This is a genomic window from Bacillus gaemokensis (assembly GCF_001590835.1).
Taxonomy (GTDB): Bacteria; Bacillota; Bacilli; order Bacillales; family Bacillaceae_G; genus Bacillus_A; species Bacillus_A gaemokensis.
Map to the genome: position 1 here is coordinate 1 of NZ_LTAQ01000014.1, position 57,671 is coordinate 57,671.

The following is a 57,671-nucleotide window of genomic DNA, read 5'->3' on the forward strand; positions in this document are numbered from 1 at the left end:
AGCCCATTGGAATACAGGGTTCAAGCCGCTTAAAGTATTTTTATTATTTCCACTGTCTACTTGACAGGGAGCTGTTCAAGATTAATCAAAATGGATTCTTTTCTTTTTGGGTGCACTTTCCGTTTTATAAAAAAGTTTAATCATTTCTGTGATCCTTCTTCAATTAATGCGCCCATTAGCGGAATACTAATTAGTCATTTTCATTTGTTCGTGTAAACGATTCTGTAAAATAAATTGTGTAAACATACCAGCGATGCGAGTAGTACATACTGGACATACGTTAAGCTAAATGCCGACAGCACGGGTCACGCTTTTTTGGTCGAACCCAAAACTTCCAAATAGTGCTGATTGTACATAATGCCTAGGATGTTCCCAAAGGGATCAACCACGGAGGCTGTAATGAACCCCTGACCGCGAACTATGGGTGCTTCGTGTTCTTTCGCTCCCATAGACAGCAGCTTCTCAAAAGTTGCTGTCACATCGTCGACGTGCCAGTATACGACAGCACCACCGGCTGGTCCGGTCGTCGAACCATCGGGCGCGTAGCGGCTATCGATCAGACCCAGCTCGTGCTGGTAGTCACCGAGGCGAAACTCGGCATATCCTGGACGTTCGAAGTATGGGGCGATGCCCAAAAACTCGGCGTACCACTTCTTTGCCACCGCTAGATCCGTCACCCAAAAACTGACGGTGGTGAGTCCTCGTAATGTCTTTGTGTCGCTCATAATCGATTTCCTCCTCAATGTTGAGTAAGTAACTATAATCAATATTAGAGTCGCCGGGTAATTTCCTAGTTGCTGTTCCTATAGCTATTGTAAACGTCTAATGCTGACAACAGTATGTCAGTGGTAATGAATATTTTTTCAAAAGTGCTTTGAACATTTATTCCTTTAATTAACTTCGATTTACTTACGAATAGTCCCTTCTTTTATTCAAGAAAACGGCCCTTTAGTGGCGTAACATGACTGGAGTTTTACAATATCAACAAGAGCACAAAAAGAAAAATTCTGTTTAAATTAATACAGGATTTTGATCAAACTTTTTTCAATAGATTCTTTTTTGAAGGATTTTTAATAATAAATCATACTTTTATTCTATGTAAAGTGCTATATTTCCAAATTGTTCACCTTGATTCATTCTGTCCAGAGCTTGAACTGCTTCTGACAACGGATACACTGTATCAACAATTGGTTTAATTTCATGCTTTTCTATAAAATGAATCATTTCATTAAACTCTTCGCTACTTCCCATCGATGTTCCCATAATATCGATTTGATTGTAAAACAATGCCCGTAATGGAATTTCAATTTTATCTCCTGAGCTCGCGCCAAAGTTAACGATTCTTCCATTTGGGTTTAATATATCAAAATATTTCAAGAAAGTTGCAGGTCCAATACTATCTATAATTAAATCTACTTTTTCTCCTTTTAAGGCATCTTCCCAATTTCCATTACTATCAAACGAAAAATCAGCACCACATTTTTCTGCCGCTTTCCTTTTATTTTCTACTCGTGAAGTAACAGTTACTTTCGCTCCAATTGCTTTTGCAAATAACATGGCATACGTAGCCACTCCTCCACCAATCCCCGGAATCAAAACATGTTCTTTAGGCTTTAATCTTCCTTTTGTAAAAAGTGCTCTATATGCTGTTAAAGCAGATAAGGATAGAACGCCTGCTTCTTCCCATGAAAGATAAGATGGCTTTGACACTATGTTTTCAGCTGGTACTATAACATATTCTGCAAACGTCCCGTCTGTTGGTCCGCCTAATACTTGCGGAAGCACTGGTACCTCATGAGTAAACTCCCACCCAATGCTTGGATTAATAATAACTTCTGAATCAATCGTTACATTTGAAACACCTTCACCTATCTCTACTACAATACCTGCACCATCAGATCCAGGAATTAATGGCTTATCCATTTCATTTCTATTATTCATAATGAATAAATCTCTGTGGTTCAATCCTGCTACTCTCAATTTTACTTTTACTTCACCGTAACCAAATTCTCGATTCTTTAAATCCTCATATTCTAAACCGCCGATACCCTTTTTACCTTGATGCACAATAGCTTTCATTATTTCTCCCCCTTTGTTTCTAATGTACTAGAAAAATCAAACTTTATAAAATAATTTGCCTTTATTTATATTCACAATGACATAATATTATTTAACTCTATCCAAGTGCTTAACCTATAAAAATGAGGATTCTTTATGATAATATAGCCCTTTTTCGGTTAACAATGTACCGAAAAAGGGCTATTTATATTACATTTCACTCCTTATGCTATTTGCTTGTACAAAATAAAAAGGCTCCGAATGGATGCTATAATTCTTGTTAATTTTTTCTTTAATTCACTTACGGTACATGAAGTTTTACACTTCTTCCAATTACCTAATGTTGTTTTATACAACTACACACCTTCAACAGCTTTCTTTCTTATTTCTATCTTAATGTCACCACGTCTGCGCTCATATCGTGGACCACGAATCCCCATTAAATCCTCAATATCACGTATACTCAATGAAACTAAGTAGTTAGCTTTTGCTAGCTGCTCTTTTAAATTAATGCTAAGCAAACTAACACAGGACTGTTTTCGTGTTCATTAAATTCTTTTACAATTTGAGACACCTTATTTGTTGGGGCAATTTCAGCCATTGAATCTATATACTTTGCTAATGCTTGTTCCCTTGTGATTTCAGTTGGTACACCTTCTTCTTTACCCTGCTTTACACTCTCACCAGTAACATTTTCTACATATACATCGATGGCTCCATCTGTAGCAATTAGAGCGTAGTATTCATGTTTATTAAACTCGAAATATCGATTCCTCTTTTCTACAAAATGAAATTTTTATTCAAAACTAAACGTAATTTTCAAAACAACCACATACACTGAAGTCAAACAAATCAAGTATATAAAAAACGCGGTCTCTGATTACACAGAAATCGCGTTACATCAACGTTTGTTGAGTTTCATTTTTTCACATTTCGTCCCCAAAATAATATACTTCCCTTTGGCTGAATATTCGACTGGCAAATATTCCTTACTTTTATTATAAATGACATGAAAAAACTAATAATTTCGACTTAACACTTTTAATCGAATACTACTCCATAAAGCAGCTAAAAACAAATACTTCTTATGCCAAACTCTGTTTTTCTGTATCACTTTTCTTTTGCTAATGTAATAATATTTTGAATAAAAGGCGCTTTTTCACTTGTATATGAAACTCGGTCATACGGATATTTTTCAGCAAGCTCCTGTTTTAATCTTCTATAGTCTTCACGTGCCCACTCATTATTTCTTAAAAAATCCCGAAATAACAAATTATTATTCCATTCATCACTGTCATACAAATAAACATGTAAATGATGCGTACCAGCTCTCCACTCTCCTTTTCTAAAAAAACGTCGCCTAGGGAAGTGTTCATGAAATACATATTCATATCCTATCGTTTGCAATAACTCTATCCAATGATCGACTACATTTAAATCTTCAACACCTATCATCATATCTATAAGAGACTTTGCACGTAATCCTTCTACTGATGTACTTCCAATATGTTCAATTGCTATCATATCTTTTCTCAGTAATGAAATACATTTCTCTTTCTCTTCAATAAACTCTTTATGCCACTTTTCATTATATGGTTCAATGATGATTTCTTTTTCCATCTATTTCTCCTTTCGATCAAATATTTAACTATTTTATTGATAATAAACATCTCTTTTTAACCAATCTAAACAGGATTTTCATTACTTTTCTCGAATATATCAATACTTAATCTAATCATATAAAATAAGAGGTGTAAAATGAAAGAAATTCCAGTCACAATTCGTTTAGATAACGTCACTTTTCAACTGAAAGAATATCAAGATTTTGATTAGCTCGTAAGTCTAGGTAAAGTATTTACTGTATTTGATCAACAAGATTCAGGTAATATATGCTTTGGTATTGAAAGAGATGGCGAGAAAAGATTTGTTAAATACGCTGGTGCAAAAACAGCGGAATATTCAGGAGATCCTGATGATGCGATTGCAAGATTAAAACAGGCGGTATTCCTATACGAAGAATTAAAACATGATTACCTAATCCAGTTGATTGACCATTTTGAAGTAAAACATGGGTATGTTGCTATCTTTGATTGGTTTGATGGAGAATGTTTACATTCACATTGGGAATTTCCACCACCAGCAAAATATATGAACCCCTCTTCCCCATTTTATCGGTATAAACATATTTCAATTGAAGATCGCCTCAACTCACTAGATTGTATCTTTTCTTTTCATGTACATGTGGAACGGAAAAATTATGTAGCCATTGATTTTTATGATGGCAGTATATTATATGACTTTAAAACAAAGAAGACAAAGATTTGTGACATCGATTTGTATAATAAAAAACCTTATATAAACAAGATGGGAAGAATGTGGGGTTCATCACGATTTATGTCTCCTGAAGAGTTTGAATTAGGTGCAGTAATAGATGGAAAGACAAATGTATTTAATATGGGAGCAATAGCTTTCTCACTTTTAGGAGGAGAACTTGATCGCTCATTTTCAAAATGGGATGCAGGAAAGTCCTTATATGATGTAGCATGCCGCTCTATAGAGAAAGACAGAAATAAGCGCTACACATCTATTAAGGAGTTTTATCTAGCTTGGAAAGCTGCACGAACAATAGGAGGTTTTTGAAGACTCTCTGCCTCCTATTGTAATAAAATAATTAATCCATGAAGAAGTCTCATTTTTTTTGTATAATACTTATATAGTTGAAATTCACAATAATGAGGCATATATGATGAACTTTGTTTACATGAATCAAAACGTTTTAAATAATCTTCTTTACATTTTAATTAGCGTATTTATTTTTTATTTTATTTATGATAATGGTTTGTTTTTTAAGCGCTATAAAAAGATTCTTATCATTATTTGCACAAGTGTACCGCTTATCTTATGTATGAAGTTCCCTATTTACATTGATGACTATCGCATTCATGATTTGAGACAGATTCCTTTTTTAATAGGGACACTTTATGGTGGCTTTCCAATTGGACTTGCTTTATTAGTAATTATGTTACTTGCGCGGTTTATTTTTTATGGCATTAATTTTTTAACAATTATTGTCTATGTAACAATGCTTATAATCACAGCATTTTCTTCTTCAAAGTTTAATAAATTAAATAGAAAGAAAAAGGTTATTATGTCTATACTATTAACCTTTTCACTTGCATTGCTTACAACTTTGATTGTCACAACATTAAGTGATTTTCAAATAAATCAATCTTATGTCATTGATTTTATTATACTACCACCTATTATCATGCTCTTTGTTGTATACTTCAATGAAGTGTTAAAAGATGCCGTTATGATGAGGTCGAAATTAGTTAAAGTAGAAAAAATGGAGATTGTGAGTCAACTTGCTGCAAGTATCTCACATGAAGTTAGAAATCCGCTGACCGTAGTAAAAGGATTTACTCAGCTTCTAAAAACTCCAGATCTCTCAAAAGAGTCACGAGAACAATATATTGAACATATTCTTGAGGAGCTAAACCGTGCACAAGTAATTATCGATGATTATTTAACCTTTGCAAAACCGGCACCTGAACAACTAGATAGGATTCCTATAGACCAAGAACTACATAGAGTAATTAATATGATGTTACCATTATGTAATATGAATTCCATTCATATATCAGAGGATTTATCAAAAGGAATAATCATTGGCAATACACAGCATTTCCATCAATGTTTTTTGAACTTAATAAAAAATAGTATTGAGGCAATGCCGCATGGTGGCGAGCTAAATATCTCCTCTTCTATTAACAATGCTAAAGTTATTATAAGTATTAAAGATAGTGGGATAGGTATGACACAAGAACAAATAAATCGATTTGGTGAACCGTATTTCAGTACCAAGACAAAAGGAACAGGATTAGGTACGATGGTTGCGGTAAAAATTATTGAAACAATGAATGGTACTTTAGAAATACATAGTATTATTAATAAAGGAACCACTCTAACAATTACATTTCAACAAACTAATATTTAAAATAAAAAGGAGCATGATAGCTCCTTTTTTGTTCATTCGTATCGGTACTAAAAAGCACCTCTAATAGTTTTTCAAATTACATAAATCTATGAAGGGTGATTAAAAATTAATACCCTCCGCCTCCGCCCCAACAGCTGCATCCAACGATGATTAATAAAATGAATAACACAACTAATAAAGCGAAGCCTCCACCAAAACCACAAGAACCGCCGTAACTCATATTTTCTCCTCCTTTTGGTTTGAAAACTAATAGGTTGTTGATCATATTAACGGGTTCGTATTATACAGTATGTTTATCTGTAATTTTTGAGCGTGTCTTAATGAAATAAAAAAGAAACTCCTCCAAGTGTCTTACATATATACAATCACGCCGTTGAGTGAATGACCCCTCCTTACCACTTGGGCTATGCCCTGCACATGCTTGAGGAAGGGGACTTCTGTTAGATTACTGTTAAAAAGGATACCAAAAACCTGAAAATGTGGAGCACTTTAAATAGATCGCACATAATAAAATGATACTACCGATGATGAGTCCGATAAAATCCTCTCGCTTCGCTTTTGCCCCGTAATACCATGTTCGTTTCTCTTTTTTTCCAAAACCTCTTAAATCCATTGCGTTTGAAACTGTATCTATTCGCTCTAAAGAATGAATAATAAGTGGCCAAAAGATCCATACCCGATTTTTAATTCGTTCAAAAAAATGAGTATCTCCTTTTTCAAATGGAATACCTCTTGCTTCTTGTGCATGCTTAATCAACTTGTATTCCGATTGAATATTTGGTATGTAACGAAGCGCAATATTAATTGCATAAGCAATTTTATAAGGGATTCCAATTTTATACAAACTACTTGTGAATTCACTCGGGTTTGTTGTATATATGAAAATAAGTGTAAATGGTAATAATGTAAAATACTTCAATGAGAGCGTAATGGCATAAAAGAGCGTTTCAAGTGTAATTGTTGCATAACCAATATGTAAAAATGCTGTGTTTGTTCCTGTTAGTTCAGATCCATGCGTTGGTGTAATAAGTAAAATCATAATGGAATTAAGTAAACTAAATATGAATATAACACCAAAGATGAATAAAACTTTCCGTATATGAATTTTAGCGACTGCTAGGCCTACGCAACCAATAAAAAAGAAGCATAATAAAATACGAAAATCAAAAAATATAAATGTAAGAGTCATCCAAATTATGAATAAAAATAATTTAATTGCACCATCCATACGATGAAAATACGTATTATCTTCTATATAAAGTGATCCATGTTTATTCATACGCCCCTCCTCCTTTTTGCTTCCATATATAATTGAGAAAAGACTTCTGGAAAGGCAATTTCGCTTAATCTCGCTAGTGATGTTAATGAGCTTTCTTGTAAGTTGGCTCTCTGTAAGACTAATTGATTCGCTAATACAACGGACACAGAATCATCAGCAATCACTTTACCTTTATGAAGGACTACCGCACGATCAGCATACTCTAACGCCAAATTCATATCGTGTGTAATAAAAATAAACGAGATACCTTCTTTTGCTAATTTATGTATACAAGACATAAACTGTGTGTAATGATAATAATCTTGTCCGGCTGTTGGTTCATCTAATAGGATTAGCTTTGGATTCGTTGTTAAAACAGATGCAATAGTAAGTCTCTTTTTTTGCCCATAACTTAACGCTTGAATAGGCCAATTTCGAAATGGATATAATCCACAAATCCGTAACGCTTCTTCCGTTCGCTTCTTTATTTCTTGCTTAGAAATTTTCTTCAACTTTAATGAAAAGGAGGCCTCATCCCAAACGGTAGACTGTGTAATCATATGATTTGGATTTTGCATAACATATGAAAGTACCTCACCTCGCTTACGAATTGACCAAGAATCTATATTTTCTCCATCTAAAACAATATTTCCATGCTTCACTTTGTTCATCCCAGTAAGAATATGAGCAAGTGTCGATTTTCCTGCTCCATTATGACCTAATAATGCCATAATCTCCCCTTTCTCTACGGATAGGGTAATATCTTTTAAGGCGAAATTTGTATTAGAGTATGAGAAAGAAAGATTTTCTATTTGACATAATTTTGCTTTTGGAACTTGCTTTTTAAGCGGTGGTTCCTTTTCCATCCAATTTTGAATTGCCATATTTACCTTTTTATACGGTAACTTTTCCATTGGATATATTTCATTCTCTTTATTGTTAAAGTGCAAATCCTTTAGCGCTTGTATATATGCAGGTTCTCTTAAGCCTATTTTTCGCATGAAATTCCCCTGTAAAATCGCATTTGGTGAATCAATCGCGACAATTTTTCCGTCTTCTATTAAAATAATTTTATCTAAGTCCAGCTTCAAAATTTCTTCTATTCGATGCTCAATAATAACAACTGTTTTATTATATTGTTCATGTATTTCTTTAATAAGCTCTACAGTTTTTAAAGTACCTGTAGGATCTAAATTAGCTAAAGGTTCATCAAATAACAATATGTTAGCATTTGTTGTTAATAACCCAGCGAGAGAAACTGTTTGTTTTTGCCCACCTGATAATTCATGAGGACTTTGTGAATGAAATGTGTGCATATGCACCTTTTGCAAAGAATTCATAACGGATTTTTTCATATTTTCTTGATGTACACATTCATTCTCTAACGAAAAGGCAACATCTTCTCCTACAGTTAAACCAATAAACTGTGAATCTTGATCTTGTAAAATCGTTCCTACGTGTTTACTTTGTTCAAAAATACTACTTTTCCTTGGGTCATTTCCACATATCGAGATTTCACCAGTACTAATTCCTTCATAAGAAAAAGGGATTAACCCATTGATACAATGGGCCAATGTCGATTTTCCTGATCCACTTCGCCCGGCAATTAGTACTTTTTCTCCTGGATAAATATGAAACGTAATATCTTTTAGAGTAGGCTGTGCAGCATGTTGATGTTGAAATGTGAAGTGCTCAAAAGAAATAATTGGTTTCATTGTAATGTCCCTACTTTTCAATTTTTAAATGTGTATGTTTCTTATTTGATTTCGCGAGTCCTAATGTAATTGGTAAACCAAGAACTAAAAACACGATAACATCTGCAATCGTTGCCCCAAGTACTTGTATGACAATTTTATCAAAAGGTTCACCCATCACGATAATATCGAAAGCACCAGCAAATATAATAGCAATAACTATACCGATTAAACCTGTTACAGCAAAATATGAAATATCACGATTGCGATATGTTCCATTTTTTATACTGAAACCTGTTCGTTTTTGTATAAGTCCCATAGAAAAACCAATAATACCTGAACTAAGTACCCATCCCCACCAAATTCCCCATCCTGCGATGGTATCAGTTACTGTATGACCAATAAGGCCGATTAATAGGCCGGCAAATGGACCAAATATTGCACCGAATATTGTTAATATAGCTATTGCAGGTTTAATAAATGTATTAGGGGCGATTGAAAATCCCCAAAGTCCTAATACCCCATATATTGCAGAACCAATTCCAATTGCTACAACTAGCTTTGTAGATAGTTTGTTCATATAAATTCTCCTCTCATCCTAGCAAACTTGTATTACTCCTATATGTAACAAAAATAGCTATTATGCATATCCACCTCCTTTCTTCACAACAAAAAATGACCCCTTATATAAGAGGTCATTTTCTTTCACGTATAGATCCTCTTATCTTTCAAAAGACATAAATGCCTTTGCGGAATTAGCACCTTCCTATAATACTAAATAGGGGTTGCTGAGGTTTCATAGGGCCTTTCCCTCCACCTCTCTGGATAAGTATTCATTTGTAATTTGTATTATTACACTAACAAGGGGTAATTTCAACACTTTTCTTACTATTTTTATTTTTACACAAAATAATAAAGATAAATCATTGTATTCTTATCGGAATTATGAAATAATGAACGCGACAAAGGATGTTAACGGGAGGAATTGAACATGAAAGTAATTGGATTAATAGGCGGATTAAGTTGGGAATCAACGTCTTTATATTATAAACATATTAATACACTTACTTTATCTCAATATAAGCATAATGCGAAACTTGTTTTATATAGTATGGATTTTGGCGAAGTAACGACATTATTACAAAATCATCAATATGAAGAAGTGCAAAATGAGCTAGTTACGGTAGCTAAAAAAGTAGAGAATTCTGGCGCGGATTGTATCCTTATGTGTTCAAATACCGTACATCAATTTGCTGATGAAGTAGAAAAAGCGGTATCTATTCCCCTTCTGCATATTGGAGATGTCAGCGCTGAAGAAATTATAGCTCACAATGTAAAACGAATTGGCCTTCTTGGAACCAAACAAACAATGGAACAAGATTTTTATAAAACAAGACTAGCTAACTATGGAATTGAAACGATTATTCCAAGTAAAGATGAACGAGTATTTATTCATCATGTTATTCTTCATGAATTAAGCCAAGGTATCATTTCGCAGCAATCCAAGGAAAGAATTTTACAAATTACTACTAAACTTATTGAAAAGGGAGCCGAGGGAATCTTATTAGGTTGTACAGAAATACCGTTACTTATTTCTCAAAAGGATCTTTCTATCCCTGTATTTGATACTGCTTATTTACATGCGAAAACTGCGGTGCAATTTGCTGGATAAGAAGCAATTATCTGTATTTTTAATCCATTTCCTATATAATAAAAAGCTATCTTAAGAGTGATAAGATAGCTTTTTTCCTCTAATTTAATAAGAACTCCCTGTAATAGATGGCATTTCTGTATGAAGGGGAACTGATTCACTTTGAAACATCGGTAAATAAATCGTAACAGATGTTCCAACACCAACTTCACTCATAATACTAATTCTGCCCTGGTGACTTTCGATGATTTTATAGCTTAGCATGAGTCCAATTCCAGTACCTTTTTCTTTCGTACTGTAGAAAGGTTCTCCTAATCTTTTAATTCTTTCCTCAGGAATTCCTATGCCTTCATCAATCATATTTATAATCACTTTATTGTTTCCATCCTGTTTAACCATAATAGAGATTTTCCCGCCATTTGGCATCGCTTCAATTGAATTTTGTAAAATATTAATGAATACTTGTTTTAATTGATTCTCACTACAATCAATTATTAATTCTGTTAAATCCGTAACCAATTCAATTTGAATATTCGTCATAATTGCTTTCGTATTGATTAATGAAACGACGTTCTTTAATATGCAATATAGATTTTTCTTTTCGTTTGGAATCACATCTGTTTTTGCAATTGATAAAAACTCATGAAGAATCGACTCGATTCTTTCAATTTCCGAAAGCATAAGTTCAAAGTATTTATCTTGATCTTCCTGATTAATCTGAAACAATTGAATAAACCCTTTAATTACTGTCAATGGATTTCGAACTTCATGCGCTACCCCTGCAGCTAGTTGTCCAATGGCAGCAAGTGTATCTGATTTATTTAGTAACTCTTCTGTCTTTTTACGTTCCGTAATATCACGAACAATAATCATAATTTTATCTTTTAACAACGGTAAACATCTAGCCTCAAAGAAACTTATGCTTCCTTTAAGTGTTAACGGATATTCAACAATAACAGTGGATTCTTTTTGTTGCACTTGATAAATGGCTTCTCGAAACTGCTGCGCTACAGGTGATGGTAACACTTCATAAAATTTTTTCCCCATAAAATCTTCTGCAGGTACATAAAATTTCGCAGTTGATCCAGCTTTATAATCTATTATTGTGCCATCAGCTTCTGTTAAAAAGCATAAATCCGGTAAAGCTTTGAATATAAGCTCTAGTTCTGAAGTTTGCTGTTTTAATTGTTCTTCTATGCCTTTTAAATGAGTAATATCAACCCCAACGGCCCAATAGCTAAATCCTGATACAGGGAATTGCTTGGATATATTCGACCACATAATTGTTTTTGTTTCACCGTTTTTGCACGTTAAATTCATTTCCCAATCTCGAAAGTTTTTTCCCCGAAGAGAAAATTTCTTTTGAATTTGATGGCGATAGTCTGCATCTGGATATAACAAACCCAACGCTTTTGGGTTTCCAATGATTTCTTCGGCTGAATAACCCGTTACAAGTTCACATTCACGATTCCATAAAATAAAATCGCCATTTTGATCAAGAGCGTCTACCATAACCGGCATGTTTTGTAAGATTGTATATAAATGTTCTTCTTTTTGAGAAAGTAAATGTATATTTTTATTTTGAAGTTTATTCATTACAGTATCTACAATGAGATTTGCAAGCATTTCGAAGTATTTTTGACAACTAAAGGTATCATCTTTCATGGAGTAAGTAACAAACGAACCAATATTTTGCTCATTAAAAAAAATTGGGATTTCAACTTTTGTAAGTTTACTATTTTTCTCTTGATCCATACCCAACGAAAAAATACATTCTCTTTCAGCATCAAGAAGTTGATGTGAAATGTTTGTTAATTTATAAAATTGTTCTGCCATGGTTTCTATTGTGTTCACATCAATGAGTTCCATTAGCCGAGCTTCCATCCTCTTTCCACCTCTATATGTAAATTTAATGCCATTTTTAATTCATGCTTCTCCATTATACGAATAATGTTCTTGCAGGTATATAGTGGAAGCATAATTATTCAAATAAATTTTATTTTTCAATAAAACTTATTTAAATATGATATATAATCTTACCGTAATAACATGATACAATTAAAAATTTCACAAAACATTCACAATTTTCTTGAAGAATATATACAGTTATTCCAATTTTTTCTATATAATACATGTAATAAGACTTCTATGAATTTCATAGAATACCTTACCCCTAATAAAAAAGTAAAAAAGAATCCTTTATGGATTCTTTTTTACTTTATACCATTACATAATGATACAGAGCGTGGGCAACACCATGTTCTTCATTCGATAATGTTTCATAAAGACACATCTTCTTTATTTCATCCACTGCATTTCCCATTGCAATAGATATATGGGCTTTTTCCATCATCGAAACATCGTTTAGTCCATCTCCGATTGCTACTGTATTGTCGAATGGTATATTAAGATGTTTTGCTAAAGTGTACAGACCATTCCCTTTTTGAGCATCACGATGATTGATCTCTAAATTATGCCAATAAGAAGCTGTAATTGCTAAGTCTGTATTATGCTGAAACTGTTCTTTTAAACTTTTTAATTTCTCCATATCATAAGAAAATGGCAGAAGTTTATGAACATGTAAATCATCTGCTAAAATTGTTTTACAACTTTCTGTTATATGAAATGCTGTATGCTCAAGATACAGCGCTGCGATGTTTTCTATCTCTTGTAGATCAACTTCTTTATCTGATTCCTTAATATCATCTATTTCACGATATACACTTTCTTCCCCATATTGCGGGACATATACACCTCGATCAGTATATAGTTGATAATACATACGATTTTCTTCAAGGTATTCCACAATTTCAAGTGCTTGTGCATTTTGGATGGGATAGCACTTCAGCATTTTTTGATCTTTATAAATAATTGCACCATTTTCTGCGATTATTGGACATTGTAAATCCACTTCTAATAAAAGTCGTTCAATATCAATGATAGAACGCCCTGTGCAAATCGCCACAATATGCCCCTCTTTCTGGCATTTGCGAATCGCTTCAGCATTTTCTTTACTAATCATTTTATTTCCTGATAGAAGCGTTCCATCTAAATCAATTGCGATAAGTTTCATTATTGCTTCACCACTTTCTATAAATAAAAAAGATAATATGAATATACAGAAGGTATCGTTTTCATATTTAACTCGTTAAGTACCTCTTAGTTATAATTTATGAAAAGCGTTTCAGGTCAAGAAATATTTTGAAAAAAATGCTTATTAAAATACAACAACACTACCCTCTTCATATATACTACAAAAAAGATAGTGTCGTTATTATAGACTACTTCTTATGTTACAGTAATATGGCTTTTTTATTTAAGAATTTATTTGTTTCTTCTCTCGCTAAATTGCAACTCAACTTGCAGTCATTTACAGTTTACATTTACTTAGAAGTAAACTTTTGAAATACAGTACTTCCATTACGAGTTAACACAAACATCATTCTCCACTCTATCTATTTATCTATTTTTAATGAGTACAACTCACTTCTATCGTACGAAAGAAAAAATTAGGTTACAATTGAGAAATAAGAAAAAACAAGATGCCAATACTTTAGCACCTTGTTTTTTCTTATTTGTATTATTTTTTCAAAAGAATTGGCAAACGTTTTAATGTTTGTTCATTCTCAAGTATGCAATTTTCTAAATGAAAAGATGCAGACAACTCTATATCGTCATATTGTTGAATAAATGTTTTCAACGCAATTTCCGCTTCCAGACGTGCAAGTGGTGCGCCTAAACAAAAATGCGGACCTTTTCCAAATGTTAAATGTTTTTCGTTTTCTGAGCGATGCAAGTTAAAAAGAGAAGCTTGTGAGAATTTATTTTCATCCAAATTGGCTGCACTTACCCATGTAACAATCATCTGCCCCTTTTTCATTTTCGGACCAAATATCGTTGTATCTTCTGTAATTGTTCGTGCCAATGTGACCGGAAAACGATAACGTAGTACTTCTTCTATTGCTTTTGGTATAAACTCTGGATTTCTCTTTAACTCTTTATATGTCCCTGGTGCATCTACTAAAAAACAATAAAAGCTATTGATAACTAAATTTGTAGTTGTCTCATTACCAGCTGCTAAAAGGCCTAATGAAAATACAACAATTTCCTCATCTGATAATCTTTCATCCTCATACTCAGCTCTTATAAGATCCGAAATAATATCATTTTCCAAATGATATCGCTTTTCTTGAACAATTGGTAAAAGATATGTTTTAAACTCATGTAAAGCCACTGCCTTCTGCTGATCTAAATCAGTAAACTTTTCTTGACTATACGGCATGAATAAAATATCCGACCACATTTTAATCTTTTTACGATCCGTTGTTGGTACTCCTAATAAATCCGAAATAACAGTTACAGGTAAAGGAGCCGCAAACTGTTCTACAATATCGATTTCATTATAATTGCTCATATCTTTCACAAGTTCATTTGCAATTTCCTGTATCCGTGGTTTCCATTTCTGAAGACTTCTTGGGGTAAACGCCTTTGAAACAATTGAACGAACATTTCGATGTTCAGGAGGATCAGAAGAATTTAAATTTACTCTTGTTTCTAGAGGTGGAATGGAAAATTGTCTACGATCTCTTCTGCTTGAGAATAAGCGATAATCCGATAAAACACGATTTACATCATCGTATAAAAAAACATTCCATACATCTTGCTCTGCGTCATAATAAACAGGATGATTCTCTCTCATGTTCTGATACCAACAATACGGATTCCACAGATCTTCCTTTGTTTTCAGTTTTGAAATTTTATGAATCAAAATGACATTTTCAGGCGAATTCATAGTTCTTTCCTCCCTTTTCTTTTACAATAAAAGTAATAGGTCGGCTGTACAAAGATGTATAGACTAACATATGTTATTTTAACATATGAGGAGAAATATTTTGTTGAGAAAAAATTAGGAGGATACTTATGTACGTTGATATTTTATTACTTGCTGAACTAACATCTGGTCCAAAATATGGTTATGAAATTAAGAAAAATATTCAAAATCGGCTTGGAGAAAATTTCGAATTAAATCATAACATGCTATATCCTGCTCTCCGCCGTTTTGAAGATATGGGTGCCATTACAAAAGAAGTCCATCAACAAATAGGTAAGCCGAATCGTAATATTTATGCACTAACTCATACAGGCACAGAAATTTTTTATGAAATGATGCGAGAGTTCCCAGAAAAAACTGCTTCTAATGATGCTGAATTTCTTGTACGTGTCGCATTGTTTGAAAAACTTGATTATGAAGCTCGAGCAGAGATTTTAACCTCTCGTCAAAATGTGTTACATAAACAATTAACTTCTATTCAATTATTAAGTGAAACATCCGCTTTTATTACTGAAGTTGTACACTATAGTAAATCACGTATTGAACATGAACTATCTTGGATCGCTTCTCTTATGAAAAAAATATAAAATATTAACAAGAAAAGTAAAAACAGTGAATGAAAATGAGATTTATTATCAATACTATAATTAATAAAAGGGCAACCACCACATGGTTACCCTTTATCCTTTAAACTTCTGGTACAAACGTTTTGCAGTCTGTTTCTTCCGTTGTAGATGCTTGGTTCCCTTTATGACTCACAACATAAATTGCTTCTGCGTTACATTTGTTTCCATTACCCCAAAATTTACAGTTGTTTACTTCACATAAAACATCTTGTGCCATAGATATCACACCTCCTTATTCTTTTATCATTAACCATTTTGGGAGGTATGATACCTTTTCGTGATTCATTTTTTACTTTTTATATGCTCCTTTGTTTGGAACGATTTTTCTTAAAGCTTCTATATCCCCATTTACAATCGCACCAATATTTGTAGAAATTGTTTTAATATCTAAATCCCACCATTTTATTTCTAACAATTCACTTATTACATTATCAGAAAATCTCTTTTTTATCTCCATAGCAGGATTCCCTCCAACAATTGTATATGGTGGAACATCTTTTGTTATAACAGATTTTGCTGCAATAATGGCTCCATCCCCTAGTGTAACTCCTGGCATAATAGTAACCTCCATCCCTATCCATACATCATTTCCGATTACTGTATCTCCTTTATATGGTAAATCAGAAAGTGCAGGTGTAAATTTCTCCCAGCCATGGCCGAAAATATTGAATGGGTACGCTGAGAATCCATCCATTCGGTGATTTGCACCATTCATAATAAATGTAACACCAGGTGCCACGCAGCAAAATTTCCCCATAATCAAATAGTCTCCGATTATCTCGTAATGATATAGCACTTGATTTTCGAACGTTTCTCCATTTTTCGAATCATAATAAGAGTAATCGCCAACAATAATATTAGGTCTTGTTATTGTATTTTTTATAAAATGAACACTTTTATTTCCTTCAATCGGGTATTTTACATCTGGATTAGGATTCATGCTGAATAGCTCCTTCTTCATTATTTATATCATTTGAAGTTGCTACTACAGGTTTCAAATTATATATTGGTAAAATGAATAATAGTCCAATAATGAATAATAATGCTGTCCCTTCATACATCATACTTAGCGAAAACACTTCTTTTAGCGAACCTGCTATACTCATTGTCACTACCATTGAACCTGTAAATAATGGACTCAAAATCCCGTTCACACGTCCAATAAAGTCTGTATCAGAGTTTTGAATAATAAGAGTATTAATTCCAATTTGAATACACGGAAGAGCTAAACCACTAAAAAGTTGAGCTGTAAGTGTAATCCATAAATTTGTAGAAAAACCAATAATACCAATACCGACAGCCTGCCCAAGCATCCCGACGATTAACATCTTTTGCGGAGCGACATTCTTCGCAAATACCATTGCTAAAGCTCCGCCAATAATCATACCGGCACCATTTACAGTCAATAACCATTGTAGGCTTTCTTTCGATAAACCTAGTTGTTCTGTTACGATAAAAATCCCTAGTGGTTGAATAAGGCCAATACCTAATCCTGCTGCCATAAAACAAACACCAAGTAATATTAACGCTTTCTTTGACTTCACATACTTAATTCCATCCGCCATTTCTTGAAACAAACTAATTTGTTTGTTTTCGCTTTGATTTTCAATATCTTTAGGGAGAAATAGCAATACAATTGCTGCGAGTAAGAATGCAATACCTGTCGCTATAATTGATGTGTAAATTCCGAACCCTTGGAATACAAATGTACCAAGTATAGGTCCTAGCACCATAAAGATTGCAAAAATCGTTTGATATAAGGACATAGCTAATTGTATTTCCTCCGTAGATAGATGCTGTTTAAACAATTTCATTCCTGAAGGCTGTGAAAACTGTGAAAGAATCGCTGAGATTAAAGTAACAAAGAATACAATTTTCCACGTACCAAACATAAGTGTAAGCAATACTACAAATACGGATAAAGAACTTAAAATTTCACACCAAACCATAGTCCTTTTCGGTTTCCACCTATCTGCAAAAGTTCCGCCAATAAACGAAAAAATAAAAATTGGAGCAAACTCAGCAACTGAAATCATAGAAATGGCAAAAGCATCCCCATTTGTCATTTCCATTACATAAAGCAATACTGCAAAATTCCGTACCCATATACCTACCTGCAAAAATAATGCCGAAACAAGAATCCCTTGCACAAATCGATTTTTTAATACGTGTGATACACTACTCTTCGATTTCATTTCTACATTCATTGACATAAAAAAGCCCCCTATTCTACATTCTGAATAGGAGGCAGCACAAATCATATGAAAAAGACTATATAATCGCAGTGCGAAAACACATCCCTTTTATACAAAAATGTACGTACTAATCCTATTCAGAAGCATATTTCGTTTTTTAACGAAGCTTTCTTGAAAAATAGAATTAGTTGATCATTGGGATATTTTCACCCTTCCGTTTCGATTTTAAATGGCACATACATACTCTATGTGAACAGTAAAAAATGTATGCATGTCTTCAAGTACCTATTCTAGAAAGTTAACGGTAATTCCTCTAAAGAGCGCATTAAATAATTTCCCTGCCATTTAATTTCTTCCCGCTCGCCTTTTATTTGTAAGTTAGGCATACGTCTTAACAAAGTCGAAATGGAAATTTTCGCCTCTAAACGTGCCAATGGTGCACCTAAGCAAAAATGACTTCCGTGTCCAAAAGCAATGTGCCGATTATTTTCCCTTTTAATATCAAACACTTCTGGATTAACAAAGACATCTTCATCACGATTTGCTGATGCTAATGAAATGATAACCATATCTCCTTTTTGAATCTCTTGATCATGGATTTTAAAAGATTCAGCTGCCCATCGTGCGGTTGTAACTTCAACTGGAGAGTAATAGCGTAATCCTTCTTCAATTGCTGAGTCAATAAGCTCTGGCTTTTCTTTTAATAACTGTAATTGCTCTGGGTTCTCTAGTAGAGCCAATACCGTATTTGTAATTAGGTTTACCGTTGTTTCATGTCCGGCTACAATAAGTAACATAATCATTGAATACAGCTCTCGCGCACTTAACTTAATGCCTTCATTTTCTGCTTGAATTAATGCACTTACTAAATCTTCTTTCGGATCATTTCTTTTCACATCAACTAGATATTGAAGGTATGTAATAAATTCAGATAATATTTCGTCAGTATCCTTTATCTCCTCTGGTGTTTCAGGAGAAGCGATTACCGCATGGGACCACACTCTAAATTTTTCTTGATCCTCTGTTGGAATACCGAGCATTTCACTGATTACATTGATTGGCAATGGGAAAGCATAGTCATCCACGAGATTGATAGTTTGTTGATGCTCTACACGATCTAATAAAGTATCTGCAATATGTTGAATCCGTCCCTCTAATTGTGAAATCATCTTAGGTGTAAATGCCTTTTGGACAAGTGATCGTAAGCGACTATGATTAGGTGGATCCGAATTTAACATATGCGTTGTTAAGTGGTCACTATTTTCAACCGAAAGAAATGGTTGCAAACCTTCTTGAGAAAATACATTTTCTGGATCTTTTTTGAGACGCGAATCTTTTAAAAGTGGTAATGCATCTTCATATCTTGTAATTAGCCATTCCCTACCTAGCTCACCATTACATACAAACAAAATAGGTTGCAATTTACGGGATTCCTTATAAATTTCATAAGCATCTTCTTTAAATTCCGCAGAAGCTAACTGAATACCATCTTCTATTTTTCGACCCACCTTGTTTTTTAAAGGCATCATACTCCCTCACTTTCGTCTATTGTGAAAATCACTTCAACATATGAATTATACCTTAATAAAAACAAGAAAATTGCAAATCTTTTGTTATGATCCTACTTTACTTATTGAAAAATAATTAAGTGATGCACATTTTTACAAAAGAAAAGGAGAGAAGGTATATCCTTCTCTCCTTTTCTTTCTAACCAAAACACATAAAATTACTAATTTGTTGATATCGATAACTTACTTTCCGGCGACGACCACCTTGCCAAGTATATCCCGATACTCCGTTTCGTCTAACTTCCGTTGGGAAAAACCATAAATCTCTTCCAAACGGTCCTGGGCGATGTAGACGTAAATATCCCCATCTTCCTAAACAATTACACATAAATGATTTTATATTAGCGCTTTGTACCGGAGCAGCGAATGTTGATGGTACGGAAGGCGCTTGTGACGGTGGTGGTGATGTTGGAGCATCTTCTGCATCATCAGGCCGATAATCCTCATGCTCATGTTCTCTAATTTCACTCGCTTCTTCATAATACCCATAATTTTGTGGGTTATAATACATTGCTTGGTCATACCCTACACCTGGATGATTTGGTTGGTTATACATATAAAACATCACCTTTTTCTTATTTTTCACTTTAAAACATTCATATGTGATTCTTTATCTACAGGAAGCTTATGTATAGCCCAAATTTATCTTTCTGGATTTTATTTATATGGATTTCTAATTTTTCAAACTCTATAAGTACATGTAATATCCCTCTTAACCAACAATTCATGAAATAAATAAAGCACCTATTTTTGATAGATGCTTTAGCAGTAGCGAAATCTTATTTTATAAGCTCTTAAAGTACTTATCTATTCAATTTCACACTATAGAATCGCATTGCCTTTAATGATCCTTCTACTTTAAATACATCTTGCTTGATTAAGGTCTGTAAGCGATATTCAAGAAAAGTATCTCCGATTAATTGCTCTACATGGCCAAGTGCTTCTCCAATTACTCTTGGTGCTTTATAGAAAGCTTTTTCTGCTCCTATCTTTTTAGCACAATCAATAATGAATGCATCAAAATAATTTTCTTGCACAGCATGCACTTCATTGTCTTTCCAAATTCGTAATACCTCCGTGTTAGTTGATAAGCCTTCCCATTCTTTTTCAAGCTTTGTTCGATCCTCTTCAGCTAAAAATGGATTTTCTTTATACTTTTCACGAATGATTGCTAGACTCTCAGGTGATAGTTCTCCTGTCCCACGTATGTCATAATCTTTCTGTAACAGTTCTCTATGAGCTTCTGACGTGTTAATCAATCGAACATTTTTCTTATCTGTTAATTGGGCAAGTACAAAACAAAGTCCAACATGTTCATGAGCATTATCCGCTTTCCAAATTGTAATTGGAGTTTCGCTTGGGACCGACTGTATTTCTTCTAATGATTGAATAAACCTAGGTAAATATTCTTCTTCAAAATAGAAATCATATGAATTTAAATTCTTTGATAACCACTGCTGTCTTGCTTGTTGTCCTTCAGTTTTATCTAGTTGGTAGATTGGTCCAATTGAAAAGAATTCTGAGAATGAAGCAACATGCTCGTGTCGTAATCCCTCTTGACTTAACATGTACTTTAAACAACCAGCCATTGAATCATCAAAAGCAATATGAATATGTGTACTTTCTGTTATATCTCTCTTATATGGTGTATGATTCATCAGTTGTTTAGGGATAGTCATTAAATGTTTTATTGAGTCTTCATTATATTCCTCTTCTAGTAAATCTAGTTGTATAAGAATGCTTTGAAGTAAATGTTTTGCTTCATCCTCCTGCATGTCATTAACGATTTTTTCTATTTTATCAATCATGTATTTCCCTCTATTCATTTCTAAAATTGTGTAGCTTATAGTGTAACATATAATTAGATTGCTTCTATTAACTTTTATCTAATAATTGCTAGGAGAAACGAAAGAGATAAGAAAGTACATAGCGGAATAAATAACATCGTATCCATTTTGGCAAAATACGTATCTTTTTTTCTCTTAAAAATACCGAAGTAGTTGAACTCACCAATTACTCTTATCCCAAACACAAACATACAAATCCAAGAACCAATTTGAACAATAACATGTGGAATCGATAAAGAAATTATATTTGTTTTTAATAATAAAAGTACCGCTGCCATACTTAACAAAAAGGCAATCAATAACGTCATTCCAGTACTAGGCGTAAAGGCCTTTTCTCCAAATTCGGTTGGAATCGCAGCATGTATGCCCCATTTCCCTCCGAATGCCCAGTAAATATGTAACAAGCTAATACAAAATAAGAGACATGCTGAAGTAGTGATGATAATGAACATTGTTAGCACCTCCTCAAATTTATATAACCTCTTAATAATACTCTCAAAATAAAAATTTATTCATTGATTGAAAATTGTTGCATCATTGCACATCTCATCATTTCAACTGGAGATTTTGGTATTTTCATCATTAGGGTACGATTCAAAAATTGATTCAATTTTGCCTTCCTTTAGAATCGACTCTATCATTCGTAAACAATTAATTTACTCATAGTATTTCTTTCTTATCATTAATCAGATATTTTTCACATGACAATTTTCGATAATTACGATATTCACATATTAATTATTATAAAATGAAAAAAACCGAAATACCCCATCGATTGTACGAAGGGGTATTTCGGTTTCAAATGTTGTATAAGAATTCGCTTTATGCATGATAACGATTTTTTCTTCGTTCCATTCTTGTTTGACCTTGCGTTGTTTCAACTTCATGATGTTGGTGCTCTGTTTGCGTTGTATGATACGTTGGCACATTTTCTTTACGAGTCGGTTCATACGTGCGTGTTTCCTTTGATTTAGAAGATTTTCTCCCCAGTTTTAGCATCTTAATTTTAAATTTTGGTAGACTTGGAATACGAATTTTAAAATTAGGTTTGATTCGTTTCTTTTTTTGTTTGAATAGGTTTGTTGTTTCTTGTTTCTCATTACTATTCTTACGATTTAATGCATTTGCAAGCAATCCACCAAGTAAGAAACCTACTACTAGCAGAAGTAAATACAATCGTTCTGTTGTCAATAAGTTCATGATACGCCCAAGAACTGTTAATGATTGGATTTGTTTTATATCCCATAATAAAGCTCCCCATAACGCGAGTAATCCGAAGGTAATCGCATAGGTACGGAATCGGAATAAAAACGGGATCACAGCAATACATGCAGCAATTTTTGCATTCGCTACTAACGAACTAGTTGTTACGTATTGATTCCACATTGCCAGTAAGAATGTGATAAATATAGTATAAGCGATCCAACTACATATTCGTGAATGCATTCGTTTTGCATAATAACTTCCTAAACTAGTAACAAATAATAATCCTCCTATAAACAATGACAATTCAAGAGGGATTTGTTTCATAATACCTGCAATTGGGAACAGGCAGCTGAGCACCATTAACAGCACATCAAGTTTCTTCACAATTTTCCATCCCTTTCTGCTTTCTTTCTAGCTTTTATATAGTGAAGTTAATTTTCTTGTTTTTCTACCTATCATATTCCTTACTTCTAAAAAGTCATAGCATAAAAGTCTTTTGCATAGGTTACATTCAATCAAATAAAAAACATTCCTAAAAGACATCTTAATCCTACTAGTACCAAAAAGTAAACAAAAAAACAACGCTATACATGACAATAGATATCTATATTTGTAAAAAGAAATGACAAATCCCGCTATTTATAAATTAGCGGGATTCTCAAAGTATCTTCTCGAAAGATTGTGAGGTAAAGAGTAAAGTCTTTAGCTAGTTCAGTCATTTTTAATTCTTCCCTATCAAAAAACATTTACTGTATCACTTTTATCTTTTAAAAGAATTATATATTGGAATTATTAATTAAATTAAAGGTATTGCTTTTTTTACTTTCAATCTTCATTATATCTTCATCCAACTCATCGTTTAATCCGCATGAACCGATATCTGTAATGTAGTTTTTAATCTTTTTCACCATCTGCATTGGATAGGGCATAAGTGTACGTCTATTAAGCGTCATACTTGTTTTGCACATATAATCTATCATTCTCGCAATATCATCTCTTTTTTCTCGCTTCGCACCTAAAATGATTATTTCAAGTACACGCTGTTGCGATAATAAGGCAGCATTTGATGCTTGCAAGTCGGTACTATAATAAATTCCTTGTTGATCTACGAATAAACCTGAAGTATTATTACTTTCATCTTTTTGATTGAGTATATAATTTGGTACATCACTCAACGTATTAATTCTAATTCCTTTTAAGTTAGGAAATGATTGCAATACAGCATCAATTTTAGGCAAACCATTTATATCAATCTGTCCATTTTGCAATTCTTCTATCCAATAATCTCTAATACTCGCATCAGCTATAAAATAAACTTGTTCGTTTTTTTCCCGCGCCTCTTGTGCGATTTGTATTAACTCATCTGTCACAAATTGTTTAAAATGAATTCCTATGTCATTCCGTTTAGAAGGTTGTGGTAAAAAAGATTGATTTCTATCCATACTTAAGATTGTATGATCAAAAGTTCTCCAATTTTCATTACCGTGTAACTTATATAAAATTTCTTTCCTATTTATTTTTGAAAAAATAGGTAGAAACTGATTTTGATGTATTTTTTCTATCGATAAGCTTACAAGTGTACCTGGAATATTTATACGATTCCAATTTTGTTTTAGAAATCCCCTATCTGCTAGTAAATCAAGTATAGCGCTCAAGATACGATCCTTCTCTATATCCTTCCCTGTTAACGACTCAATAAATTGTGAAATACGATTAGTTCGCGCAAAACCTTCTCGAATTACTTGTTTTGGATCAATTTTTTCACGTCCATCACATTTTTCAATCTCAATTAAAGACAAAATCATTTCGAACTCTGTATCTGCAATAGTATGTAATTCTTGAATAACATGTTGGACACAGCGTTCTTTATATCTATGACAATAATCCATATGATATGGATCTTGCTTAATTCTTTCTGGTCTGCGTTCTATAATTCTCAATACAACTTGCGGGGTAGAATTTAATCTGTAGAATGTATCAGCCATTTTCTCTAATACGATTCCGTTTTTCAATAATACCTCTTCTACTTTCGTTAGCATGTGATTTGACCATAATTCTAGTGTGATTTCTTTCAATCCATTGGGTGTATGTAGAGGTACTAAATCGTTATTGTCATCTATTTTCACTTCTTGACATGCTGGAATCATCTTTAAATGCGGAAATCTTTGCTGAAATTCTTTTAGAAGCGCCTCTTTTTCTGCTAAGCCTATACCACGTTCTATTTTGGTACCAGAAACCTTAAAAGTACTTTCATTATAAACAATTAGTACACGCACACTCTTATCTTCACTATATTTTTGTAGATTTCGAATAATAGTAACAAGTTTCAACTTCTCTTCTAACATTAAAACACCTAGAAATCCTCTAGATTTTTTGGTCCATCTTATTCCAGTTTGTGTACTTTCAATTGTTAATTTCACGAAAACTTCCTTATCATTATTAAGCATAGGATTTCTAATCGAAACAAGCACTGTCCCTTTTCTTCTTTTTAGGAGTATAGATAAATTATCTTGATCCGAGTGTTGATAGAAACGCCTAATCCCAACTGAAACTTTTAATAACGGGATATTTTCAATTCCACGGGTTATAAACTCAAATCGGTATACATATGAAAAATAGTCTTGGGTTTCTTCATGTTTTATAGGTTCTGATAGCGCTTCACATATATGTTTTGAACGAAGTGGATAAAATGATAGTTCTCCCTTATATCCATTTTGAATGGATATGTTTAAAGACTGCATACAAAATTTATGGGTAATCAACGCTGGAACCCATTTGTACAACGTTTTTTCATCATGTAAAACAGGCAAATGAGAAACTAACTCAGATTGCCATTCTAGTGGGAATTCTCGAGGCATTTCAGTGGGCTTCCAATTATGAATGACAGCGTACCAACTGCGACAAATCCAGTCTAAATGTTCCGCTTTTAAGGGGCATGTAGATATAATCCACGGTTCTCCTTCCGCCAATATATATGGATCATGTTGGATAAATAAAATATCAGAAAACATATTATACAATTGCTTATTAAGGTTTTCTAATTTCTTCTTTAATATATACGGCCTATTATGTTCTAACAATAGACCTGACCATTCGATTGGCCAATGAACATAAGATAATCTCTCATAAAAAAGGGGGTCTAAGACATCTTTAAATGCTAGTAATTGTAGTGTTTTCATAACGTGAATACTTCCTTTCTTTTCGTGCATCTTTACATACTATTTATAAATAGATCATATAGAGCAAAAAATAAGCAAGTTACATTCCTTTAAACTAAGTACAATGAGAAGTTAAATTTCCCTTTTATAAGAATCAAAAATAAAGAAATCGATTTAACAATGAAAACTACGAAGTAATTGCAAATATTTAAAGCCATATTCTTCAAAATTTCCGCATATATTTTGAACCCCCTTTTATACTATTATAACACTATCCGAATCCATTTTTTAACAAAAAATAACTTTGTAATATAATCTAACTTATATTCCTTGATTATAAAAACACAAAAAGGAAAGTGTCCATACTCACCTTCCTTTTTTGATTTGGTAACATATAATTTGAAATTTAGCAAACAGCTCACAGAATCATAACTTTTTCTAACTCTTACATTCACTTTAGAATATATTAATCTTATACAGAATTTAATTTATCAGTCTTTCACTTAATCATTTCTCATTTACTCCTAAAGCTCCACGTGCCATCTCCATGTGCGCTTCCTCTTTTGTCTGAAGAGCAAACAACCCAATCATTACTGGATAAGCAGCACCAAGTTCAATAATATGTTCAAACATTTTTGGCCAAACTTTCCCTCCTGCTTTTTCATATTCGTTTAATAGTATTTTCAAATTACCTTCTCCAAAGATTGTAAGGTAAAGTGTAAAATCAGTAGCTGGATCAGTCACTTTTGCTTCTGTCCAATCCAACAAACCTGTTACTTTATCATTTTTATCAACTAAAATATGTGGCGGGTGTAAGTCCCCGTGAACAAATGCAGAATACTTTGGCCAATATGTTTCATCTGCCAGCCATTTTTGCCATCTGTCCCATAATGTATCTGATACACCAAGCTGTAACTTTATTTGCTGCATCCTTTCTATTAACAATTGCTTTGCTTCAGCAGGTTGAAGAACTTCAATTCCATACTGAGTAGCTTCATCATAATCAATTGAATGCAGAGCAACAAGTGACTTCGCTAACGATTGAATAAATGTCATAGACGGTGGATTATTTTGAATATGCCACACATAATTTTGTATCTCTAAATCAATAACAGCCGCAGGAGTACCTTCTACTAATGGATACGCAATCAATTCTGGTGTATTAATTTTCCAATTCGGCACCGTTACAGGTAAATGTTTTTGAACAAGTTGTAATATGTTTCCCTCTAATGCTCCTCTTTCAATAACATCTGGTCTTCTCGGTTTCCGGAGTACCCATGTCTCCCCCTGTTCATCAGCAGCAAATACAACTTGAAAATCCATACCTGATTCGTTTAATTCTGCAGTTTCTTTATTCAATTGTAAGCCGTTCTTTTCCGCAATCTTTAAAATTTCTTCTATACTATTCTGTTCATTTATCATAAATAAACACCCCTTTAATGTCTTCATATAAACACAAAAACCACAGGCTGACTGCCTGTGGTTTGAGTAAACGGAATACGCTATAACAAATAAACTGAAAAACTCCTTCTTATATTTCTATAGAAATATAGATAGAGATCTTTCAAGTCTTATGAATGGTCTTTGTATAGAATGTAATAATTTATGATTCACTATATATTCAAAATAACACCAATGATGAATCATATTACAGTGTTTATTGTTATATTTATTTTTTAAGACATCAAAAAGAGAGTAATTTCGCTCCGCTCTCTCTTTTTGTATCACCCAAATGGGTTTACCTTAAAAATAGGCAGACCAATCCCGATTACCCTGCACACAGGCAGAGCCTTTGTAGCACTATTTAATTAGCGGCTCAAAGTACAAAATCGGAATCTTAAAAATGCCATCAGGTAAATCCCTCCGTTCTTTAAAGTTACTTACATAATATTATTAATATATGTGTTTTACAAGAAAAAGATGATTTAATTTTCAATATAATCTTTTGTTACATACTTATTTTCCTTTTGACTGCACCCAAGTAGCAATATCATTAATGACATACTCAGGAATATTCTTCTATATTTCGCGATTTTTATTATGTATTTTTTATAGCATTTGATTTCTTTTTTTGCCGATATTACTACTAGAGCATAGAAAGAAATGTTATAAATAAAAAATAACTAAACTAAGTTAGTCATTTTTTATTTACAAAATATTTCTTTATAAAGTTACACCCTCTGTTTTTTCTTTCACTGGCCAGCTCTCTAATGTGTAAGCCATCTCCCAAAACGAGTATTCATATTGACTACTAATGACAAAATGTTGCTTCATCCGCTTACGATCAGCTTCTGTCACAGTTTCAGCAATCGTATCTAATCGCGCGATTTGTTCTTCTACTAAAGTACGAAACCAATCCGATCCGTATGCTGCAAGCCACTCCTGATAAATTGGTTCTTCAGGTCGACATTCTTTCAACCGTTCACCAATTTCATAATAAAGCCAATAACAAGGTAAAATTGCTGCGATAATATCCCCTAAATGTCCTTCGTATGCAGCGCGATACATATGTGATGTATATGCATAAGCAGTCGGAGCGGGAACAAAAGAAGCTTTTTCTTCTTCAGTGATTCCTAATTTCTTTGCAAAGTTTTCATGTAGTGATAATTCAGCTTGATATGTATTTTGTGCATGGTGCGCCATACGAGCTGTCGTTTCTAATTCAATTGCTTTTGCCGCCCCTAACGTTTGCACTCTTGCGAAATGACTTAAATAATATGAATCTTGCAATACATAATAACGGAAGCTAGCTAAATCTAATGTTCCCTCGCCTAATTTTTTTACAAAAGGATGATGGAAACTCGCTTCCCAAATTGAATTAACTTCTTTACGTAATAGCTGTGAAAATGACATTTTAATCCCTCCGATGAATATATATAATTTTTTCCTCGCTAGTTGTTTATTAACTATCAAACTACTTAGCTCTAATCTAAACTCTCCCCGATATAGACCAAAATAAAAACCACTTTCTTTAGATATATAAAAAAAGTGGTTTGGACATCATAAATATCATATTCTGTCACTTCCACTTCCCTACGCTGGTATGAACCAGATCAGGTCCCAAGGGTCTCAAAAATATTCTTTGATCTCAGCCTATATAACGGCACCCCTAGCGGATAGATAATAACTATGTAGTTTTGATATTTATCATAACATAATTCAGAAAACAGTCAAATATATTTGAACGTTCCGGATTTATAAAGTACCAGTTTGTAAAACATCAGTCGTCTATTCCAACTAATTTTTTAATTTGCCCTACCACATTCAAATCACAAGCACCGCCGTGATAACAAATTACTCTATCGATATCAAATTCTAAAAATCTTCTAAGTGATTCTGTAGCTGTTTCCATATCTGGTGTCGTTTGTGACACAGGTCCTTTTAAGTTTCCATTAGTACATACCATCGCGTCACCCGCGATCAATGTTTTATATTTTTCACTATATAAACTAATATGTCCAGGAGTATGCCCTGGTGTATGAATGACTTGAACGCCTCCGAAAAATGGTAATCTTTGTCCATCTTCCAATGTTTGATTTACTTTTGCGGTTGGAGGATTTTTATATAGAGCTTGTATAGCATCTGGAAGTGCAGCCCATTTTTCCTCACTCATTTTATTAGGATCTCCTTTTAAAAGGGGGTATTGCCCTTCAATATAAGGTCTATCTAATTCATGTGCGTACACTTCAATAGACTGATCTGCTTTCTGTTGTATTTCAGGAAGACTTCCAATATGGTCTATATCTTGATGGGTTAAAATAATTGCTTTTAATTGTTCAAAAGACACACCAACATCATTCATTGCATCATGAATTTGTTCTAATTGTCCTGGCATACCTGTATCGACTAATATAGCTTCTTTTTCGTCCCAAAGTAATGTTGGATTTAATCCAAATCCTTGGATTTTCAATTCTAAAACCGCTATTCCGCTTTCAATTTTCATGTTGCGCTTCCTCCTCGATACATAAATTAGTGAAATTATTTCTCTTACTAAAATGTATCACGTCAGGAAATCTAAAGTCAATGAATAAAATTTTAATTATAACACAAAAATAATTATTTGTCAATACTTATTTTTGTGTTACGATTCTCATTTCAAGTCAAAACCATCCTCCTTTTTCCTCATATATCTTTCCGATACAAATTAATTACATCTTTCAAAGCTGCCGCTGCTGCTCCTCTTGGATTTGATGCACCTCCAATTGAAGTGATTTTACCCATCGTATCTGTATGAAAAGTTATCCCTTTTTCCGTTCCATTCACATTAGCTAGCGGATGTTCTTTCTCCATTTCACGTGGACACACTTCTAATTTAAGATTTCCAGAATGATCTTTATATGCTGTAGCTATTAATTTTAAAGATTTATCTTGTTCTTTTGCTTTCTGTATATCTTGTTTTGTAATACTCCCAATTCCTTGTATACTTACATTCTCAAGGCTATACTCTGCCTCAAATAAGCTATTTGCCAATAACAAGAGTTTGCAAGCACTATCCATTCCACTTATATCTAATGTCGAATTTGTTTCAGCAATCCCTTGTTGTTGAGCTTGTTGTAATCCTCCATGGAATGTTAAATCTTCTTCATACATCTTTGTAAGGATATAATTTGTTGTTCCATTCAGTATGCCTTCTATTTTTTCAATTTGACATCCAGCTAGACTGAACTGTCCAATATCTAATGTAGGTAATGCTGCTGCAGTTGCTCCGCTATAACGGATACGGACATTTGCGATTCGAGCAGCTTCTGTAAGTTCTCTCCATCCTGTAACCAGTGCCCCTTTCGAAATTGCAACTATATCCATATGGTTTTGAATCGCTCTTTGCATATATGTTTTTCCAGGTTCTCCATTTTGAAGATTTGTTGGTGTTGATTCTATTAACACGTCTGCGGTAATATTAGCGGATACTGCATCATCGGGATATAGTTCTATATATTTTTGAATCGCTTGCTTACCAGATCCATATACTAATAAATCATTTAGTTGTAAACCATTTTCATTATGTATTGTTATATTTCTTCCCAAAATACCCGTCATCACAATATTTATCCCATATATTTCATTTATATATGAATGTCTCTCATTTACCAATTTAACAAATTCTTTTCCAACAATTCCATAACCAGATAACACAACTTTAATTATCATATTATCACCCCAGAATATCATCATATTTCACTCACCTTTATTATAGTAAAAACAATCATTTTGTTCACGAAATAAAAACGCTCCCAATACATATTGAGGGCGTTTTATTATTTTATATACAACTATCTATTTCGGTAAACTTGATAACCTTTCAGCAATATTTCGATAAAAAGCATTAATATCCGAAAAACCTAAAGCATCAGAAACACTAAGTCCAACCATATCGAGATGATCCCAGTTTTGTTTCGTTTCAATATGATTCCATTTCCCAAGTGCTGGAGTACCACTATTATTTATAATCGCATCAGTTGAAGGTGCTACCATTGAATTTGTATTTACTACACCGTCATTTTGCCACCAAGACGAATCGATGAATGGACGGTTTTGTTCATATCTCGCATAAGACCCTAAGAAAAATGCATTTCCCATTAATGCTTTATTCATTGTAATATGAGGAAGGTGCAGACCTGTTATAAGTTCTACTTGTGTTGCATGTCCACTATAGGAGAAATAATAAACATCCGGTTGAGCTTTTACCCAACTGTTCAATTCCTTCGCTCCATCTGTGCTTAAATCCCACTGACTAATATCCTTTGTATTTTGCCAAAGCGAGCTGTTTAGTACACGGTTTGAGTATTGAAGAAATGACTCCCCTGCTCTCTTTTTAATACCCCATTGATCTAATTTAAAATCATATAATGCTAGATTATTATTTTCTCCTATACTCGCTGCCGCAACAAGTAACTCCTTTACAGTTGGCAATAGTAGACTTCCATCTGCAAGAGTTGTCCCATTATGAGGCGTTGCCAATGTTGTAACGCTATGAACATATGATTTCCCACCTTGAAACAATGGTGACATTTTTGCATCACTATGTTTCTTAGCGTATTCTTTCTCTTCTTGATTCCCTTCTTTTAATAATTGGACCAATGTACGTGTTGTTTGTCCACCCATACTATGACCAACTAAATGAACCTTATTTGTTTCACTCCAATTCGAAGCAAATCCAGCATAAGTTCGTCCATATCGATCATGACCGTGTTTCTCAGCATGTGCTGCACCATAATCAACTGTTCCACCATTAATTTGTGCATATAACTCACAAGCACGGTCCCAGTTACTAGATACAGGTCCCACCGCTGCAGTATGCACTTGATATCCATTCTTTTTTAAATTCTCTTGAATATCATGTACACCACCCCAATACTTCACACCTAGCAATTCATCTCTGCCCCATCCTGTAAATCCATGAACTAGAATAATAGGAGTGTTATTATTTTTCCCTTCTGCTGCATAAGTTGATCCTGGCATGATTATACTTGATGTGATAAAACATAAAATCAAAAATCCCCAAATTAACCTTTTCATATTACATCCCCTTTTTATTTTTCTCTATTCACCCCTAATAAAACGCTTACATTTCACCGCCTTTTTTATGTTATTGAAAAAAATCCACAAGCATATACACCTGTGCAAAAACACAAAGGTAACGCGATGTGGATCTCCGTTTCTCTATCACAATTATTAACTTAAACATACTGTAAACTATATTATCTAAATAGTCTATCAATTATGAAATATTACATACTTGATAAAGTTTTGTTGCCAATTTAGGTCACTTACTTAAATAGCACTCTCTATTTGACGTTACTTATCTATCGTTACAAATTTCACTACTATTAAATCATTAAAATTCTTCACCCGCTTTTTCATTTTCAAATATTCATTTACTACTGTATTATCTGTAGACATTGTTGGCTTTTTATCACCTAATGATTTTTTCAAATATAGGAACTGCAGACTCGTTTCCTCTACTTGTATTTCTTGATACACTTCATTTTTCGAAACAATAAAATGTAGTCCAGGCTCATAATCTCCTACATTACCAATCCAAGCGTTACGATCATATGTAACAGGTATTTCTGTCTCGTTAAGATTGATACTTGTTATATCACTTTCATGCTCAGTCGTAAACAACAAAGATCTCCCTTTTGGTATTTCAGGTAATTGAACTAAGGGAATGGAATCCATATTCCCATTCACATCTTTACGTTTGTGAATAAGCTTTTTGGCTATTAATTTATTAGCTGTTGATTCATCCAAAATCAGCACTTTTTTCTCATCGACCATACCTGTTTTAACCCGAAATACATCTTTAGTTTTTACATTTTCTTGATACCGTTCTAAAATTGGCAAAGCATATTGTTCCTCTCCCACAATAACGATACCGTTTACTGGCTGTGTACCTTGATTTGATTTAGAACATCCTTGCAAACTTATGAAAATCAATAGAGTGATTATCAACATAATGAGTAACTGCTTCATAAAGACTCCTTTCCTACTAGACCGTAATACTCTCTTGTAATATGAAGATTACAAACTGACTACGAGCTTCTTTTTTATATAAAACCTCTATCAAATGTCACTGATCCATTGTCTTATACAATCTTTGCAGATAACGCCAACGTGTTACAAAGAAGTACACGATTTGTATACATAAAAACGAAATCAAAATTACACTTGAACTATTCAAAATAGAAAAATCTAGTAACTGCTGAAGTGCGATAAATGCTACTGATGTATGGATAATTGCAACTAATATCGGTAAAAAGAACATGATTACTAATTGTCTCGTTATAATTTTTCTTAACTCTTTCTTACTTAATCCCATTTTTGAAATCAATTTATATTGTTGCTGGTCTCGATCTAAATCAGCATACAGACGGAAGTAAATAAAACTAGCTGCGAATGTGAAGAAAACAATTCCGACCAACACACTAACCATAAACAATAGTCCATTCTTTTGTTTCGCTAGCAACCAATCTAAAGTTAAAGTTTGGAAGCTGTAATGCGCTTCTTCCTTATAGGGACTTATTTCAGTATTCAATTGTTTTGAAATTTCTTTTGTTTGTAGCCAATCTTCTACTACAAATCCATAAATACGCTCTCTTTCTATAGGCATAGCTTCATTTACGGGAGCATTGCTAGATATTTTTTCATACACACTATCTTTTACAGCAATGAGAATACCTCGTACTTCATGCGGAAAAACAAGACGTTGCAACGCTTTTTTTACATGAAACGTTTGCATCCAATCATCGTGGATTACTTCTATTTTATTTTTAAATTGACCATCTTTAAATTCCTGCTGCTGCGATATCCATGAAGGAATGAGCAATATTTCATCTTCCCTCTTCAAAGTTTCAGTTTCATAACTAAGCGCTTTAGCAAGTGCATTATACTCACTTAGTTTCATTACATAAATTCCATTCTCTGTATACAAAATTGAAGCTGCAGCATATTTATAATCAATTTTTTCACGCTCAAGTTTCTTTTTTATTTCTGAAATATGTTCTTTTTCAAAATCGTTCCCTTTAGAGCTCGTATAGATAAATGTATAAGGGTTTGTCATCCTTGCTAATTCTTTATTTCCTAGCGCAGCGCTAATTCCTATCGCTGTAAATGATACAGCTGAAATAATTGAGATAATAAAAAACATAACAGCGTTGTCTTTCATACGGTATATAAGTTCTGAAAACGTCAAAATATTTGTTTTATGAAAAAACACCCCTGCTCTCCTTTTTAACATACGTAGTATAAACACACTACATTGTGTATAAAGGAAATATGTACCGATAATAACTAACAAGGTACCTAATAAAGGATACAGAGTAGAAATAATTCTGTTTAGAACAAAATAAAGTACAACACCATATCCCGATCCGATACAAATAACAGAAAAAACGGATAACAATACAGATGCCTTTGGTTCTGGTTTTGGTTTTTCTTCTGCTTGTATGAGTTCGACAAGTTCATTCACTTTCATTGTCTTCATCGTAAATAAAGAAACGATGAAAAATAAAATAAAAAACGCTACTACTGTTAAAACTATCGCTTGAAAAGGAATATAAAATGGTAATCCATTACGAATAGATAATATGCTTGCACTAATTAACAAAACTAATTTAGAAAATATAAGACCAACTACAATCCCTATAAAAATCGAACTAACTCCAATTAACATATTTTCAATGAGCACCAATTTCCTCAACTGCCTCATCGACATTCCCTGCATCATTAATATACCGAACTCTTTTTTACGAGTTTTTAGAAATGAGCTAACTGAATACAGGATAAAGAAAAATGAAAAAACGAAGATTAGACCTTGTGAAATTCTAAATCCAATTGTGCCAAGTTCACTTATCGTTGCACTTGTTGATTTTAGTTCACCAGCTAAATCTGGATGAAATAATAAAAGCGCATACGTAAAAAAAATCATGATAGAAAATGTGCTACTTAAAAAATGTGCAGCATACGTACGCTTATTTCGGAAAATGTTATTAAATGCGAATTGACGAAAAGTCATTTCGTTTCCCTCCTAACAACGAGAGAACATCCATAATTTTTTGATAAAACGCTTGTCTGCTTTCACCACAATAGATTTCATTATATAATTGACCATCTTTAATGAAGATGACACGACTACAATAACTTGCCGCATACGGATCATGAGTAACGAGCATCATGGTCGCACGTTCTTTCTTATTCAATTCATCTAACATTTCCATAACATCATTTGAAGATTTAGAATCTAAATTTCCTGTCGGTTCATCTGCTAATAATAGTTGTGGTTTATGAATAATCGCACGAGCCATTGCGGTACGCTGCGCTTGACCTCCAGATATTTCAAAAGTCCTTTTATGTAATATGTCAACAATACCTAATTTTCCCGCGACTTCTTCCACTCGTTTGTTCATGTCCTTTACAGGAACTCCATCTAATGTCATCGGTAACACAATATTTTCTTTCACCGTAAGCGTACTTAAAAGATTAAAAGACTGAAAAACAAATCCTAATTTCCGGCGACGAAATAAAGCTAAATTTTCCGATGTTAATTGGAAAGGGTTGGTACCGTTTATTAAGATTTCACCAGACGTTGGGGAGTCAATTGTAGATACCATATTTAATAATGTTGTTTTCCCACTACCTGATGACCCCATAATCTCTACAAATTCACCTTCTTGAATAGACAAATCAATATCGGTCAAGGCTTTGAAAGGAACTTTTCCTTTATATACTTTACTAATGCCCTTCGCATTTAAAATCTCCATAATCGTTCTCCTATCATTTGTACTATTTGATATGAAGTGTAAAGGAATTATCTTACATCTCATATTGATTCATCTTTCATTTATCTTACAACTTTGTAAGGTTTCTAAAAAAACTGATGAAAAGGGCTATTTCATCAGCTTTTTATGAACTATAAAATATAATTCGTACAGTCGTTCCTTTACCAACTTCCGATTGTATTTCTACTCTATGACCTAAATGTTTGGCAATTTCATATACAAGATATAGCCCCATCCCGGTAGACTCTTTAAAATCCCTACCATTTTCTCCTGTAAAGAAAGGCTGAAAGACTCGTGGCATATCTTGTTTTGGTATTCCTACTCCATAATCACTTATTTCTAAGATGACGTTTTTATCTTCTCGATATGCTTCCAAGATAATTTTCTCTCTATTCCCCACCGAATACTTAATCGCATTAGAAATAATTTGTCCAACTAAAAATTGCAACCATTTGGCATCACTTTCTACAATAATATCTTTATCAATTTTAAGTTCTGGGTATACGAAATTTCGAATGAAAAAGCGCTTATGTTCATGTACTGATTCATTTACTATTCGGTGCAGCTGCACTCTCTCCACATAAAAATCTTGTGTAAATGTTTCTAGACGCGCAACATATAAAGCCATGTCGAGACCCTTTTTCAGCTTGTCCGTTTCTTCTCCAATGCTTTCAAACCGAGGGTCTACTTCATCCTGCGTAATTAATTCAATTACAGATAAAGGTGTTTTCATTTGATGGACCCACTGATTCATAAAAGTTAAATGATCATTATTTTTACGTTCCTGTAATTGCAGTTGATTTTGGTAATGACGATATTGTACTTCCAGTAACTCTTGAAGCGCTGTTGACAAACTTGAAAAATCAGATTCCTGTACAGACTCATCTAAAGATTGCATCGGATTTGCTAATCGCTCATAAAAAGAACGATGAGTAAAATAACGAAACACTAAATAAGCACTAAAAAAACAAATCCCTAAAAACATAGCGTATAGAGCGGTTGAAATATGTTGATATCCATCAAACCAATATACTAGGAAAATAGCCAGCAGTTGAAAAAACGTAAAACATAAGAGAGGAATATGATCACGCAGGAACAACTTTATCATTTCTCTTCACCATTTTTCCATGTAATATGTAACCGATAACCAACACTACGAATGGTTTCAATCGCATCTTCAATGCCTAACGCTTTTAATTTCTTACGTACACGCGTTGTGTTCACACTTAACGTATTATCATCGACATAAGATTCACTGTCCCAAAGTTTATTCAATAACACCTCTCTACTTACCACACGCGGGTAATTTTTCATCAACATCTCTAACAAAATGGCTTCATTTCTTGTTACATCAGCTTCTTGATTACGCAATTGTAGTACGAGTCGTTCAGAATAGAGACAAAGACCATATTGTTCAATCATTCGCTCTTCTATTTTCGGTGCGTAATCCCCATACGCTCTCCTTAATTGACTACGAATTTTCGCCATTACAACTTCATAATGAAACGGTTTTGGGATATAATCATCCCCGCCATTTTCTAACGCCATAACTTGATCCATTGTACCTTCACGAGCAGAAATAAATAAAATCGGACATGTAGAAACAGCACGAATTTGCCGGCACCAATAATACCCATCAAAACTCGGTAAATTAATATCTAATAGTACTAACTCTGGTTTTTCTTGCAAAAATGTATCAAGCACATTTTGAAAATCTACAACAGCTACTCCTTGGTATCCGTATTTCTCTACGTATGAAGATAATAATTCTGCAATTTTCGGATCATCTTCTACGATCATAATCTTAACCATATCTTAACTCCTTACCCATAAAATCCTTTAATAAATTACCATGCAACACATATACTACCATATTTCGCATTATCTATATTGAAAAATCATTTTATTACCCAATTACATACATAATTCCATGACCTATATGACAGGTGTCATTTGATTGAACTGACACCTGTGCATACAAAATATTCTCTTTTGTAAGGTGAACGTGTTGTTAGTCCAGACTTAGCTACCGCACTATTTTTAACAGAAAAAAATCCACTAACTGATCGAGAAACAGAAATACTCCGTATGGTTAAAAACGGAAATACAACAACAGAAATCGGTAAAATATTGTATTTAACAAACGGAACCGTTAGAAATTATTTATCTTCAGCTATACAAAAACTAGAAGCGGAATCGAGATTTCAAGCAATACATATTGCGACCGAAAAAGGGTGGATATGAAAGGAGCACAATAAAAAAAGAGATGCTTTGACATCTCTTCTACTATAAAACTTACTTATTAAAATATGCATATAGTGAAAAATCCAGCTTTTCAACATATTCAATCGCCAATTCCATCCGGGCTGTTTTAAGTGGATCCACAACTTGGCAAACTCTTAAATCACCAGCAGCTGACAATAAGAGAGTTGCATCCGCTTTAGAAAAGTGTAATTCCTCGCATAAAAACGAAACCATATTCCGAACTGCTCGATTCGCTGCATCATCTAATAATTTTTCAGAAGCAATTGTCATAATACGTTCTTTATGAATAGCAATTGGTAGTGGCCATCTCTTTCCTTTTATTACGTCCACTTTTACAGTTACTTCTCCAGCAACTTCTACACCACTTACACCAATTTCCCCATCACCCATAGCAGCATGCAGATCACCTAATGCAAGCAATGCACCAGGAACATTTACAGGTAATAAAAGAGTAGTCCCTTCTTTAATTTGTTTACAATCCATATTACCTCCATGATCATGCGGTGTACCGCATGAAATACTCTCTTCTTTCGGTGCAGTACCAATAACACCTATCATAGGGTTAACAGGGATTTGTATTTCATTAGAAAATATCACGTGCTGATCACGAACCGAAACAATTTTTACAGTATTTTCTTCAAGTTCACTACCCATTACACCTAAATTTGGTCCAGTCGTTAAAACTCCTTGCGCTGCAATTTCAATCTTTTCGATTGTTACTGCTAATATATCTCCTGGTTCCGCATTTTTAATATATACAGGTCCAGTAGCTGGATTAATTCGATTCCATTCTAATTCTTGAAACACCACATCTTCAGATTGAATTTGATTTTCAAAACAATCATATGTTTCAAATGTCACCTGACTCCCTGGTTCCACCTGTAAACATGGTTGATTTTGTGGTGACATCGAATAAATAATATTTTTCTTTTCTATACGATACATGGTATCTCTCCCTACTTATTTTCGTAATTACTTATATATACAATTAGATATTCTTTATATGTAATCCTCTTATAAAAAATAGATTATTTCAATGTGAAAATTCAATTTGTTCTATATTCATTTATTTATGTGAATGATTTTTTATTAAATACAGATCCTCGAAATTTAAAACGATACGAACAACATTATCCTATATACAACATGTATGGTGTGTTCGAGTTGCCTGACGGAGCTGTTCTACGTCATCATAATGAAGAATACTTGAATAAATACATGAAAGACTTTAAATTGCTAGTATGTGAGAAAGTGAAATATACAACAATGAATGGGAATCAATCTAACGGAATCGTTGATATGGAGCGCCTAATAAAATAAGCTTCATGAAAATAATATGGTACCATTTATCAACAACTTCTCTCTTTAAAAACAAACTTGTAAAAGCACTAAGCTCACTTTCCTACATAAGCTTTACTATAACACCTCCAGAAAGGCGGTACCCATATGCCTCTTATTCCTTATACAGAAAGTGATGTTGATATACTAGCACGATTGATTCGCGCTGAAGCTGAAGGTGAAGGAAGGCAAGGAGAACAACTTGTCGGTTGTGTTGTAGTAAACCGCGTGTTTTGTGATTGCTTAGACTTCAAACAACTTCGTTCTGTACGCGATGCAGTATACCAAAGTCCAGGTGGATTTGAAGCAGTACAATACGGATATTTTTATCAACGCGCTCGTGATTCAGAAAAAGAAATTGCCAGACGTGTCTTACAAGGTGAATGGCGCTGGCCAGCAAGATGGTCCCTTTGGTATTTCCGGTCGACTGGCGCTTGTCCGCCGGAATGGTATAATCAACCATTCGCAGGACAATTTAAAAGTCATTGTTTTTATGAACCAATCGGAGATGAATGTCCAAAAATGTATACGAGATAAAGTAAAGCTCTCTTCAATCAGTCCTTCATCACTGGTTCGAAATCATTTGAAACTAGGATTGTTTATAAATGTTTTCACGTTATATGAACAAGCAAAAAGAAAATATGTGAATAATTTAATCAATGTTAATTTATTGTGTCCATTTAAATAAATGATCGGTTGTTCAGTGTCTATAAAGCGAAACTTTAATCAGTGGATTTTCTTCATCTCCCACTGATTATTAGCCCTCACCAATCAGGCTTTTAAGGGTAGTTGATCCCACACCTAACTTCTTTGCTTTCACTGAATTTTGAGGTGGGGAGCTTACTACCCGCGAATAGCGGGATACAATGTTCAAACGACAACAAGGGAGTGGAATTTTTATGACAAATGAAGATTTAGAAAAGGTTCTTGTACACGGAAGCCGAGCTCCTCATTTCCATAAAGATTTTCCATTAATTTTATTTTGGAGTCAAAAAAGTGGATGTACCTCATTTGCACATTGGTTTTTTTTCCAAATTGGATTATTAAATGAAGCCATACAATATCATTCTTTCATTCATACTTATGAATATGAAGTATATAAAAACAAAATAGAATATTTATTAGAATTAACAGAAGAAATTCGCAATGGACAAAAAGATACTGTTAAATTGGTCCGCAACCCTTACAAAAGAGCTGTAAGTTCTTTTCTCACACTTCTCAAGCAACGTCCTCACTGGAATCATTTACGAGAAATAATATTTCCAACAAATAATAAAAACCAAAGAGTAACTTTTAAAAGGTTTCTATATTATATTCAAAAAGTTGGTGCGCACTCTGCAATTCTTGATCCTCATTTTTCACAACAATATATACAAAATGAAGAACATATTATCGATAACTATATACAATTAGAAAACTATGAAAATGAAATTAAACATATTGAAAACAAATATAACCTGCGTCCCTCTCCTCTTTCAGAACTTATCGAGTCTCCACATCATCACGCTCCAACTATGACATATACAGGAAATTACGCTGACTTTGATATTACAAATCCAGATTTCCCTAAATTCCCAACATATCAAAGCTTTTATGACGAAGAAACATTAGAACTAGTAACAGAAATTTTCAAAAAAGATATTGAAATGTATAATTATCCAAAAGGTATTTTGTAAATATATTTTCATCTTATACTCACTTTATATGATGCATAAATTAAATTGATAGTATAACCAATCTTTTGCAGGACAGTTTAAGAACCATTGTTGTTTATGAATCAACCGATGATAAATATCCGAAAATATACGCACGATAACAGCTTTGCGAAAAATACTATAACTACTTAGTTACGGAAATCTAATAATAACACTATCGCCTCAACACCTATTACTTGTATGAGTAGCGGTATACGCGGACCGTTTGACTTATTAATAACAAGTCTATATATAATACTAAAAAGTAATTTTTGATTCTCTTTCATTATTTTTTTATTTTCATTATGACAAATGGCATAGATCTGTTCCATTACATTTAAATGATCTGCATTTGTACGAAGCATTTCATAAACTTTTGAAACCCATTTTTTCTGTACATCTTCTAATGTCTCGTAAAACTCCCAATTCTTCTCTTGATTCACTGCAATCTTTTTTTGAGGCTGTAAATTTCGAATCCAGTATTCTACACGGTTACTTATCTTCATAATGTCAATTAAGTTATAATCTCTATCCGTTTTCGCTAATACCTCTTGTAAAACGTGAGTATCGAAGTTCACTAACGGCAAGACTCCCGCTGCTTGACTAAACTTTGGTAAACTTGTACTTCCATCATTCGTTCTTGAGAGTTTGATGGCATTACATAAATCTTCATTGTTCAGTACTTTATTTCGATAACTTTCTATATACCTTTCGTACTCGGTATAATTTCGAATCACGTCCTCATCCAAACCAATATGAAACGCTGCACTTGGTTTATATTTTGAAAACATAAATAGGATGACTTCTGGTAAATACACCTGTAACAATTCATTCGGTGTAATAATGTTCCCAGCAGAACTAGACATTTTTTGATTATCCCCTTTAATTCCAATGAAATCATATGCAATATAATGAGGTTCCTCATAATTAAATATTTTCCGTGCTATTTCTTTAGAAACATTATAGCTACCCGTTTCAGCTGAATGATCTCTACCTCCTGGTTCAAAAACAACATCTTCCATCATCCATCTCATCGGCCAATCTATTTTCCAATTTAATTTCATTCGATTTGTTTGTAATACTGATAATTCATTGAGATTTCCACATTCGCATTTGTAATGAATTTTCCCTAAAGGTTCATCAAAACGTATGATTGTCGTTGAATCTTTCCCAATGTTTTCTGGCTTCGTATACACTTTGTCACCTGGCTTGAAATGTTTCACTCCTGCTCCAACCTCTTCAATCACCCCAGCTACATCTAGTCCTAGAATAATCGGAAATACAAATGGCAGTTTTTCTTGTAATTCTCCTTTTCTTATTTTCCAATCCACCGGATTCACAGCCGCTGCATGAATTTGTATGAGTACTTCGTTTGTTTTGGGGATCGGCTTTTGAATTTGTCCTTCTTGTAATTGTTCTATTCCACCATATTGATTTATTATAATTGTTTTCAATTCTTCTCCCTCCTTATTTTTCATTTTAATAAAACTCAATTTATTTTCATAATTTTCTATACTAATGTTTTAAAATTATTTTAAATATATAATTTTGCACAAAAAAACGCCCACCACTTAAGTCATATGTACAGCGGAGGGCATCAGATATACTTTTATATGTTTAAAAAAATGGACAATCTAATTGATCAATAGACTCCCAAGGTTTCTTTTCCATACATTCAGTAAGTTCTTCCTTTGTCGTTGTTACCTTTTTAAAAGGATTCATTTCAATTTTCAGCACAGAAGAATGTTCAACATACAAGGAAAAAACATGGTTGCTTGGTAAAGTTTTTTCTACGTCAATATCCCCTACTTGTTTAAATAATTGCTGAGCAGCGTAAAGAAAGAAGTTAGTTACATTCGATTGTTTATTCAACCAAGCAAGCATTTCTGGTGATACTGATTTGTTTATATTGATTTTCACTCTATCACCACGTTTATACCGTTTACGCCGCATACTAACACCAACTAACTTAACGTTAAATTCGTAAACCCTAATTCTTTTTGTTTATGTTCTCTATACTTTGGAGAACACGTATATACTAACAGTCCGCGCGCATTGGTAAATAGTGGGTTATCTACAAATATTACATTCGTTAGTCGGCCTTTTTGTTTTAAAATTAACTGTAAGCTGTTTTTAATGATAACTGCGCCCCCGCCATAAATAAATACATATGGATCATCTTTCATATCATCAATTTTATTAATAATATCTGTCGCAACTCGTGCAGCTAACCCCAGAAGTGCTGGTTGTGATTCTTCAACTAATAAAGGATTTCTTGGGTGTTTCTCATTTAAGTAAATTTGATTAAACTCTGTAATGCTATCTATTGTTTTTGTCGGATATTTCCGGTTCCATCTTGTGATGATTTGTAATAAAGTTTCTTTTACTCCATAAGATAACCCTTTACTTAATTGCGGCCTGAAATTCACACCTAACGAAACAACCTCCTCAGTTGTCCCAGCACCTATATCGAAGGATAATAATGTTTTATCAACAAAATCAATCTCAGAGACTGTATTTTTTTCGCCTTCAATCTTATGTTTTATAACATTTCCTTCTTCATCATATACAATTCCCCAAGTACCAGAAGCTCCTTCCGGTAGGCATTTACAAAATTCAACAGAGACATTTATCGTGACGTCTCTCCCATTTGGATAATGAAAAACAACTTTATGATTCCCCATATAACGTTTCGCATTTTCAGACGCTATTTCATGAGTAATGAGCTGCATTGGAAGAGCAACTGATAAATCATAGCGGATATTGATATGATTTGAATTCGGATTTTGCCGCATAGCACTAATTGCTAAACCAGATAAAATCGTAAGAACCATTAATTCATCTGTTGATTTATTGGATTTTTTCTCAACTTCTGTTCCTTTTAACTGATCCTGAATAACCTTCTGCCCAACAATATAACGTACATTATTTAACATTAAAGATGGAGAACTAATCGTTACATCAATATGATTTTCCAATTCGGACATTGGTACATCTACTTCATCCAATAAACCTGTGGATTCCCCGATATATAACGAATAAATACTTGGAACATAAATTGGTTTTTGTCCCTTTACCATTAATTTCAAACCATTATTTCCAGCATCTGCACCAGCTTTTAAAAGTATAGACATAAATACCCCCTAAATTAATCTGACATCCCTTCCAAATATATGCGACCTATAACTTTAAAATGAAAAATTAATATTAAATCGCTGTAAATCTTTCATTTTATGTAAAATATATTTGACAGTTATCTCGATCATTTTTATACTATAAATTGTAAATACTTTTTTACAATCAATAAGGAGTGAATACAATGAATCAAAAAAGAATCATTCTTACAATTACCTTACTATCCTTATTTGCAATACTTATGCATGGAGCATATAAATATGTAACCGAAGGAGCAATTTTTGGAGGTACAATTTTTGGAGTATCATTAACTCTAAGTTACTTAATAAACCATATTACATGGGGAGATCCAAACGGTGTATCCAAAGAAAGCCAAGATGAAATGGGACAGCAAATTACATATAGAAGTTTCAAAATTGGATATTTTGTTCTAATTGGTATTATGTTTATTTTACTCGTTTGGACAGAAGGGTTTTCTTCACTACGTTCGCTTGATAACATTCATAATTTCCCTTTATTTATTGCACTTTGTTCTTCTTTCTTTGTTATCCCGCTTGTAGAATTTATTGTTTCTAAGAGATATCAGTAAGAAGAATAAGATTTTAAACCAATACTCTCTCTTGTATACGAATAATAAATTAAAAGCCACCGAAGATTTGAACAGCTCCTTTAATGAATGACTCTCCAGTTATTTATTCATTTTCCTTATTCCACTAAAGGGTGCGTTAAAGGACTTTATTATTTGCTCTCATTTCCCACATGAAACCCCTTGTTTCTCTCTTTATTTTAGAGAAAAACAAGGGGTTATTTTCACATAAGAGTTTAGAAACATACTATTTCAAAATTCATTCGCAAATACATCCACTTTTCATGATTTTTCATTCACGATTGTATTGCATTTGCCATTGTACTTAGTTTATTCACTGTTCTCCAGTTCCGCAATGGTGTTGGGACATTTAATTTTTGAGACTGGGTCATGTATTCTTATCCAAATAAAAAAGCTTACTGCATAAAATATTTTTAGGAGTAAGCTTTTTTATTTGGAATTATTTTTGTATTGGTAAATATAAAATACGTTGACTTCCGATTGGCCCCATTCTTCTTTGACCTCTATCCTCAAAACCTATTGCTAAATATAATTTTTGTGCAGGAATATTTCGCTCATTCACCGCTAGTACAATTTCATTTTTGTCAGGAAAATAAGTTTCTACAAAACCTTGTAGTAATCCTAATCCCTTCTTCGCATATCCTTTTCCTTGTTTCGTGTAATTAATAGAAAAAGCTACTAAAAGTAAAGAATTCGGATTATCAGTGTACTCCCCCACTCTTTCGCCAGTTTGAAGTGCAAAAATACCAACGGGCGTGTCATTTTCTACAATAACAACCACATTCCGGGTTGTATCTTTCTTCGCCTTTTCTAGCAATGCACTTGGCTCAGCCGTAAATTGAACTTGTTCACCTGGTAAAATAAATGCTTCTATTGCCTCTTTATATTTTTCTTCGTAAGGAACAAGTCGAATTTCTCCTGTATGTAAGTTCATTTTCATTTCCCCATTTCTACTAATACTTAGGATAAACCGCGTTGTGATTTAGAACGTACCTTTCCGTCTAAAAAAGTAATCTCAGCAAATGATTGTGGTGTATTTCCTTTCCAAGCAAAGGTTTGTTTATGATTTTCTGCACTATTATTTCCTTGTTCTGTGAGCAAATCCCCTTCAACCCCTATTAATTCTTTTACTTCGTTATATGTCATTCCTTCTTTAATTTGTGAAAAAAGATTTACATCAATTGTTTCTTTCTTCTTTTTTTCTGCTATAGTTGAAGAAGTTGCAGTGTGTTTCTTTTCTTCTTTCTTTTTATCACACGCTGTCATTCCTATCATGAAACATAAACTAAGACTACAAAATATGAATACGCTTTTATTTTTCATAATGGAAACCGTCCCTCCCAATACTATTAAACCATATATTACCTTATTAATAAACTGAATATTTAATAATAACATCCTACATAAAAAGTATCCCGTGCGTTATAGCACGGGATACTTTTTATCTTTTAAGGTGATTATTTGATTGATCTTCTTGTTCTTTTCTTAATTCATTTTCTTCACTTTTTGGTAATTGTTTATCATTTTCTTTGATTGGATTTGTTTCTTTATTTTCTATCATATCATTCGGTACTTGTGGCATAACGCGTCCTACTATGGCCGCAAGTTCATCAAGAATTCCTTCACCTGTTTTACCATGTTGAATTTGTTTACCTATTTGTCTTAGCCGTTCGTACGTATCAACATCCGCTACAACAACAGCATTCGCACCGTTTGGATCATGCTTTAAACTTTCAGCAACAGAATATTTGATTGACTCTACGCGAGTTCGATCTAGCTTTGCTTTTACATCAATGCCAACAACCGCATATTTCCCAACAACTACCGCGGTCGCATCTTTTACACCCGGTACGCTCGAAGCTAATGAAGCTAGATGATCTGCTACTTTTTCATTCGGTTTGTTATTGTTATAGTTATAGTTCACATTTTTCATGGATACATTCTTTTGCTCAGGTTTTTCTTGCGCACTCTCTTTTTTTTCTATGCTGCAGCCTGTAATAGCGAAACAGATCATAAGCATATATATAAGGATTTTCATCATTTTCACCACTTTATCATTGATGTTTAATCATAAATCTTTTCTACCGCTTGCATCTTTTTCACTTTTTCTTCTGTGCCACTGTTTGCATTAATGAAAATTTGGTACGTATCTTTCCCTAATGTCCCAACAAATTCATAGCACAGTACTTCATTATGCAGATCATTCACTACAACTGCTTTCCGTTCTTCCATCACTTTTACATCTTGATTAATTTTCTTTCTCGCATCTGCTATACTTAACTTCGCAGTTGGGATTGTTCGCTTCTGATGTGATGCTAAATATTCTTTTGCAGAAAATCCGACAATGGATCCATCATCCAAAGCAATCTTCATTTGGATTGCTTCTGGATAAATACGAACATTATTTTCATTTACAACGTACGTAAATACACCGATGTTATCATATTGCGAACTATCGTATAGTTCCATGTTCTTAAACTTATGATCCTTTAAAAATGCTAATCCTTTATTTCCTGCATCATTTAAACTAATTTTTTGTTCCTTAATTTCACGATTATTCATTACCCATATTGGATAGCCACCTTTTCCGGTAATATCCATATAGAATTCATTTTTCGTTTTAGGATCTTGAATTTTCACACTATAAAAGGCTTCTTTCGCACCTTTTCCACTTTTCTCAACTTCTACGTTTTCATTTCCTTTTAAATTTAAAAAGGATTTTGCAATTTTTGAAGCTTCCTCTTTTGAGATCGGCTTACCTTCCGCTTGAAATCCACCTTTTTCTTTTTTCTGCGAACTTGTAAAAGTCGGACCAAAATTTGTTGAAGCATATGATGTTACATTTTTCTCAACTGTCTTCAGTCCATCAATAATCGTGTTATCTGCAGGGTCTTTATCCGATGCAAGCGCAAGCTCTACATCCATCCAGCGCAAGTTATTTTTTAAAACGAGGTGCTGGACTTTGCGTAATTCGTCTTGAATGTTACCTGCGTTTGAATATAATGTTTCTAGCGTTTTATATTCTTGATCATTTAATGGCTCTTTCTCTAAATCACGAATGGCTGCACGATAACTAAAATCTCCAATATTCGCTAAAAATTCTTCCGTTTTATTAAATGGCATTAACGTTAATGGTAATTGACCTACATCAGAACTAGCTTCTGATGTTAGACGCCAAACATCCGCTAGTGCCGGTGATAAAGATGTCCGTGAATTCATTGCAAGTGTTGTCCCAATTTTATCGTGCAATAAATCAACCTCATACGCTAAATCATGGAATGCACGCTGGTAACTATTTTCTGCTCGAATTAATACGGCATTTTTTTCCTGATGTTCTTTATAGCCCCAATAGCCAGTTCCGACTACACCAATTGTTAATAATACAATGATAATACCTCGTAACATGTTTCCACCTCCGCTCTATTTACAGAAAATATGTTTCCCAATTTTTTTAATTTGTGGACGGCTCCAAATCCATTTGCTAGTTGCTGTATCTGGGTTGAAATAATAAAGTGCATTTCCTGTCGGATCCCAACCATTAATCGCATCCAATACAGCTTTTTTCGCAGTTTCATTTGGCGTTAGATTTATTTGTCCATCTGCTACTGCAGTAAAAGCACGTGGTTCATAAATCACTTTTGAAACCGTATTTGGAAATGACGCACTTGTTACACGGTTTAAAATAACCGCGGCAACTGCAACTTGTCCTAAATAAGGTTCACCGCGTGCCTCTCCATACACTGCATTCGCCATTAACCGGATATCATTTTGAGAGTATCCATTTGGAACATTAGTCGCTGTTCTTTGAGTTGCCTTATTACTTTGTCTACCACTATTTCCTTTATTTCCTTTATTCGCAGTTAATTTTTCATATTTAGTCGCTTTAACAAGCATCTGCTTTGTTTTAGGTCCTGCTAACCCATCGACACGTAATCCAAAATTTTGTTGGAAATTTCGCAGCGCCCAATATGTACCCCAGCCAAAAACAGCATCTACTTTTCCTTTATAATATCCGTTATATTTCAAACGAGACTGCAATTCAATGACATCCTCTCCAAAAGCTCCTTTTTGAATGACTTGATTAGAAAAGGCTTGTACATTTTTGGTTTGTCCGCTACTTACTATTAAAGATAGACCAATCAATACAAGCAAAATAGGTACTTTAAACATACCTTTTTGACGCATATGTTTCCCTCCTTAATTCCTCAAACGATTTCCTGTTTATATTTTGTAAATACAACACTTTTATGTAAAAAATACAAAAAAACATAAATTTATACGATTTGGGTAGTATGTAAACAATAAGGAAAAACAATAAAAGGAGTTTATTATGAAGCGTTTCTTCACATGTTTCGTATTAGGTGTTGTATTTATGACAACATATTGTAATGCATATACAAATCCTTCAATCGTTCATGCACAACCACCCTATGCCAAATGGGGGAAACTTGCTGTAGAGAAAACAAAAGAAAAATACCCAAAAGCGCAAATTATTGATTATCTTCATATAGGGAGAAAACCGAAAACGATTAACATAACAACTGAAAAATTTAAACTATGGCTACGTGAAGATGGAAAAGAATATGGTGTTTTTGTTGATGTAGAGTTTGATACAAAGACAGAAAGGTTTTTGAAGATTACATTTCAGAAATCAAATCGATGAAGTTTATCTTCCATCAATAAAATATGAAAACCCCTCTGCTTTATAATTTAAAACAGAGGGGTTTCATGTAATCTTTTTTGTAAGAGAATCCATAAATTCACTCGATCATCACTCTAATTCTTGCATACCTTTCACATACAGCGAAACTTTAATTAGCGAGGGCTTATTTATCCCCCACTGATTATTAGCCCTTACCAATCAGGCTTTTACGGGCTGTTTATCTCCCACCTAACTTATTTGCTTTTGCTGAATTTTGAGGTAGGAATATTACCGTCCGCGAATAGCAGGATAAAACACTAACGCCGCATTATTATTTAATATTTATTCGTAACCACTCCTAGTGAAGTTGCTTTTATAAAAGGTAAATTTTTAATTGCTTGTAGGCCTTCTTTATTTCCAGTTACAACAACTCCCTGAATACGTAAATCTTTTGGTGAAATTTTTTTATGCTTGCCTAGGAGTTATATTTTCACCACTTAAATTCTTTTCAACTTTAAAGATCGATTCCCTAACATTTTTACTAGTACACAAATGGCTCCAATTGCTATTGCGATTCCTATACTATACAAAAACACCCTTCCGTAACCACCTATCCTTGGATCTAGAAATGGATATGGATACCAATTGATAAAAGCTCCATGCACTAAGCTATAAATAACATACGCTAATGGAAAAACAAGCCAACTCGCTGCATGCTTCCATGTAATTTTCTTCGTTGGAGGATTTATGACCCAATCTAATATCATTGCAATTGGCATGATATAGTGTAGAACTGTATTCACCCATGGTATTGGCGTTTGAAGTGATTCCTCTAATCCTCTTAGTAATAAAAAATAGATTAGTCCTGTTGTAAATATGTATACTGTAGCCGCCCCTCGAAGTACCCCAAATTGTTCCGAACGCCCATATGTTGCCGTTGCGAAACAACTTAAAAGAAGAATAACTGCGACCAAGATATTACTTTCAATTGTAAAGAAACTAAAAAAATTAATGGGGTTAAACGGTTTAACCTGTGCCCTTGTAACAAATTGTGTAATAATTGCGCTGAATGCTAAAACACTTAAGAAAAACCTGTATGTGGCTATTATTTTATAACTTTTCATATATTCTCCTTCCTTGAACAATGATGTTCTCCCTCTATTTATGTATTATAAGAAATTATTTGTAAATGCTCTATAAATAATTTTAACGGGACTAACCCGCGCTTTGGCATTTGACTACTAATTACTGCTACAAGTTCTAACTGCGGAATGATGATAATATATTGTCCGCCGTATCCCATTGCAAAATAAGTACAATACGGTATGTGAAATCTTTTGTTATCCACTACCCACCAATGATATCCATACGCCCCGACATGTTCATATGTCATGAAACGTCCTTTTCTTGATTTTTCAATCCAATTTGATGATATAATACTTTCCCCATTCCAGTACCCATTTCTCAAACATAATACCCCTAATTTCAACAAATCTTTCGCTCTCATTTTCATCCCAAATCCACCAACATAAACCCCTTGTGGATCTTGTTGCCATTCATATTCAGTAATCTGTAATGGACCAAATACATATTTCTTCGCAAATTGCTCTGTCGTCATTCCTGTTGCAGTTTGTATAATATAACTTAAAAGATGTGAAGAACCAGAATTATAATTCATTTTTGTACCCGTCTCTTCTATTAACGGTTTCTGTAAGATGTACTTTATCCAATCATCAGATTCTACAAAATCATTTGGAAATACAACGCCATTCCCGAATTCCTTCCAATCTTCTCCGGTTGTCATTGTTAACAAATGATATATTGTCAGTTCTGACTTTTCCTCTGGTACATTTGAAATCCATCTCGTTATAGGCGTATGTATACCACTTATATATCCTTTGTCTATTGCAATACCAATTAGCATTGAAAGAATACTTTTGGTGATTGAATTGATTTTGTATAAGTTATGTTCACATTCTGCTGTTTTATAGTATTTTGTAGTTAATTCACCTTGTTGATATACGAGAAATGCATTAATTTTTTTCTTTTTAAACATATTTTCTAACGTATGAAAATCCAAAATCAGTTCCTCCAAACACTTACTTTTTACTACTAGTCTTTACTATTCTACCGAAATGAAATAAATATTTCTCTTTTACTTCCTTAGAAAATACATTTTTTCTACCTATAGTAACCTTCTATGCTAATTAAAGGTTACTATTTCATACACGATAAAAGTTTTTTGGAGATGAATATATTTCTTCTTATAATATGGGGTATTTTCTAAAAAGCTACATTGGTTTAATTTTGAAATTTTGATTGGTTCTAAGGAATTTCATTTTATTATACACATTTTTATATTTTATTTACGTTTGTGTCATTTTATTTATATATTGCACATTTATTAGTGATGATAAATGTTTTTGGAGGTGACATATGTCAGAAGAGAATGAGTTAGATTCATGTGAAATCTTGTATAGTGCTGCGCTAGATCCAAATTTAGTCGGGCCAACCTTACCACCAATTCCTCCTTTTACATTTCCGACCGGATCGACCGGATCAACTGGACCAACTGGGTCAACTGGACCAACTGGAGCGACTGGACCAACTGGACCAACTGGACCAACTGGACCAACTGGAGCGACTGGACCAACTGGAGCGACTGGGCCGACTGGTTCGACTGGACCAACTGGAGCGACTGGAGCGACTGGGCCGACTGGAGCGACTGGACCAACTGGACCAACTGGAGCGACTGGASCAACTGGRSCGACTGGAGCGACTGGATCAACTGGACCAACTGGATCAACTGGAGCGACTGGACCAACTGGAGCGACTGGACCAACTGGAGCGACTGGAGCGACTGGACCAACTGGAGCGACTGGACCAACTGGGCCGACTGGACCAACTGGAGCGACTGGACCAACTGGACCAACTGGACCAACTGGACCAACTGGGCCGACTGGACCAACTGGGCCGACTGGTTCAATATTTACTAATCAAATTTATGTAACAAATTTAATAAATGATAATGTCTCTGTCATTAATGGAGCAACCAATGCAGTAATTTCTACCATTACCGTTGGGGATGTTCCATTAGGAGTAGGAGTCAATCCATCTACCAATCGAATTTATGTAGTAAATGGTAACAACGCTAATGTTTCTGTGATTGATGGATTAATGAATACTGTGATTACTACTATTACTGTCGGGACTATTCCACAAGAAGTGGGGGTTAATATATCTACGAACCTTATTTATGTAACAAATGTTAACGACGACAACGTCTCTGTAATTAGTGGCTCGACAAATACTGTGATTGCGACCATTGCTGTGGGAGATAACCCCCAGGGTGTAGGAGTCAATCCATTGACCAATCGAATTTATATAGCAAATTTTGTAAACAATAACATTTCTGTGATTGATGGATTAATGAATACTGTGATTACTACAATCCCTGTAGGGAATAATCCAGGAGGAGTAGGAGTCAATCCATCTACCAATCGAATTTATGTAGCAAATGTTAACAGCAATAACGTTTCTATGATTGATGGTGCCAACGATACAGTAATTGCTACCATTACTGTTGGAACTACTCCAATTGGAGTAGGAGTTAATACATCTACTAATCTTATTTATGTAACAAATAGCAACAGCGATAACGTTTCCGTGATTAATGGTGCAACCAATACAATAATTTCTACCATTACCGTTGGGGATAATCCAGGAGGAGTGGGAGTCAATCCATTAACCAATCGAATTTATGTAGCAAATGTTAACAGCAATAACGTTTCAGTCATTGACGGAATTGCGAATATGGTTGTAGCTACTATTCTAGTAGGTTCAGGTCCGTTTGGTGTAGGCGTGAATTCTTAAAAAGATATCAATCAATAAAAAAGAAATACTGCAGTTAAAAAGCAATTAACACAAATTATCTACTGATAGTCTAATTTATGTTACCAGATAGTTTTGTAGATTTTTTCCTTTGTTCTTAGTGTATATTTTCTTTAAAATGTGTGAGAACTTCAAAAGCTAAACAAAACAACCGCCTTTTGGCGGTTGTTCGAGTTATTATATCTATCATTTTACTTATAGCTAAGATCTTTTCCGCTTGTATTTTTTTCTAATTTAAATAATAAGTCTCGTTTTTTTCATCCATGAGTCTGACATAATTTCATCAAAACGAGCTAACTTTTGATCTATTATTAACACTCAAAATGAAAGAATTTCGATAATCAATTAACCTATGCTTTTATATTTGTTTTATCAGAAGTTTTTTAGCTACACTGGTTGGAAGTGTAAAAACTTTTATTTTTGTTAACTTGATGGCTATACCCTTTCGAGCATCTTTTTTGCTACTTTTTTATAATTTCGTTCTTACATTCCAAAGCTCTGGGAAAAAACATTGATCGAGCACGCGTTTTAAATAAGATACCCCTGAAGATCCACCTGTCCCCATTTTATGTCCGATGATTCGTTCTACCGTTTTCATATGACGGAATCGCCACTGCTGAATCCAATCTTCAATATCGATTAACTTCTCTGCAAGCTGATATAAATCCCAATATTTCTTCACATCAGAATATACTTCTACCCATGCTGCTTCTACAGTCGCATCTGCTTCATAAGGCTGTGTAATATCACGATTTAGTACATTTTGATGAATTGGGAAACCTTCTTTTACAAGTGCCTGAATTGCAACATCGTAAAGGCTTGGTGAATGAAGTGCTTTATGCAAACGAGCATGTAATTCAGGATCTTTTTCATAAATTTTTAATGCATGAGGTGTTTTATAACCAAGTGCATATTCAATCATACGATATTGATACGATTGAAATCCTGATGCTTGACCGAGCGCATCACGAAACTCAATGTATTCAGATGGTGTTAGCGTTGCAAGAATATCCCAGGATTGAATAATTTGCGATTGAATTTTTGAAACACGCGCAAGCATTTTAAAAGCTGGTGCTAATCTGTCATTTTGAATGGATTCGATCGCTGCGTTAAGCTCGTGTAAAATCAATTTCATCCACAGTTCACTTGCTTGATGAATGACAATAAATAGCATCTCATCATGATGATCTGAAAGCCTTTTTTGACTTCCTAGTAAACTATCTAATTGCAAATACTCACCGTACGTCATATTATTGCGAAAATCTGTATGAATTCCCTTTTCCATAATTACTTTTTCGTTTTCTTTCATAAGATGCTCCCCCTTCTATGCATCATAACTCTTCTATAGTGGTCTTATTACTGCTCGAACTGGACTACCATCTGCATCTGTCAATGCAAGCGGCAACGCAATCAGTTCATAATCTCCATCTTGTACATGATCTAATACAATATTTTCTAAAATATGAATACCATTCTTAAAAAGTTGGTGATGCGCTGCTAATTCTTTATCATCTAGCGGATCTACAGAAGGTACATCCACTCCAATTAACCGAACTCCCTTTTCTGAAAGAAACGGCGCAATATCCGCACGTAAATATGGAATTGTTTCTGGGAATTTTTGTACTTTCCCGTGTGAAGAAGTACGCAGTAACAAACGCTCTACTCCTTCCAAATGAAATGTTTCTAATTCTTTCGCACCAATACTTTCCATACCAGATACATTAATAATACGAGCAGGTCCAACATACACGTTAACGTCTAAATCTAGTACCTTTTTTCCTTCATTATCAAAATGAAATGGCGCATCAATATGGGTCCCTGTATGAATACTCATCGTTAACTTTCCAACATTGACAGATCCACTTTGTTCTTTTGACCACGATACCTCATATGAGAACGGCGTATCTCCTGGCCATGTCGCTATCTCATTATTTAACGGCTGTGAAATATCAATCCAGTCAGATTCTTTCATTATTTATGCAACAACCTCTCGCTTATTTTCAAATTGTTTATATTCTTCATCTTTCATTATCTTTTTCAAAATTTGCACAGACTTCCATACTTCTTCGTACGTGTTATATAAAGCAACTGGCGCAAGACGAATCCCATTTGGTGCACGAAAATCAGGAATAACACCATTTGCTTTTAAAGCTTTACATATACGTGCAGCTTCAGAGTGCTCTAAATAAATATGCCCCCCACGTTTGTCATCTTCTAATGGATTTCCAATTGCGAAGCCCATATCCTTTAATTCATAATGGATTAAATCTAGCATGTACCGCGTAATATGTAATGATTTTTCACGCAGTTTTTCGATACCTGCTTCTTTAAAAATCTCTAGTGATCCAATTAATGGTGCCGTACTTAATACATGCGGCGTGCCAATTTGATATGCCCCAGCATGATCAGCTGCTGTTAAAGTATGTTCCATATCAAACTGCTTATCTTTTCTTGAACTAAACCATCCGGAAAGCCCAGGAAGACGATCAAAATGTTTTTGATTTACATATAACCCTGCAACACCACCAGGTCCTGCATTTAAATATTTGTAATTACACCACACCGCAAAATCAACATCCCAATCCTTAAAGTCATGCGGGATTGAACCGATGGAATGGCATAAATCAAAACCGATATGGATGCCGCGCTTGTGTGCTTCAGCCGTTAATCGCTTCATATCTAAAATTTGTCCGCTTCGATATAACACCGCTGGTAATAAAATTAACGCAATATCATCAGTCATTGCATCAATAATATCTTCTTCCTGAAGCGTTCTACCATCTCGACTCTTGACTTGTACAAGATGTTCGTCTGGATCTAACCCTTTTAAACGAATTTGACTTTGCAAAGCATAAATATCGGATGGAAACGTTAATTCATCCGCAAGAATCTTTGTGCGAATCCCTTTCGGTTCATAGAACGTTGCAATGACTTGATGAATATTCGTTGTCGTAGAACCAGTTACAATTACTTCTTCAGGTAAAGCACCTATAAGTGGTGCAGTTAATTCTCCTAATTGTTCAGAAAGAAAGAACCAAGGGTGTTCCCCTTCTGTCCATCCATCTATCCCATACTCTTTCCATGAATCTAGCATAGTAAGTAAAGACTTTTCTGCTCTTTTAGAAAGTAATCCTAGTGAATTTCCATTTAAATATATCGTATCTACTTTTTTATAGAATTCTTTTTGAAAATCAGCAAGTTCGTCATGTTTATCGCATTGGGTCGCATATTCATAAGATGGTTCAAATGGATTTTGATACATTCTCTCACCTTCTCTTAATTTTCTTTTTATTCTAACTAATTGAAATATACCATCAAATTTGACATAGCGTCAATGATATTGTGTCAGTTGACTTTCTGTCTTCTATTCAACTAGAATAAAGTTATATTTTCAGACATTTCAGTATAAGGAGGTGATGTTTTTTGAAAAAGGATCTTCTTTCATCGAGACAACATCGATCAGTAGAGACACGAAACAAATTATTAAAATCCGGTCATCACGTTTTTTTGAAACAAGGATTTCAAAAAACAACAATCTCTCAAATTATTAAGCATGCAGAAACTGGTTATGGTACTGCTTATGTATATTTTAAAAACAAAGATGACCTTCTCATTGTTCTTATGGAAGATGTGATGAATCGTTTTTACACGATTGCTGAACGTTCCTTTATTCCTAAAACAAAAAAAGAAGCTCACGCTATGATTCAAAATCAAGTGCAAGCCTTCTTACAAT

The 57,671-nt window shown here is 33.8% G+C and carries 54 protein-coding genes, 4 pseudogenes and 2 riboswitches (1 of these 60 running past the window's edge); of the genes and pseudogenes, 13 read left to right on the forward strand and 45 right to left on the reverse strand.

The genetic code is table 11. From position 1 onward, the window contains the following. Nucleotides 1-305: 305 nt before the first annotated feature. The 4 genes from AZF08_RS14510 to AZF08_RS14520 all read right to left on the reverse strand — a co-directional run bounded on the left by AZF08_RS14510 (nt 306) and on the right by AZF08_RS14520 (nt 3,678). Nucleotides 306-725, reverse strand: a complete 420-nt coding sequence (locus tag AZF08_RS14510) for a VOC family protein (protein ID WP_033676857.1) — start codon at nt 723-725, stop codon at nt 306-308. Between the two features lie 364 nt (nt 726-1,089). After that, the gene (locus AZF08_RS14515; protein ID WP_033676854.1) at nt 1,090-2,079 is read right to left on the reverse strand and encodes a zinc-binding dehydrogenase; all 990 of its coding nucleotides are present in this window, start codon (nt 2,077-2,079) and stop codon (nt 1,090-1,092) included. 335 nt (nt 2,080-2,414) lie between these two features. Next, nucleotides 2,415-2,579, reverse strand: coding sequence for a hypothetical protein (locus tag AZF08_RS30775; protein ID WP_167332926.1), 165 nt, complete (start codon nt 2,577-2,579; stop codon nt 2,415-2,417). Nucleotides 2,580-3,168: 589 nt separating this feature from the next. After that, nucleotides 3,169-3,678, reverse strand: a complete 510-nt coding sequence (locus tag AZF08_RS14520) for a GrpB family protein (RefSeq protein ID WP_033676850.1) — start codon at nt 3,676-3,678, stop codon at nt 3,169-3,171. A 138-nt stretch (nt 3,679-3,816) separates the two neighbouring features. Between AZF08_RS14520 and AZF08_RS14525 the strand changes: the two are divergent. Together AZF08_RS14525 and AZF08_RS14530 are read left to right on the forward strand one after the other, a co-directional pair. Continuing rightward, nucleotides 3,817-4,698, forward strand: a pseudogene (locus AZF08_RS14525) (serine/threonine protein kinase). Between the two features lie 58 nt (nt 4,699-4,756). Continuing rightward, a complete protein-coding gene (locus AZF08_RS14530; RefSeq protein ID WP_033676847.1) occupies nt 4,757-6,055 on the forward strand; it encodes a sensor histidine kinase in 1,299 nt (432 codons plus the stop codon). Between the two features lie 106 nt (nt 6,056-6,161). Here AZF08_RS14530 and AZF08_RS28735 read toward each other — a convergent pair whose 3' ends face one another. From AZF08_RS28735 to AZF08_RS14545, 4 genes are all read right to left on the reverse strand, one after another. Further along, a complete protein-coding gene (locus AZF08_RS28735; protein ID WP_082246159.1) occupies nt 6,162-6,275 on the reverse strand; it encodes a YjcZ family sporulation protein in 114 nt (37 codons plus the stop codon). 231 nt (nt 6,276-6,506) lie between these two features. Further along, nucleotides 6,507-7,334: an energy-coupling factor transporter transmembrane component T family protein gene (locus tag AZF08_RS14535; RefSeq protein ID WP_033676844.1), complete on the reverse strand. Its 828-nt coding sequence runs from the start codon at nt 7,332-7,334 to the stop codon at nt 6,507-6,509. After that, nucleotides 7,331-9,028, reverse strand: a complete 1,698-nt coding sequence (locus AZF08_RS14540) for an ABC transporter ATP-binding protein (protein WP_033676843.1) — start codon at nt 9,026-9,028, stop codon at nt 7,331-7,333. Before AZF08_RS14540 ends, AZF08_RS14535 begins: the two co-directional genes overlap by 4 nt. Nucleotides 9,029-9,038: 10 nt before the next feature. Beyond that, nucleotides 9,039-9,587 (reverse strand): ECF-type riboflavin transporter substrate-binding protein, encoded by a 549-nt coding sequence (locus AZF08_RS14545; RefSeq protein WP_033676841.1) that lies wholly within the window; start codon nt 9,585-9,587, stop codon nt 9,039-9,041. A 138-nt stretch (nt 9,588-9,725) separates the two neighbouring features. Then, nucleotides 9,726-9,839, reverse strand: a riboswitch (SAM riboswitch). 159 nt (nt 9,840-9,998) lie between these two features. On the opposite strand from AZF08_RS14545, the gene AZF08_RS14550 reads away from it, so the two are divergent. Then, nucleotides 9,999-10,679: an aspartate/glutamate racemase family protein gene (locus AZF08_RS14550; RefSeq protein ID WP_033676839.1), complete on the forward strand. Its 681-nt coding sequence runs from the start codon at nt 9,999-10,001 to the stop codon at nt 10,677-10,679. Between the two features lie 84 nt (nt 10,680-10,763). Here AZF08_RS14550 and AZF08_RS14555 read toward each other — a convergent pair whose 3' ends face one another. The 3 genes from AZF08_RS14555 to AZF08_RS14565 form a co-directional block, all read right to left on the reverse strand. Continuing rightward, the gene (locus tag AZF08_RS14555) at nt 10,764-12,542 is read right to left on the reverse strand and encodes a PAS domain-containing sensor histidine kinase (RefSeq protein ID WP_033676837.1); all 1,779 of its coding nucleotides are present in this window, start codon (nt 12,540-12,542) and stop codon (nt 10,764-10,766) included. 334 nt (nt 12,543-12,876) lie between these two features. Beyond that, nucleotides 12,877-13,731, reverse strand: coding sequence for a Cof-type HAD-IIB family hydrolase (locus tag AZF08_RS14560; protein ID WP_033676835.1), 855 nt, complete (start codon nt 13,729-13,731; stop codon nt 12,877-12,879). A 507-nt stretch (nt 13,732-14,238) separates the two neighbouring features. Then, on the reverse strand, nt 14,239-15,450 hold the full coding sequence (locus AZF08_RS14565) for a cytochrome P450 (protein ID WP_033676834.1): 1,212 nt from the start codon (nt 15,448-15,450) through the stop codon (nt 14,239-14,241). 128 nt (nt 15,451-15,578) lie between these two features. Between AZF08_RS14565 and AZF08_RS14570 the strand changes: the two genes are divergently transcribed. Further along, nucleotides 15,579-16,076, forward strand: coding sequence for a PadR family transcriptional regulator (locus tag AZF08_RS14570; RefSeq protein ID WP_033676832.1), 498 nt, complete (start codon nt 15,579-15,581; stop codon nt 16,074-16,076). 100 nt (nt 16,077-16,176) lie between these two features. Here AZF08_RS14570 and AZF08_RS14575 read toward each other — a convergent pair whose 3' ends face one another. From AZF08_RS14575 to AZF08_RS14665, 19 genes are all read right to left on the reverse strand, one after another. Next, a complete protein-coding gene (locus AZF08_RS14575; RefSeq protein ID WP_063177300.1) occupies nt 16,177-16,332 on the reverse strand; it encodes a DUF1540 domain-containing protein in 156 nt (51 codons plus the stop codon). Between the two features lie 72 nt (nt 16,333-16,404). Further along, complete coding sequence (locus tag AZF08_RS14580; RefSeq protein WP_033676830.1) at nt 16,405-17,055, reverse strand: Vat family streptogramin A O-acetyltransferase; 651 nt, start codon at nt 17,053-17,055, stop codon at nt 16,405-16,407. Then, the gene (locus AZF08_RS14585; protein ID WP_033676827.1) at nt 17,045-18,328 is read right to left on the reverse strand and encodes an MFS transporter; all 1,284 of its coding nucleotides are present in this window, start codon (nt 18,326-18,328) and stop codon (nt 17,045-17,047) included. The genes AZF08_RS14580 and AZF08_RS14585 overlap by 11 nt, the downstream gene beginning before the upstream one ends. A gap of 272 nt (nt 18,329-18,600) precedes the next feature. Then, nucleotides 18,601-19,836 carry a cytochrome P450 family protein gene (locus tag AZF08_RS14590; RefSeq protein ID WP_033676825.1) on the reverse strand — a complete coding sequence of 412 codons (1,236 nt, stop codon included), beginning with the start codon at nt 19,834-19,836 and terminating at the stop codon, nt 18,601-18,603. 181 nt (nt 19,837-20,017) lie between these two features. Further along, on the reverse strand, nt 20,018-20,434 hold the full coding sequence (locus tag AZF08_RS14595) for a hypothetical protein (protein ID WP_033676824.1): 417 nt from the start codon (nt 20,432-20,434) through the stop codon (nt 20,018-20,020). A gap of 247 nt (nt 20,435-20,681) precedes the next feature. Next, nucleotides 20,682-21,686, reverse strand: a complete 1,005-nt coding sequence (locus AZF08_RS14600; RefSeq protein WP_033676822.1) for a DUF1835 domain-containing protein — start codon at nt 21,684-21,686, stop codon at nt 20,682-20,684. 74 nt (nt 21,687-21,760) lie between these two features. Beyond that, a complete protein-coding gene (locus AZF08_RS14605) occupies nt 21,761-22,177 on the reverse strand; it encodes a DUF3995 domain-containing protein (protein ID WP_033676820.1) in 417 nt (138 codons plus the stop codon). 370 nt (nt 22,178-22,547) lie between these two features. Next, a complete protein-coding gene (locus AZF08_RS14610) occupies nt 22,548-23,315 on the reverse strand; it encodes a DUF3959 family protein (protein ID WP_033676818.1) in 768 nt (255 codons plus the stop codon). A gap of 392 nt (nt 23,316-23,707) precedes the next feature. Continuing rightward, nucleotides 23,708-26,110 (reverse strand): pPIWI_RE module domain-containing protein, encoded by a 2,403-nt coding sequence (locus AZF08_RS14615; RefSeq protein WP_033676817.1) that lies wholly within the window; start codon nt 26,108-26,110, stop codon nt 23,708-23,710. Between the two features lie 486 nt (nt 26,111-26,596). Further along, a complete protein-coding gene (locus AZF08_RS14620; RefSeq protein WP_033676816.1) occupies nt 26,597-27,511 on the reverse strand; it encodes a macrolide 2'-phosphotransferase in 915 nt (304 codons plus the stop codon). A gap of 741 nt (nt 27,512-28,252) precedes the next feature. After that, the gene (tenA, locus tag AZF08_RS14625; RefSeq protein ID WP_033676814.1) at nt 28,253-28,942 is read right to left on the reverse strand and encodes a thiaminase II; all 690 of its coding nucleotides are present in this window, start codon (nt 28,940-28,942) and stop codon (nt 28,253-28,255) included. Nucleotides 28,943-29,102: 160 nt separating this feature from the next. After that, nucleotides 29,103-29,210, reverse strand: a riboswitch (TPP riboswitch). Between the two features lie 99 nt (nt 29,211-29,309). Beyond that, nucleotides 29,310-30,032, reverse strand: a complete 723-nt coding sequence (locus tag AZF08_RS14630) for an MBL fold metallo-hydrolase (RefSeq protein WP_033676812.1) — start codon at nt 30,030-30,032, stop codon at nt 29,310-29,312. 179 nt (nt 30,033-30,211) lie between these two features. Beyond that, nucleotides 30,212-31,237: a homoserine dehydrogenase gene (locus AZF08_RS14635; protein WP_051725876.1), complete on the reverse strand. Its 1,026-nt coding sequence runs from the start codon at nt 31,235-31,237 to the stop codon at nt 30,212-30,214. A 126-nt stretch (nt 31,238-31,363) separates the two neighbouring features. After that, nucleotides 31,364-32,548 carry an esterase/lipase family protein gene (locus AZF08_RS14640; RefSeq protein WP_407639481.1) on the reverse strand — a complete coding sequence of 395 codons (1,185 nt, stop codon included), beginning with the start codon at nt 32,546-32,548 and terminating at the stop codon, nt 31,364-31,366. A gap of 336 nt (nt 32,549-32,884) precedes the next feature. Next, the gene (locus AZF08_RS14645; protein ID WP_033676808.1) at nt 32,885-33,562 is read right to left on the reverse strand and encodes a lipoprotein BA_5634 family protein; all 678 of its coding nucleotides are present in this window, start codon (nt 33,560-33,562) and stop codon (nt 32,885-32,887) included. 97 nt (nt 33,563-33,659) lie between these two features. Further along, nucleotides 33,660-35,603, reverse strand: a complete 1,944-nt coding sequence (locus AZF08_RS14650) for an ABC transporter permease (RefSeq protein WP_033676805.1) — start codon at nt 35,601-35,603, stop codon at nt 33,660-33,662. Next, nucleotides 35,578-36,348: an ABC transporter ATP-binding protein gene (locus tag AZF08_RS14655; protein WP_033676803.1), complete on the reverse strand. Its 771-nt coding sequence runs from the start codon at nt 36,346-36,348 to the stop codon at nt 35,578-35,580. The genes AZF08_RS14650 and AZF08_RS14655 overlap by 26 nt, the downstream gene beginning before the upstream one ends. A gap of 142 nt (nt 36,349-36,490) precedes the next feature. Further along, entirely contained in the window at nt 36,491-37,474 is a 984-nt protein-coding gene (locus AZF08_RS14660) for a sensor histidine kinase (protein ID WP_033676800.1), read from the reverse strand. After that, nucleotides 37,471-38,178, reverse strand: coding sequence for a response regulator transcription factor (locus AZF08_RS14665; protein WP_033676798.1), 708 nt, complete (start codon nt 38,176-38,178; stop codon nt 37,471-37,473). The genes AZF08_RS14660 and AZF08_RS14665 overlap by 4 nt, the downstream gene beginning before the upstream one ends. A gap of 186 nt (nt 38,179-38,364) precedes the next feature. On the opposite strand from AZF08_RS14665, the pseudogene AZF08_RS14670 reads away from it, so the two are divergent. After that, nucleotides 38,365-38,610, forward strand: a pseudogene (locus tag AZF08_RS14670) (response regulator transcription factor); the annotation flags it as partial. Between the two features lie 51 nt (nt 38,611-38,661). Here the strand turns inward: AZF08_RS14670 and AZF08_RS14675 are convergent. After that, complete coding sequence (locus AZF08_RS14675; protein WP_033676797.1) at nt 38,662-39,576, reverse strand: acetamidase/formamidase family protein; 915 nt, start codon at nt 39,574-39,576, stop codon at nt 38,662-38,664. 93 nt (nt 39,577-39,669) lie between these two features. Between AZF08_RS14675 and AZF08_RS14680 the strand changes: the two genes are divergently transcribed. From AZF08_RS14680 to AZF08_RS14690, 3 genes are all read left to right on the forward strand, one after another. Further along, nucleotides 39,670-39,951: a hypothetical protein gene (locus tag AZF08_RS14680; protein WP_051725874.1), complete on the forward strand. Its 282-nt coding sequence runs from the start codon at nt 39,670-39,672 to the stop codon at nt 39,949-39,951. Nucleotides 39,952-40,077: 126 nt separating this feature from the next. Next, entirely contained in the window at nt 40,078-40,506 is a 429-nt protein-coding gene (locus AZF08_RS14685; RefSeq protein WP_033676795.1) for a cell wall hydrolase, read from the forward strand. Nucleotides 40,507-40,868: 362 nt separating this feature from the next. Further along, complete coding sequence (locus tag AZF08_RS14690) at nt 40,869-41,645, forward strand: sulfotransferase family 2 domain-containing protein (protein ID WP_033676862.1); 777 nt, start codon at nt 40,869-40,871, stop codon at nt 41,643-41,645. Between the two features lie 167 nt (nt 41,646-41,812). On the opposite strand, the gene lysS is transcribed toward AZF08_RS14690, so the two are convergent. The 3 genes from lysS to AZF08_RS14705 all read right to left on the reverse strand — a co-directional run bounded on the left by lysS (nt 41,813) and on the right by AZF08_RS14705 (nt 44,797). After that, nucleotides 41,813-43,117, reverse strand: coding sequence for a lysine--tRNA ligase (gene lysS / locus AZF08_RS14695; protein ID WP_265182924.1), 1,305 nt, complete (start codon nt 43,115-43,117; stop codon nt 41,813-41,815). 163 nt (nt 43,118-43,280) lie between these two features. Continuing rightward, nucleotides 43,281-43,616, reverse strand: a complete 336-nt coding sequence (locus AZF08_RS14700) for a hypothetical protein (RefSeq protein ID WP_033676793.1) — start codon at nt 43,614-43,616, stop codon at nt 43,281-43,283. A gap of 11 nt (nt 43,617-43,627) precedes the next feature. Further along, nucleotides 43,628-44,797, reverse strand: a complete 1,170-nt coding sequence (locus AZF08_RS14705; RefSeq protein ID WP_033676791.1) for a ParM/StbA family protein — start codon at nt 44,795-44,797, stop codon at nt 43,628-43,630. 185 nt (nt 44,798-44,982) lie between these two features. Between AZF08_RS14705 and AZF08_RS14710 the strand changes: the two genes are divergently transcribed. Continuing rightward, complete coding sequence (locus AZF08_RS14710) at nt 44,983-45,387, forward strand: hypothetical protein (RefSeq protein ID WP_033676789.1); 405 nt, start codon at nt 44,983-44,985, stop codon at nt 45,385-45,387. Nucleotides 45,388-45,844: 457 nt separating this feature from the next. Here the strand turns inward: AZF08_RS14710 and AZF08_RS14715 are convergent, their stop codons facing one another. The 5 genes from AZF08_RS14715 to sleB form a co-directional block, all read right to left on the reverse strand. Beyond that, nucleotides 45,845-46,339 carry a GNAT family N-acetyltransferase gene (locus AZF08_RS14715; protein WP_033676787.1) on the reverse strand — a complete coding sequence of 165 codons (495 nt, stop codon included), beginning with the start codon at nt 46,337-46,339 and terminating at the stop codon, nt 45,845-45,847. 26 nt (nt 46,340-46,365) lie between these two features. Further along, nucleotides 46,366-46,728: a DUF3862 domain-containing protein gene (locus AZF08_RS14720; RefSeq protein ID WP_033676785.1), complete on the reverse strand. Its 363-nt coding sequence runs from the start codon at nt 46,726-46,728 to the stop codon at nt 46,366-46,368. Between the two features lie 118 nt (nt 46,729-46,846). Then, nucleotides 46,847-47,443: a YhcN/YlaJ family sporulation lipoprotein gene (locus AZF08_RS14725; protein WP_033676784.1), complete on the reverse strand. Its 597-nt coding sequence runs from the start codon at nt 47,441-47,443 to the stop codon at nt 46,847-46,849. A 26-nt stretch (nt 47,444-47,469) separates the two neighbouring features. Further along, nucleotides 47,470-48,810 carry a germination protein YpeB gene (ypeB, locus tag AZF08_RS14730; protein WP_033676783.1) on the reverse strand — a complete coding sequence of 447 codons (1,341 nt, stop codon included), beginning with the start codon at nt 48,808-48,810 and terminating at the stop codon, nt 47,470-47,472. A gap of 15 nt (nt 48,811-48,825) precedes the next feature. Next, nucleotides 48,826-49,590 carry a spore cortex-lytic enzyme gene (sleB, locus tag AZF08_RS14735; RefSeq protein ID WP_033676781.1) on the reverse strand — a complete coding sequence of 255 codons (765 nt, stop codon included), beginning with the start codon at nt 49,588-49,590 and terminating at the stop codon, nt 48,826-48,828. 145 nt (nt 49,591-49,735) lie between these two features. Between sleB and AZF08_RS14740 the strand changes: the two genes are divergently transcribed. Continuing rightward, nucleotides 49,736-50,068, forward strand: a complete 333-nt coding sequence (locus tag AZF08_RS14740) for a DUF3889 domain-containing protein (RefSeq protein ID WP_033676780.1) — start codon at nt 49,736-49,738, stop codon at nt 50,066-50,068. Between the two features lie 314 nt (nt 50,069-50,382). On the opposite strand, the gene AZF08_RS32160 is transcribed toward AZF08_RS14740, so the two are convergent. From AZF08_RS32160 to AZF08_RS14750, 3 genes are read right to left on the reverse strand one after another with little or no spacing between them, the layout of a single operon-like run. Next, complete coding sequence (locus tag AZF08_RS32160) at nt 50,383-50,508, reverse strand: anti sigma factor C-terminal domain-containing protein (RefSeq protein WP_153019535.1); 126 nt, start codon at nt 50,506-50,508, stop codon at nt 50,383-50,385. 36 nt (nt 50,509-50,544) lie between these two features. Continuing rightward, the gene (locus AZF08_RS14745) at nt 50,545-51,171 is read right to left on the reverse strand and encodes a Pr6Pr family membrane protein (RefSeq protein WP_033676859.1); all 627 of its coding nucleotides are present in this window, start codon (nt 51,169-51,171) and stop codon (nt 50,545-50,547) included. A gap of 38 nt (nt 51,172-51,209) precedes the next feature. Further along, nucleotides 51,210-52,127, reverse strand: coding sequence for a serine hydrolase domain-containing protein (locus tag AZF08_RS14750; protein WP_033676779.1), 918 nt, complete (start codon nt 52,125-52,127; stop codon nt 51,210-51,212). Between the two features lie 356 nt (nt 52,128-52,483). Between AZF08_RS14750 and AZF08_RS32360 the strand changes: the two are divergent. Then, nucleotides 52,484-52,564 (forward strand): annotated as a pseudogene (locus tag AZF08_RS32360) (exosporium leader peptide-containing protein); the annotation flags it as partial. A gap of 489 nt (nt 52,565-53,053) precedes the next feature. Continuing rightward, nucleotides 53,054-53,920 (forward strand): annotated as a pseudogene (locus AZF08_RS32365) (YVTN family beta-propeller repeat-containing protein); the annotation flags it as partial. 487 nt (nt 53,921-54,407) lie between these two features. On the opposite strand, the gene kynA reads toward AZF08_RS32365, so the two are convergent. From kynA to kynU, 3 genes are read right to left on the reverse strand one after another with little or no spacing between them, the layout of a single operon-like run. Continuing rightward, nucleotides 54,408-55,247, reverse strand: coding sequence for a tryptophan 2,3-dioxygenase (gene kynA / locus AZF08_RS14760; RefSeq protein ID WP_033676777.1), 840 nt, complete (start codon nt 55,245-55,247; stop codon nt 54,408-54,410). Nucleotides 55,248-55,280: 33 nt separating this feature from the next. Beyond that, nucleotides 55,281-55,910 carry an arylformamidase gene (kynB, locus tag AZF08_RS14765; protein ID WP_033676775.1) on the reverse strand — a complete coding sequence of 210 codons (630 nt, stop codon included), beginning with the start codon at nt 55,908-55,910 and terminating at the stop codon, nt 55,281-55,283. Nucleotides 55,911-55,913: 3 nt separating this feature from the next. Continuing rightward, a complete protein-coding gene (kynU, locus tag AZF08_RS14770) occupies nt 55,914-57,200 on the reverse strand; it encodes a kynureninase (protein ID WP_033676773.1) in 1,287 nt (428 codons plus the stop codon). A gap of 161 nt (nt 57,201-57,361) precedes the next feature. On the opposite strand from kynU, the gene AZF08_RS14775 reads away from it, so the two are divergent. Further along, nucleotides 57,362-57,671 carry the 5' portion of a TetR/AcrR family transcriptional regulator gene (locus AZF08_RS14775; protein ID WP_033676770.1) on the forward strand. It continues 308 nt past the right edge of the window, so only the first 310 of its 618 coding nucleotides appear in the window; its start codon is at nt 57,362-57,364; its stop codon lies beyond the right edge, outside the window.

Coding starts and splice junctions, on each gene's coding strand:
- AZF08_RS14675 (WP_033676797.1), bottom strand. CDS start 39,576: ATGTATCGTATAGAAAAGAAAAATATTATTTATTCGATGTCACCACAA.
- kynU (WP_033676773.1), bottom strand. CDS start 57,200: ATGTATCAAAATCCATTTGAACCATCTTATGAATATGCGACCCAATGC.
- AZF08_RS14720 (WP_033676785.1), bottom strand. CDS start 46,728: ATGAAAAATAAAAGCGTATTCATATTTTGTAGTCTTAGTTTATGTTTC.
- AZF08_RS14645 (WP_033676808.1), bottom strand. CDS start 33,562: ATGAAGCAGTTACTCATTATGTTGATAATCACTCTATTGATTTTCATA.
- AZF08_RS14545 (WP_033676841.1), bottom strand. CDS start 9,587: ATGAACAAACTATCTACAAAGCTAGTTGTAGCAATTGGAATTGGTTCT.
- AZF08_RS14710 (WP_033676789.1), top strand. CDS start 44,983: ATGAATCAAAAAAGAATCATTCTTACAATTACCTTACTATCCTTATTT.
- AZF08_RS14600 (WP_033676822.1), bottom strand. CDS start 21,686: ATGATTGATAAAATAGAAAAAATCGTTAATGACATGCAGGAGGATGAA.
- AZF08_RS28735 (WP_082246159.1), bottom strand. CDS start 6,275: ATGAGTTACGGCGGTTCTTGTGGTTTTGGTGGAGGCTTCGCTTTATTA.
- AZF08_RS14550 (WP_033676839.1), top strand. CDS start 9,999: ATGAAAGTAATTGGATTAATAGGCGGATTAAGTTGGGAATCAACGTCT.
- AZF08_RS14725 (WP_033676784.1), bottom strand. CDS start 47,443: ATGAAAATCCTTATATATATGCTTATGATCTGTTTCGCTATTACAGGC.
- AZF08_RS14655 (WP_033676803.1), bottom strand. CDS start 36,348: ATGGAGATTTTAAATGCGAAGGGCATTAGTAAAGTATATAAAGGAAAA.
- AZF08_RS14555 (WP_033676837.1), bottom strand. CDS start 12,542: ATGGAAGCTCGGCTAATGGAACTCATTGATGTGAACACAATAGAAACC.
- AZF08_RS14575 (WP_063177300.1), bottom strand. CDS start 16,332: ATGGCACAAGATGTTTTATGTGAAGTAAACAACTGTAAATTTTGGGGT.
- AZF08_RS14650 (WP_033676805.1), bottom strand. CDS start 35,603: ATGACTTTTCGTCAATTCGCATTTAATAACATTTTCCGAAATAAGCGT.
- AZF08_RS14630 (WP_033676812.1), bottom strand. CDS start 30,032: ATGAAAATTGAAAGCGGAATAGCGGTTTTAGAATTGAAAATCCAAGGA.
- AZF08_RS14745 (WP_033676859.1), bottom strand. CDS start 51,171: ATGAAAAGTTATAAAATAATAGCCACATACAGGTTTTTCTTAAGTGTT.
- AZF08_RS14540 (WP_033676843.1), bottom strand. CDS start 9,028: ATGAAACCAATTATTTCTTTTGAGCACTTCACATTTCAACATCAACAT.
- AZF08_RS14565 (WP_033676834.1), bottom strand. CDS start 15,450: ATGAATTCGCCTGAAAATGTCATTTTGATTCATAAAATTTCAAAACTG.
- sleB (WP_033676781.1), bottom strand. CDS start 49,590: ATGCGTCAAAAAGGTATGTTTAAAGTACCTATTTTGCTTGTATTGATT.
- AZF08_RS14515 (WP_033676854.1), bottom strand. CDS start 2,079: ATGAAAGCTATTGTGCATCAAGGTAAAAAGGGTATCGGCGGTTTAGAA.
- AZF08_RS14585 (WP_033676827.1), bottom strand. CDS start 18,328: ATGTCAATGAATGTAGAAATGAAATCGAAGAGTAGTGTATCACACGTA.
- AZF08_RS14685 (WP_033676795.1), top strand. CDS start 40,078: ATGCCTCTTATTCCTTATACAGAAAGTGATGTTGATATACTAGCACGA.
- AZF08_RS14615 (WP_033676817.1), bottom strand. CDS start 26,110: ATGAAAACACTACAATTACTAGCATTTAAAGATGTCTTAGACCCCCTT.
- ypeB (WP_033676783.1), bottom strand. CDS start 48,810: ATGTTACGAGGTATTATCATTGTATTATTAACAATTGGTGTAGTCGGA.
- AZF08_RS14640 (WP_407639481.1), bottom strand. CDS start 32,548: ATGCCAGGATCAACTTATGCAGCAGAAGGGAAAAATAATAACACTCCT.
- AZF08_RS14635 (WP_051725876.1), bottom strand. CDS start 31,237: ATGATAATTAAAGTTGTGTTATCTGGTTATGGAATTGTTGGAAAAGAA.
- AZF08_RS14605 (WP_033676820.1), bottom strand. CDS start 22,177: ATGTTCATTATCATCACTACTTCAGCATGTCTCTTATTTTGTATTAGC.
- kynB (WP_033676775.1), bottom strand. CDS start 55,910: ATGAAAGAATCTGACTGGATTGATATTTCACAGCCGTTAAATAATGAG.
- AZF08_RS14520 (WP_033676850.1), bottom strand. CDS start 3,678: ATGGAAAAAGAAATCATCATTGAACCATATAATGAAAAGTGGCATAAA.
- AZF08_RS14510 (WP_033676857.1), bottom strand. CDS start 725: ATGAGCGACACAAAGACATTACGAGGACTCACCACCGTCAGTTTTTGG.
- AZF08_RS14570 (WP_033676832.1), top strand. CDS start 15,579: ATGTACGTTGATATTTTATTACTTGCTGAACTAACATCTGGTCCAAAA.
- AZF08_RS14590 (WP_033676825.1), bottom strand. CDS start 19,836: ATGCCTTTAAAAAACAAGGTGGGTCGAAAAATAGAAGATGGTATTCAG.
- AZF08_RS14715 (WP_033676787.1), bottom strand. CDS start 46,339: ATGAACTTACATACAGGAGAAATTCGACTTGTTCCTTACGAAGAAAAA.
- AZF08_RS14560 (WP_033676835.1), bottom strand. CDS start 13,731: ATGAAACTTATCGCAATTGATTTAGATGGAACGCTTCTATCAGGAAAT.
- AZF08_RS14580 (WP_033676830.1), bottom strand. CDS start 17,055: ATGAATCCTAATCCAGATGTAAAATACCCGATTGAAGGAAATAAAAGT.
- AZF08_RS14535 (WP_033676844.1), bottom strand. CDS start 7,334: ATGAATAAACATGGATCACTTTATATAGAAGATAATACGTATTTTCAT.
- AZF08_RS14660 (WP_033676800.1), bottom strand. CDS start 37,474: ATGATAAAGTTGTTCCTGCGTGATCATATTCCTCTCTTATGTTTTACG.
- AZF08_RS14620 (WP_033676816.1), bottom strand. CDS start 27,511: ATGATAAATGAACAGAATAGTATAGAAGAAATTTTAAAGATTGCGGAA.
- AZF08_RS14700 (WP_033676793.1), bottom strand. CDS start 43,616: ATGCGGCGTAAACGGTATAAACGTGGTGATAGAGTGAAAATCAATATA.
- kynA (WP_033676777.1), bottom strand. CDS start 55,247: ATGAAAGAAAACGAAAAAGTAATTATGGAAAAGGGAATTCATACAGAT.
- AZF08_RS14665 (WP_033676798.1), bottom strand. CDS start 38,178: ATGGTTAAGATTATGATCGTAGAAGATGATCCGAAAATTGCAGAATTA.
- AZF08_RS14705 (WP_033676791.1), bottom strand. CDS start 44,797: ATGTCTATACTTTTAAAAGCTGGTGCAGATGCTGGAAATAATGGTTTG.
- AZF08_RS14595 (WP_033676824.1), bottom strand. CDS start 20,434: ATGTATAACCAACCAAATCATCCAGGTGTAGGGTATGACCAAGCAATG.
- tenA (WP_033676814.1), bottom strand. CDS start 28,942: ATGTCATTTTCACAGCTATTACGTAAAGAAGTTAATTCAATTTGGGAA.
- AZF08_RS14740 (WP_033676780.1), top strand. CDS start 49,736: ATGAAGCGTTTCTTCACATGTTTCGTATTAGGTGTTGTATTTATGACA.
- AZF08_RS14690 (WP_033676862.1), top strand. CDS start 40,869: ATGACAAATGAAGATTTAGAAAAGGTTCTTGTACACGGAAGCCGAGCT.